Origin of the sequence: Enorma burkinafasonensis (assembly GCF_902150035.1) — a bacterium.
Lineage (GTDB): Bacteria > Actinomycetota > Coriobacteriia > Coriobacteriales > Coriobacteriaceae > Enorma > Enorma burkinafasonensis.
The window spans coordinates 170,782-228,452 of sequence record NZ_LR597501.1; the positions used below are offsets into that span (position 1 = coordinate 170,782).

Sequence of the window (57,671 nt, forward strand, 5' to 3'; positions counted from 1 at the left end):
CGCCGTCTCGGGAAGCTCGACGGAGATGCGGTCGCCCGCGGCGACGGCGTACTTCTTGGAGAGGCAGGTCTCGCCGTTCACCGCGACCGCGCCCCGGTCGATGAGGTGCGCGCAGGCCGAGCGCGACGGACAGGTGTCCTGCGCCCCGAGGTAGGCGTCGAGGCGCGCGCCCGCCTGGGAGGCGTCGACGAGGAGATGGATGTCACCGGCCACAGGCGTCACCGCCCGCACCCGAGCGCGCCGCGGCGTTCGCCGGCGAGAGCACGGCGAAGCCGATAAGCGCGATGACGACGCCCACGGTGATGCCGATGTCGGCGATGTTGAAGCTCGGGAAGTCGAAGAACCTGAAGGTGATGAAGTCGGTCACGAAGCCCTGGGCGACGCGGTCGATGGCGTTGCCCACGGCACCGCCCGCGATCATGGCGAGGCCCACGACCTCGAGGCGCGACACGAGCGGTGCGCGGGCCAGGTAGACCGCCGAGCCCACGACCATCACGACCGCGAGCGCGACGAACACCCAGCCGAACCCGTCGCCGAGCCCGAAGGCGGCGCCGCGGTTCTCGACGTACGTGAGGCCGATGACGCCCCGGATGAGCTCCACGGGGAAGGCGCCCGCCGCCTCGGCGGCACGGACCTCGACCTTGACCAGTTGGTCCGCCGCGACGAACGCGACGGCAATCGGCAAGAGCACCGCGAACCGCCAAGCGATGCTCGGCTGCGGCGCCTTCGTAGGCTCTGTTCCGGGCACGCGCCCTCCCTTCGGTACCTTGAGTCAAAGACGGGCGCGCACCGCGACGCGGCGGCACGCGCCCTGGGGATCCGTCTTTTACGCCTCGAGCGCCTCGGCGCAGCGGTCGCACAGGTGCTCGTGCGCGCCGTGGGCACCGGTGCTCTCGCGGTAGTTCCAGCAGCGGTCGCAGCGCTCGCCGCGAGCCGCCTCGACGGTGGCGGTGAACTCGGCGCCCTCCGCGAGCTCGACCTCGGAGACGATGAAGAACTCGGCGAGGTCGCAGGCGGCATCGCCCGTGAGCAGGGCATAGGCCTCCGCCGGCGCGGTCGCCGTCACGCGGACCTCCTGGCTCTTGGTGAAGGCGCCCGCGCCTCGGGCCTCCTCGATGGCCTTCGTCACCACGCCGCGCAGCTCGAGCGCGGCCTCGAGGACGGGCGCGTAGGCGCTGGCCTCCTCGACGGTGATGGGCGCGCGGTACCAGTCGAGCAGCGCCGCGAAGCGCTGGCCGTCGCGCACGCCCTCGGGCGCGAACGCCATGACCTCGTCGGTGGTGTAGGAAAGGATCGGCTGCAGGTCGCGCAGGAGCATCGAGAGCAGCTCGGCGAGGACCGTCTGGGCGCTGCGGCGCGCGAGCGAGCCCACCTTCTCGCAGTAGAGGCGGTCCTTCAGCGCGTCGAGGTAGACGTTGGAGAGCTCGGTCACCACGAAGTCGTAGAGCGCGCGGTAGGCGCGGTTGAACTCGTAGCCGGCATAGGCCTCATCGACCTCGGCCTGCACCTGCGTGAGGCGCGCCACCATGAGCTTGTCGAGCGGCAGCAGGTCGGCGAACGCCACGTGGTCGCGCTCGGCGTCGTACTGGCCCTCGAGCTCGCCCAGAAGGAAGCGGAAAGTGTTGCGGAAGCGGCGGTACGCGTCCGAGGTGCGCGCGAGGATCTCGTGGTCGATCGCGACGTCCGAGGAGGTGTCGACGGAGGCCACCCACAGGCGAATGATGTCGGCGCCCATCTCGTCGCAGACCTTGTTGGGGTCGATCACGTTGCCGAGCGACTTGGACATCTTGCGGCCCTGGCCGTCGAGCGTGAAGCCCTGGCTGACGACCGCCTTGTAGGGCGCGATGCCGTTGGCGCCCACGCTCGTGAGCAGCGAGCTCTGGAACCAGCCGCGGTGCTGGTCGGAGCCCTCGAGGTAGACGTCGGCCGGGTAGTGCAACTCGGGGCGCTTCTCGCAGACGGCCTTCCAGGAGACGCCGGAGTCCCACCACACGTCGAGGATGTCGCGGTCGGCCTTGAGGTGGTGCCCGCCGCACGCAGGGCACACGCAGGCGTCGCCGAGGTAGTCCTCGGGCGCGTCGGTGAACCAGGCGTCGGAGCCCTTCTCCTTGAAGAGCGCGATGACCGCGTCGAGCGTGGCGTCGTTCATGACCTTCTCGCCGCAGTCGGCGCAGGTGTAGCTCGGGATCGGCACGCCCCAGTTGCGCTGGCGCGAGATGCACCAGTCGGGACGGCCCTCGACCATGGCGCCGATGCGGTTGGCGGCGTGCTCGGGGTACCAGGTGACGTGGTTGCGCACCTGGTCGAGCGCCTGCTCGCGCAGGCCGGTCTCGTCCATCGACACGAACCACTGGTCGGTGGCGCGGAAGATGGTCGGACGCTTGCAGCGCCAGCAGTGCGGGTAGCTGTGGGTGATCTTCTTCTCGGCGAGCAGCGTCCCGCGCTCATCGAGCCAGGCGATGATCTTCGGGTTCGCCTCGTCGGTGTCCAGACCAGAGAACGGGCCGCCGGTGCCCAGGCCCTCGCCCACGTAGAAGCGGCCGTCGTCGTCGACGGGCATGACGATGGGCAGGTCGCAGCGCATGCCGGTGTAGTAGTCGTCGACGCCGTGGCCAGGGGCGGTGTGGACGCAGCCCGTACCGTCCTCGAGCGTGACGTAGTCGGCGGTCACGACCTTGCCGACGACATCGGCGAAGATCGGCTGGCGGTACGTGAGGCCCACGAGCTCGGCGCCCGTCGCCTCCCAGGGCTCGGCATTCCCGGCCGGGACGTGCAGGCGCGCGTCCTCGATGCCAGCGACCTCGTGGAAGACCTTCTCCCAGAGCGCCTTGGCCATGATGCCCAGACGTCCACCGGCCTCGACGGCGACATAGGCCGCCTCGGGGCTCAGCGCGACGCCGCTGTTGGCGGGCAGGGTCCAGGGCGTGGTGGTCCAGATCACGACGTCGACCGGCATGCCGGAGGCGGTGAGCGCCGCCGGCGCGTCGATGAGCTCGAAGCGGACGTAGACCGAGGGGCTCGTCTCGTCGGCGTACTCGATCTCGGCCTCGGCGAGGGCGGTGTGGCAGTGCTTGCACCAGTGGACCGGCTTGCGGCCGCGGTAGATCATGCCCTTGTCGAACATCGCCTTGAAGACCTCGATGTCGGCGGCGTCATGCTCGTGGTAGAGCGTGAGGTAGGGGTTGTCCCAGTCGCCAAGGACGCCCAGGCGGCGGAAGCCGGCCTTCTGGAGCTCGATGTTCTCGACGGCGAAGCGGTTGCAGAGCTCGCGGATCTTGTCGGTCGGCGTGGCGTTGAACTTCGCGGTGCCGAGCGCCTCCTCGACCTTGTGCTCGATGGGCTGGCCGTGGCAGTCCCAGCCGGGGACGTAGACGACCTCCTTGCCCTGCAAGGTCTGGTAGCGGTTGATCATGTCCTTCGCGATCTTGTTCATCGCGTGGCCGATGTGGATGGGGCCGTTCGCGTACGGGGGGCCGTCGTGGAGCACGAACTTCTCGTGTCCCTCGTTCTTCTTCAGGGTCTGCTCGTAGACGCGGTTCTCGTTCCACATCTCCAGGCGCTTGGGCTCGGATTTCGAGAGCCCGGCGCGCATGGGGAACCCGGTCTTGGGCAGATTCATGGTCTCCTGGTACTTGCTCTTCTCCTTCGCCACGGGATGCCCTCCCCTTTCCTCGTGCGCGGGGATGGGGCGCATCCCCGCGGTCTGTGGGCGCATGAAAAAAGCGCCCGTCCCTCAAGCTGGGACGAAGCGCTCCTGAAGCCGCGGGCGCAAGCCGTGCCCGGCCCGCCCGCGGAAAGCTCTCCGCTTGAAACCACCCAGCTTAGGCACCTGCGTGCCCGTACTCGGCCGACCACATGACGGCGGTCGTCCCGGCGACGTCTACTGGGGCGGCTCGGCTAAGGAGGGCACGTGCACCTCCCCGCAGGGCGCCCGTTCGGGCCGCGGCTCCGGGGTGATATTCGGTCGCTCGCGCCCGCGGACCTCGCAGCGCAGGCGGCACCAGCCGCCGTGCGGTCCGCTCTCTCGGGAGCGTGGTGGACGCCTACTCGTCCCCTTCACAGCCATTGCGCCGTATTGTAGCACGCCGGGAGCCCATCGAGACCGAGCATGCAAAGTCCACGAACCGCTGCGGCCCTGCCTACTCCCTGCAGAGATGGATGGCGAAGCCGGCGACCTGCTCGTTGAAGTAGACGAGTTTGGTCGACCCGTCCGGATAGAGCGCGCGGGAGTCCTCGTTCAAGGTGAGCCCGCGCCCGGTGAAGTAGGCCTCCGCGGCGGGGAGGTCGCTCACCGCGAGCCCGATATGGCCCTTCTCACCGCGGCCGCAGCCCTTCATGACCTCGATCAGGGTGTCGTTGAAGATGGATATGGGCGTGTCGTTGCACGGCAGGCCGAACAGCGCCTCGAAAAGGCCGGCGATGCGCTCGGCGTCCCCTTCGTCCGCCGCGTTGATGCCGATATGCGCGATATGCATGTCGAAAAGCTCGACCGGGTTGTCGTTTGCCTCCATCGGGGCTCCCTTCCTGTACGGGTCTTCCGGCGCCCCGCTTGAGGCGCCCGCACCTTCAGTATACGCGGCGACCCCGTGCGCGAGCGCCCGGTCGAGGTCACCTGGTACGCAGACCGGGATTCCCTGTTCTGCGAGAAAGGCGGCGAACACCCCGTCGCCCGCGACCAGGCGCCCCGAGAACGTGCCGTCATAGATCGAGCCTATGCCGCACGAGGGGCTCCGCGGCTGCAGGACCGCGAGGTCGCACGGCCCGTCCTCGAGCACGCGCGCGAGCTCGGCGCGGGCGCCCGCGCGAAACGCCGCGTCCACGCTCGCCCCGAACTCGTCCACGACCACACCGTCGCGGATCTCGGAGCGCGGCCGCGGGACCGGCAGCCCGCCCGCGACCTCGGGGCAGACGGGCACCACCTCGTGGCCCGCGAGCGCCTCGACGAGGCGCTCGTCGAGGTTGCTCCCGCCGTTGTACTTGCACATCCTGCCCAGAAGGCAGGCACTCACCGCGATGCGCATGCGCACCCCCTTAACAATCGGTTTCCCACCATGGTACGGCACGGCGCGGGGACTACAATGGTTCGGGATGCAACCTTCAACGAAAGCGAGGCCACATGCGCACCATCCAGATGAGCGACTACACCGTGGGCGAGGACGCCTTCGACGCCATCCCCGAGACGCTCGAGAGCTACGGCGCGACCAAGGTCGTGCTCGTGGGCGGCGAGCGCGCGCTCGCGGCTGCCGCCCCCGGCATCGAGCGGGCGCTCGAGGGCACCGGCGTCACGGTCACCGGCACGATCGTCTACGGCAAGGACGCCACGCGCACCAACGTGAACCGCCTGCTCGAGACCCCGGCGTTCCGCGAGGCGGACGTCGCCTTCGGCATCGGCGGCGGCAAGGCGATCGACACCGTGAAGACCGCCGCGGCCGAGCTCAAGAAGACGGTGTTCTCGGTCCCCACGATCTGCTCCAACTGCTCCGCGGCGACCGCCATCGCCGTCATCTACCACGACGACGGCTCGCTCGAGGGCTACGCCTACCCGCCCTGCCCCGCGCACATCTTCATCGACCCCAAGATCATCGCCGAGGCGCCGGCCGAGTATTTCTGGGCGGGCATCGGCGACGGCCTCTCCAAGCAGCCCGAAGTCGAGTACGCGACCTCAAAAGACGAGCTCGGCCACACCGCGGAGCTCGGCCTCGCGCTGGCGCACACCTGCACCGAACCCCTCATGACCTGGGGCGAGCAAGGTCTCGCCGACGTGCGCGCGAACCGCGCGAGCGAGGCGGTGCGCCGAATCGCGCTCGACATCGTGGTGAACACCGGCTACGTGTCGAACCTCACGAACCAGCCCGACTTCTACTACAACTCCACGCTCGCCCACGCGTTCTACAACGGCACGACCTCCGTGCAGCGCGAGGGGACCTACCTGCACGGCCAGGTGGTGTCGTTCGGCGTGCTCGTGATGTTCGCCTACCGCCACGACGACGCTGAGCTCGCGCGCTACGCGGCGTTCAACAAGCGCCTCGGCCTGCCGGTGACGCTCGCCGAGATCGGCCTCTCGGAGGACGACATCGCCCAGATCGAGCAGGCGGCCGAGCTGACCAACGAGTGGAAGCAGGGCAAACCCGAGCCGGTCGACCCGGAGCGCTTCATGCAGGCGATCCGCGACGCCGACGCGTACGGCCGCGCGCTGTAGCGGGTAACCGCCCGAACGAGGAAGCGCTCGTCCCGGAGGTGCCGGGGCGAGCGCTTTTTCGATACGTGGGAACGGGATGCCTCTTGCTGGGGCTGCTGCCTCTTGCTGGGGCTACTCGGCGATCTTCTGGCCGCAGGACATGCAGAAGACGTCGCCGGCGTTGACCGGGGCGCCGCAGTGCGGGCATACAGGCCCCTCGGCGGGAGCGGGGGCGGGGGCGGCAGGCTGGGCGACCGGGGCAGCCGCCGCCATAGCGGCCTGGATCTCTGCCATGGACTTGCCGCAGCCGGCGCAGAACATGTCCGTCGCGCTGATGCGGGTGTGGCAGAACGGGCACTGGATGAACGTGGCGGCCTGCGTCGCGGCCGTCGCCTGGCGGTCGATCTCGTCGAGCTGGTACTGGATGCTCGCGCGCTCCTGGTCGATCTGCGCGATGCCGTCGTAGAGCGACTCGCGGCCGGCACGGAAGGCGGGGTCGTCCTTCGTGGCCTCGTAGAGGCTCGCGCCGAGCTGCGCGGCGAGCTGCTGGCGGCGCTTCATGGCGTCATTCAGCTGGTTCTTGAGCTGGAACGAGCCGGCCGCGCGGTTCGCGCTGGCGACACCGCGGTTGAGCGAGGCTTGCATATCGTCGAGAAAGCTCATGGTTCCACCTTCTAGGTCGTATGGCAGAGGTCCGGGGCGAGCCGGTCATACCGCAAGTGTACCACCGGCATCATGCGGAGCAAACGGCACCGGTCCCGGGCGCGCGGGGCACGCGGGCGGTTCGAGACGGGCAGGTGCCGCCTACTGCTCCTTGATGCGCAGGTACACCGCGCGCGAGCCGGACGCGATGGCCCGCTCGTCGAACTCGTAGACGCCCATCGACTTCAAGAACGGGCTCAGCTTCTTGTAGCCGTAGTTGCGCACGTCGAAGTCGGAGAGGCGCTTGGGCAGCTCGCTTCCCACCGTGCCGAGGAAGACCCAGCCCTCCTCGTCGGAGAACTGGTCGACGATGGCGTCCACGGCAGAGCGGATGCGCTTCATGTGGCGCCGCCGCGCTGCGCGCGAGAGCTCGCTGAAGTCGGTCGGCTCCTGGGAGTCGCCCTGGGAGGGAGCCGCCTCTCCGCCGAGGTCGCCCGGCGAGCGCTTCGATCGCGCCGCGCCCTTGGCGTGCTGGGGTGCAGCCGCCTCCTGCTCGCCCGCCGCGGGAGCTGCCTTGGCCTTGCCGGCCGAGCCGCCTGCGCCTGCGGCCTTGCTCGCGCGCTTGGAGCCGCGCGGGGCCTTCTTGCCGCGCTTGTCCTCGACAGCATCCTCGGCATCGTCCGCGTCGTCCTCGCCGCTCTCCTCGACGCGGCGGGCGGCGTAGAGCAGATCGAGGTACTTGAACTGGTTGCACGCCGAGATGAACGGCTCGGGCGTCTTCTGCTCGCCCATTCCGATGACCTGCATGCCGCTCTCGCGCAGGCGGGCGGCGAGGCGCGTGAAGTCCGAATCGGAGCTCACGATGGCGAAGCCGTCGACGTTGCCCGAGTAGAGGATGTCCATCGCGTCGATGATCATGGCCGAGTCGGTCGAGCTCTTGCCGTAGGTGTAGCTGTACTGCTGGATGGGGATGATCGAGTTCTCGAGCAGGCACCCCTTCCAGGATGCCAGCCGCTGACTCGTCCAGTCGCCGTAGATGCGCTTGTAGGTGGCGACACCCGAGTTCGAGACCTCGTCGAGGATGATCTTGATGTACTTGTCCGATACGTTGTCCGCGTCGATCAGGATCGCGAACCTCAGCTCATGTGTAGCGTCGAGTGACATAGCCGCCTCTCTGTCGTGGGTACAGAGCCATGATATACCAAGAGCGAGGCGCCGCAGGAAGCCTGCACGCCTCGCTCAGATGTCCATGCCCGAAAAGGCCGATGCGGGGGCAGCCGCCCATCACGGAGGGGACGGGCGGCGGCTCGAAGGCCGCTACTCCCCCGCCCGACGGCGGCGCCTGCGCCCAAGGACGACGAGCGCGCCGCCCAGGACAAGAAGTGCCGCGGCCGCCGCCAGGGGCGCGGGGTCGCCCGTGGACGCGAGCGTCCCGTCCGGCCCGCGCGGCACGTCGTCCGCGGGCGGGACCTCGTCGGGCGCGAGCTCGTTGGTGAGCGCGAAGCCCGTCGCGGTCCGCTCGGGCTCGCCCGCGAGTCGGTAGCCCGCGGGGAGCTCCTCCTCCACCGTGTAGATGACCTCGTGGTCGTCCTCGACGAGCGGGATCCCCGCGACCACAGCCATCCAGTCGTCGGCGGTGCCGCTCACGCCGTCCGGCCCCTCGGCGCGGATCTCGACGCGGCAGACGACCCTGCCCCCATCGGCCACAAGGCGCACCGTCACCGAGTGGGGGCGAATCCCGCGGGCGTCGCCGTCGTCGTCCCAGCGCTTCTCGAACGTGAGGTCGAAGGGCTCGAAATCACGGGAGTTGGTGATGACGGCCGTGCCGCCCTCCCAGGTGTAGGCGGCCGTGTAGCCCTCCGCCACGTCGAGCTCGCGTACGCTGTAGGCCACGCGCGCGCCGTCGCGCATGACGGGCAGGCCGTCGAAGGAGCCGCGCCAGTCGTCAGGAGTGCCCGCAGCTCCGTCGGGGCCGGCGGCGTCCAGCTCGAGCACGGCGCCGTCCACCGGCTCGCCGTCGGCCACGAGCTGCACGCGCACGCTCGCGGGGCGCGCCCCGTCGCGGTCGGAGGCGTCGCGCCAGCGCTTCTCGACCGCAAGCGACGTGGTCGCGGAGAGGTCGGTCATGGTGACGGCCTCGACGGAGCGCCCGTCCTGAAGGACGCTGCGCGCGCGGTCTCCCGCCACGGTGAAGGCGACGTCCTCGGCGCGGTCGTAGCCCTCGGGCGCGCTGACCTCGTGCAGCCGGTACTCCCCCGGCGCGAGCACGAATTCCTGGCGCCCGCTGGCGCTCGACGTGAACTCGACCGGGCTCCCCGCCGCGTCGCGGGCGACCGCGCCCGTCGCTTCGAGCACCTCGAGGCGCGCGCCGGAAAGACGCATGCCCGCATCGTCCACCTTCTCGAAGGCGACGGTGGTGTAGGGCTCGTTGTACGCGGTGATCACGGAGCCCGAGGGCCCCTCGAACACGTCGTCGGCCGCGAGCCCCGCGGGCAGCGCCGGCGCGACGGTGCCCTCGCCGTACAGCACGAAGTAGCGCGGCGCGGCATCGAGCACGTACCCCTCAGGGGCGGCGGTCTCGACCAGGCGGTAGAGCCTTCCGAGCTCGAGCGACTCGACCTTCACGCCCTTGGCGGTGCCGCCCTTGGTCTGGATGCCGTCGCGGACCGCGCTCCAGCCGCGCGCGGCGTCGAAGACGCTGAGCTCATAGGTCGCCCCGGCCAGGGGCTCGGCGCTCTCGTCGCGCTTCGAGAGCCAGACCATGGGCTCGCTCACGGCCTGCCCGGTCGCCTTGAGGACGCGGACCGTCTCTGAGATGCTGCTCTCGCTCACGGGCCCGGGCCGGTGCCCCTCGAAGTAGGCCGTGTTACCCACGGTGACCATCCGGCCCGTCACGCCGAGCACCTGGGCGTTGTAGACGATCTTCACGTACATCTCGTCGGGCACCTTTATGGTCACGCGGTTCTCCGCCATGCCGGACGCGTCGATCTCGAAGTGCACGGGGTCGCCCGTGGTGGCGTTGACCACGCTGATGGACGTCGGGTCGAGCGCGAGCGAATCTGAGCTCTCGTCGACGATCGCCACCATGTCGCCGTCGGGGTTGAGGTCGACCTTCTCCTGGTTGACCTCGACCGCGAACTGCGCGTAGGGCGCCGTGGACTCGTTGTAGGTCATCGTCTTCTTGATGGCGCTGTGGTGGATCGTCGCGGTGGAGCTGGCCTCCTTCGCGTGGCCGTAGCGGTCGTTCAGGCTCACGTGGTTGGTGAAGGAGAAGTCGCGCGACTCCGAGCCGTAGAGGTAGTCCTCGTCGGTGATGCGCGCCTTCACGATGAAGTGGAACTCGATGTTGGAGTTGCCGTCATAGGTGTTGGACTTGCTCACCTCGTAATGGGCGAGGCCCGAGAGCCTGATGGTGACCGTCGTGGTCCCGTCCGGGTTGCGCACGGCGCCGGTCACCTGGAGCGATCCCGACCCCTGCACGCGCCATGCGCTCACGAACTCGGTGCCGGCTGGCAGGGTGTCCGTCACGATGCACGTCCCGTCCGGCTGGCCGGTGTAGCCGTAGTAGTTCGCGCGCACCCGCCAGGAGATATACCCCTTCGAGCTGCTCTCGACCTGCTTCACGACCTCGGTCGTGTTGTTGCGCCGGCAGAAGTCGTAGTCGGTCTCCTCGGTGTCGCCCACGGTGAGGCGGGCGTCGTTGTAGTAGTCGCGCGAGCCGGTCTTGAACGCCGGGTCGACCATCTTGGCGAAGTACGAGACCTCGAGCGGGGTCCTCGAGCTCGGCGTCACGGTGGCGCCGCCCACCGTCACGGCGACCCTGCCCGTGAACGTGACGGTGAACGACGGGTACCTCCCGTCCTGCGCGTCGCCCGCCGGCTCGATCCGGTAGAGCGCGGGGTCGACGGCGACCCCGCCGATGGTGAGCTGGACGGCGGCGAGCTCAGCCGGGGTGAAGTACATGTACGTCACGCCGTTGCGGACGGTATCGGTCAGCACGTCGCCCGCGTCGAGCTCGTTGTAGATCGAAACCTTCCACTGCGACCAATCCTCCGCCTGCCTCACGAACCGCTTGGAGAGGCGCGGGACCCGCGGGCGCTCCGACGTCGAGCTGCCCGTGGAGATGCCCCAGGGGCCGCTCACCCGGTTGCTGTAGCTCTTCGCCGGACCGACATAGGTCTCCCAATCGGTCACGCGCGAGCGGTACGTGATGGTGAAGCCGCACGTACCGAAGGCCTCGGGGATGGTGTAGCTGAAGCTCGTCGAGCCCTCGGTGAGGGCGACGGTATCCGTGCCGGCGCGGCTCCCGTCCTGATTGTAGAAGGTGACCGTGGCCGTCCCCGCCGGGAAGACCTGGTCGGGCCCGAGCGTGTCGGTGACCGTCGTGCCGGCGATGTTCTCCGGGGTGGCGCTCTTGCCCTGCTCGTTGCCCGTGATCGTCCACGTGATGAAGCCGTCGGAGGTGATCGAGGGCGAGTTCTTGGTAAGGTAGCGCTTCGTCAGGCCGAAGCGGGAGTAGTCGTTGCGGGCCGAGAGGTCGTTCGCGTAGAAGTCACCCGCGCGCACGCCCGAGCCGATGTAGGCGTAGTTCCAGATGTCGCTGTCGCCCACCGTGCCGGAACCGGTCTGCGACCAGTAGGAGTCGGCGACCTGGGTGTAGGCGTCGATGGTGAACACGTCGCCCGGCTCGACCGTCGGCAGGCAGGCCCGCCATTCACGGGAGGACGGGTAGGATATAGCGCCGAGCGGCACCTCCATGGTGGTGCCGTCGACCCGCTTCACGGTGACCGACGAGACGCCCGACTTCTCGAACACGCTCGCCGCGGGCGCCGAGGACAGCGTGTCGTAGATGGGCATGAAGTATTCCGTGTAGGTGTTCAGCCGCGAGGCCGTGACGGTGATCGTGAAGTGCTGCGTCTGGTGCGCGGCGTCGTAGCGGCCGTTCGACTTGGAGATGTAGACGTCGTTGCGCACGGGCATCGAGAAGTCGTCGGTCACCGCGGGCACGCCCTCCGCCGAGGCGCTCGCCGTGTTGCGGATGGTCCGCGCCTCGATGGCGTCCGTCGAGGGGGTCTGCTGCTTGGCCGCGTCGACGGCGCGCGTCATGCCCTCCCGATCGACCTTGATGGTGTAGACGATCCGCGCCACCTGCCCGGCAGGCAGGTTGCCGATGTTCCAGCCATCGAGCCTCCCCTCGTCGTCGGTGAGCGGGACGAGCCGGGATGCGATGTCCTCGCCATCGACCGTGGCGCTCACGAGCTGCATCGTCGAGAGGTCGACCTTGGTCTCGCTGTCATCGGTGAACACGTCCGTCACGTGCACGTTCTTGAGCGTATGGGTGTTGTCCTGGCCAGCCCTGACCTCCAGGGTGTAGGTGATGCGCCCGTCGGAGTTCACGTACGCGAAGCCGCTCGAGGTCGTGCCGGTCTTCTCGATGGAGAGGTTGCGCACGATCTCGAGGCGCGAGAAGCGGGCGCCGATGGTGACGTTGCCGAAGACCAGGTCGTAGTCGAACTGCTGGTCCGTCTGGTTCGACGTGTCGAACCCGCCCGAGAACTTGATGGACGACTCGATGATCTTGCCGCTCTTCTCCTGGAGGTACCCGTCGTCATAGGAGATGGTCAGCTTGCCGTCGGCGATCCGGTAGTCGCCCACGCCGCCGTGTTCGCCGTCCCAGTCGGAGGACGCGTCGCGCAGGCGCCCCGTGAGCGTCCCGTTGGGGCGCAGAATCGACGGGAAGGTGCAGGTGATCGTGTCGCCGGGGACGAGCGGGTACGCGCCGCGCGCCGCGGCCATGGAGCGCACGTCGATGGTCATGTCGCCCGCGTAGGTCGCGCTGCGCGCCAGGCCGTCCGGGAAGTCGGCCGTCGTGTCGACATCCTGCCCGCTCGCGAGGTCGTACTGGTGCGAGACGCCGCCGCTCTCGAGGGTGAAGCGGAAGGCCTTGATGAAGGCATCGGCATCGAAGGCGATGCCCGCGCGCACGGGGTCGGGCTCCTCGCCCTCTCCCGCCGGAGGCTCCTCGCCCTCGGCGGCAGGCGCCTCCCCGTCCGAGGCGGGCCCGGCAGGCTCGCCCTCGGGTGCGGGCGCGCCCTCGGTTACGGTTCCCTCCGGCAGGCCCGCGGTACCCTCCTCCTCGGTCGGTACCGCGGTATTGGCCGTGGTGGCGTCATCGCCGCCGTGCGGCTCCTCCGCCGCCGGATCCGCCGCGGGCTCCTCGACCGCGGCGACCGGCGCCCCCTCTCCCGCCGCATCGCCTTCCGCATAGAGCGGGCGCGCGGGAAGGGTGGATATCACCAGCACCGCCGCCAGCACGTAGACGAGCACCTTCTGCAACCATCGCATCTGGCTCATCGCTCAAGCTCCTTACCGTTATCGTGTCGCGCCGACGCGCGATGTCTCCGTGTCGTCCGATGGTAGCCGGCCACGTGTTCCCCATCCGTTCCCTGCACCGTCCCGTAACCGGCGCCGAACTGTGGTGTTGTTTTGCTATCTGCTCGGTGTCATTTTAAGGCGCCGCCTCAAGGCGGGTATACGGGAGGCAGCCCCGTGCGCGACGGCGGCAGGTGGCGCATCCGAAACCCGCCCGCGCCGTGCCCGCAGGTCCCAGCCGGCACGGAATGGGAACGCTCTCCGCACGGCGGGAAGCTAGGCTGAAACGACGAACACCCGATGACCGGGCGCGGCGGTGGCGCTTACCGCCGGGCCTCGATAGGCAGGTTGCCATGAACGACCAGATCAAGGATCCGCGCGCGCCCGAGGCGGGCTCTCCCTTCGGCGTCGTGCGCTTCCGCAAGGGGGACATGAAGGTGCTCTGGGCGAGCGAGCGCGCCTGGGAGATCATGGGGCTGGACCCCGACCGACGCGCGCTTAGGGAGCATGTCGCCGAGAACCTCGAGCGCATCGTCCCCGTCTCGCAGCACGCCGCCTTCTCCTTGCTGCTCGCCGCCGCCGAACGCGACGGGAGCATCGAGTTCGACACGGAGCTTGAGCGCACGGACGGCGAGACGGTGGAGATCGCCTGCTGGCTCGCCGCGGAGGAGGGGCCGCTCGCCGCGCCGGTGTACCGGCTGACGATCGCCGACGTGACGCGGAAGCGGCGCCTCGCCCGCGAGCGGCGCCGCACGGACCGCGTGGGCTACCTCTCGTCCCAGTACGATGTCGTATTCCTCGTCGAGGCGACGGGGCACCGCGCGCGCTGCCTGCACTTCGAGGGAGACGAGCTTTTCGAGCGCCTGCGGGGCCTGCGCATGGAGCTCGCCGACGTCGCGGCCTACCTGGCCGACCGGCTCGCCGCTAAGGAGGACCGCGAGGCCCTCAGGGCCTTCTTGGCCACGGCAGCCGAACCGATCTCCGAGGCGGAGCAGGGGCACCGGCGGCTCGTCTTCTCCTCCCACGGGGACGACGGCTGCCGGCGCGAGGCCCTCGTCGTGGCCGCGGAATCCGGCGAGGCCTTCCTCTGCTCGCGCCCCATCGGGGAGGCGGCGGCGCCCACCGCCGCCGAGACCCTTGACTGGGAGGCCATCGTGGTCACCGAGTCGCTGCCGCACGGGGGCGAGCGCATCGTCTACCTCAACGACGCGGCGCGCTCGCTCTTCGGGGCGGGCGTCCGGGACCTCGCCGACGCGTCCCCGGAGCGCCTGCTCGCCGCGGCGTCGTTCGACCCTCAGGTGGCCGCGGAGCTCGTGCGCCAGGGCACGGCGGATGCGGTCCGCGCGAACGGGGACGTCGCCTACCGGCTCCTGCTCGACACCACGCCCGCGACCCCCGCCGTGCGCGTCCTGCGCGCGCTCCCCCGCGCCCGCGAGGCGACGGGGCAGGCCCCGCGCGTCAGCATCAGGACCTTCGGCTACTTCGAGGTCTTCGTCGACGGGGAACCCATACCGTTCGGTAGCGGGAAGGCCAAGGAGCTCCTCGCCCTGCTCGTCGACCGACGCGGGGGCTTCGTGACCTCAGACGACGCCATCGCCGCGCTCTGGGAGCACGAGCCCGTAAGCGAGCGCAGCCGCACGCGCTACCGCAAGGCCGCCCTCCACCTCAAGAACACGCTCGCCGCCTACGGCGCCGAGGGCATCATCGAGTCGGTCCGCGGCAAGCGGCGCATCGTGCCCGAGCGGGTCCGGTGCGACCTGTTCTCCTACCTCGACCGCGAGCCGGGGTCGGAGGGGCTCTTCCGCGGCTCCTACCTCTCGAACTACAGCTGGGCGGAGGTCACGCTCTCCGAGCTCAGCTACCGCTGAGGCGCCGGCGCGGCTCGCCCGCCCTGGGCGCCAGCCGCCCCGCACGAAAGCGCTCCCGCACCCCGGAGCCGGGATGCGGGAGCGACAGGGGCACGCTGGAGGGGCCTTCGCGCGGGCTTACGCCTGCGGTTTGGGCGGCATGAGCGGGTTCTCGCGCTTCAAGAGCGTCATGAACTCGTCGCCCGTGATGGTCTCCTTCTTGTAGAGGTAGCGGGCGAGCTCGTGCAGCTTGAACTTGTTCTCCTTCAGGATCTGCAGGGCGCGGGCGTGCGCGGCCTCGATATAGGTCTTCACGACCTCGTCCACGCGCTCGGCCGTGCCCGGTGCGCAGGTGAGCGAGGACTCCTGGCTGAGATAGGGGTTCTGCACCGTGCCGAGCGCCATCATGCCGAACTCCTCGGACATGCCGAAGCGCGTGATCATGTTGCGCGCGAGCTTGGTAGCCTGCTCGATGTCGTTGGCGGCGCCGGTGGTCATCTCGCCGAAGATGAGCTCCTCGGCGGCGCGGCCGCCGCAGTACACCGCGAGCTTGTCGAGCACCTCCTGCTTGGTGGTGAGGAACTTCTCGTCCTCCTCGACCTGCATGGTGTAGCCGAGGGCGCCCGAGGTGCGCGGCACGATCGTGATCTTGGTGACGGGCGCGCCCTCCTTCATGTTCGCCGCGACGATGGCATGGCCGATCTCGTGGTAGGAGACGACCTGCTTCTCGTGGTCGGAGAGCACGGTGGACTTGCGCTGCTGGCCGGCGATGACGACCTCGACCGATTCCTCGAAGTCCTCCTGCGTGGCGCGGCTGCGGCCCTGGCGCACGGCGCGCAGCGCGCCCTCGTTGATGATGTTCGAGAGGTCCGCGCCCGAGGCGCCGGGCGTGGCGCGCGCGATGGCGGAGAGGTCGATCGGCGGCTGGGTCTTCACGTCCTTGGCATGCAGCTCGAGGATGGCCTTGCGGCCCGCGAGGTCAGGCAGCTCGACGGGGATGCGCCGGTCGAAGCGGCCGGGGCGCAGGAGCGCCGGGTCGAGCGAGTCGGGGCGGTTCGTGGCGGCGAGCACCACGATGCCCTTGTGGTTGTCGAAGCCGTCCATCTCGGTGAGGAGCTGGTTCAAGGTCTGCTCGCGCTCGTCGTTGGTGGAGAGGCCCGCGTCGCGGCGCTTGCCCACGGCGTCGATCTCGTCGATGAAGACGATGCAGGGGGCCTTCTCGTTCGCCTGCTTGAACAGGTCGCGCACCTTGGCGGCGCCGCGGCCGACGAACATCTCGACGAACTCGGAGCCCGAGATGGAGAAGAACGGCACGCCCGCCTCGCCGGCGACGGCCTTGGCGAGCAGGGTCTTACCGGTGCCCGGAGGGCCCACGAGCAGGGCGCCGCGCGGCAGGCGCGCGCCGATGGCCTCGTAGCGCTTGGGGTTCTCGAGGAAGTCGACGACCTCCTTGAGCGACTCCTTGGCCTCCTCCTGGCCGGCGACGTCCTTGAAGGTGACGCCCACGTCCTTCGACGCGACGATGCGGGCGCCGCTCTTGCCGAGGCCGCCCCCGCCCATGCCGCCGAACCCGCTGCCGAAGTTCATCGACGGGCCGTCGTCGCCCGAGGCCTTCTTCATGCGGCGGTTGATCCACCAGCCGATGAGGAAGAAGATCGCGAACGGCAGCACGAGCGTGATGAGGTAGTAGGTCCACAGGCTCGAGTCGTTGTTGGGGATCACGACGTCGATATCGGCCCCGGACTCCCTGATGAGCTGGATCAAGGTGTCCTCGGAGCCGGGCATGACGGTCGTGCGGTAGGCGACGTTGTCGGGGTCGCCCTCGCGCGTGTAGACGGCATCGTACTCGCCGGTGGTGTAGTCGATCTTGTCGACATCGCCCTTCTCGAGGTCATCGAGGAGCGTGGTGTAGCTCACCTCGGTGATCTGCGCCTGCTGGCCCATGTTGGGGAAGAGCACGGTGTTCAGCACCAGGTACACCATGAAGGCGATGATGATGTAGAGGATCATGTTCCGTCTACGTTTATGGTCATCCATCTCCATCGGGAACAACTCCATTCCGTACGTTCATAATGGTTAGAGGATACCCAGCGCACAAGGGGCTAATCAGACATCTTCGAGCACAGGGGAAGGAGCTCGCATGGCGTTTGGAAGGCGCTCCGCCCGGCATGCGGGGGCGGCATCGCTCGACGTGACCCACGGCGTGATCTGGCGGCAGCTCCTGCTGCTGTGCGTGCCCATCTTCTTCAGCTCGTTCTTCCAGCAGGCCCACGCGCTCATCAACACCTTCATCCTGGGGCAGTTCGGCGGCAAGCTCGCGCTCGGCGGCGTGCAGGCGACCGCATCGCTCTTCGAGCTCGCCGTGGGCTTCTCGGTGGGGCTCGGCGCGGGCTGCGCCGTCATATCGGGCCAGTTCTTCGGCAGCCACGACGACGAGCGGCTCGCGCGCTCCATACACACCGCCATGACGCTCGCGCTGGCGCTCGGCGCGGCCGTCTCCGTCGCGGGCGCGCTCTTCATCCCGCAGGTGCTTGCCCTCATGGGGACCCCTGCCGACCTCATGCCCGAGGCGGTCCCCTACGCGCGCTGCTACGCCGTCGGCATGGTGTTCTCGCTCACGCTCAACATGGGCTCGGCGCTCCTGCGCTCCGTGGGCGACACGCGCACCCCCGCCCTCATCATCGCGAGCGGCTGCGTGATCAACGCCGCGCTCGACGTCGTCTTCGTCGCCGTGCTGCACCTCGAGGCCATGGGCTGCGGCATCGCCACCGCGACGACCCTCTTCGTGAACGCCGCCCTCATCGTGCGCCGGCTCACGCGCGCCGAGGGCGCGTGGCGGCTCGACCTCAGGCGCCTGGGCTTCGACACCAGGATCTTGAGGAGCATGGTCGCCACGGGGCTTCCCCTCGCCATCCAGTCCTCGGTCTACTCCATCTCGAACATCATCCTGCAGTCGACGGTCAACACCTTCGGCTCGGACGCCGTGACGGGCTGGGGCCTCTCGGGGCGCCTCGACGCCATGATCTGGATGGTCACCGAGGCGCTCGGGGTGTCCGTCACCACGTTCGCCGCGCAGAACTTCGGGGCGCGCGACTACGACCGCATGCGCCGGGGCTACCACACCTCGCTCTTCATCACGGTCGTGCTCGTGGGCAGCATCTCGGCGTTCCTCGTCGCGTTCGTGGAGCCGCTCGCTCGCCTGTTCATCGACGACGCGGCGGTGACCGGCTACACCACGACGATGATCCACTTCATCGCGCCGTTCTACGTGTTCTACTCCATCGTCGACAACACCTCGGGCGCGATCCGCGGGTCGGGCGAGAGCCTGCGGCCGATGCTGCTCACCATCCTGGGCACCGTCGTCTTCCGCATCATCTGGCTGCTCTCCGTGGTGCCGCTGCACCACACGATCGAGACCATGCTCATGGTCTACCCGGTCACCTGGATTCTCTCGGCCTGCCTGTTCGTGGGCTACCACCACTGGGGCCACTGGCTGCGCCACGCCGAGCGCAGGGCGGCGCGCCTCGAGGCCGCGACGCACGCGCGCGAGGGGCACCAGGAGGTCGAGCTCTAGCGCGGGGCGCCGGGGCCGGGGCCGGGGCCGCCGCCGGTCGCGCGGCCGAGCGCGGAAAGCCGGCGCGAACCGCGCGCGGCGGAGCCGTTCCCGCTGGGCGTGCGAACCCTTTTTATGCGTAGCGCCCCGGACGGTAATGGTAGGCGTTCGAGGCATGGGGGCAGAGCTGCCAGAAGGCCACGGCCGAGGCGGCGGCGACGTTCAGCGAGTCGACGCCGTTCGCCATGGGGATCCTCACCGCGATGTCGGCGCCGGCTATCGTGCGCGGGGTAAGCCCCGCACCCTCGGTCCCCATGAAGAGGGCGAGGCGCTCGTGCGCCACGAGCTCAGGGTCGTCGAGCGACACCGAGTCGTCGGTGAGCGCGAGGGCGGCGCAGGTGAACCCCGCGTCATGGAGGGTCTCGAGCCCGTCTTGGGGCCAGCGGCGCGCCTCGCTGCCGATGCGCGTCCAGGGCACCTGGAAGACCGTGCCCATCGAGACGCGCACGGCGCGGCGGTAGAGCGGGTCGCAGCAGGTGGGGCTCACGAGCACGCCGTCGACGTTCAGGGCCGCCGCGGACCTGAAGATCGCCCCGACGTTCGTGTGGTCGACGATGCCCTCGAGCACGCAGACGCGCACCGGGCGCCCGTCTTCGCGCGCCACGAGCCCCTCGAGGAACGACCCCGCGTCCGGCAGCCGCGGCCGGCGGCAGGCGGCGAGCGCCCCGCGCGTGACCGTAAAGCCGGTCAGCCGCTCCATGAGCTCCATCGGCGCCACGAACACCGGGACCGGCTCCGGCACGTCCAGGGTCTCGAGCAGGGGCGTGAGCGGCTCGAGCCACCGCTCGCCCAGAAGGAAGCTCACCGGCTCCATGCCGGCGTCCGCCGCCCGCTCGATGACCTTCAGGCTCTCGGCGATGAAGATCCCCTTCTCCGGCTCGAGGACGCTCCTGAGCTCGCGCTCGGTGAGCCGCGTGTACGCGTCCAGGCGCTCGTCGCCCAGGCTGTCGATGCGGATGACCTCGTACATGCTAGGACACCGCATCCGAAACGACGCCCGCGGCCCCCGAGATGGGGTCGGCCGCCGCATCGAGCGGGACGCTCGCGTCGCCGCGGCGCGCATCGCCCGTGCGCTCGTAGGTCACGAACTCGTACGCCACGCCCGCATCGCCCTCGCCCTCGGCGACCACGTGGCCGCCGTCGCGCGCGGCGATATGCCAGGCAGGGTCGTCGTCGAGGTTCGGGAAGAAGGTGTCCGCGGGGCGCTCGCAGCGGTTTCTCGTCACGACGGCTTCCGAGCAGAAGGGCAGCAGCTGCCGGTAGACCTCCGCGCCGCCGATGACCCAGGCCTCGTCCTCCCCCGCGACGGCGGCGAGCGCCTCGTCCACGGAGCGGACGGCCTCGACGCCGGCGCGCGCGAACGACGCGTCGCGCGTGAGCACGACGTTGCGGCGGTCCTTGAGCGGGCGGCCGCCGGGAAAGCTCTCGAGGGTCTTGCGGCCCATGATGACCGCATGGCCCTTGGTGCACGCCACGAAATGGCGCATGTCGGCGCGGTTCTCGACGACCATGCCGCCGTCGAGACCGATCCCCCAGTCGTCGCATACCGCGACGATGGCCTTGAGGTCCATCGATACCCCTCTCACTCCTGCTTGCGCGCGCTCGTTGCGGTATTCGGTGCGAACGTTCGCGCGCATCTACGATAGCGCATTGCCGCGCGTTTGCGACCTGCGGTTTTACTCGAGCGGGAACCGGGTCTTTCAGCTGACGCCGAAATCTCGCACCGAATTCCGCAACGAACGTCGCGCTCGCCCGGGAACCCCGCGAACCAGGCCCCCGCCAGCGACCCCGCCCGCGGCCTACACGGCGATCGGGATCCCCTTCACCTGGGGCCCGTGCTGGTAGTCCTCGACGATGAGGTCGTCGGTCGTGAAGTCGTAGAAGTCCGTGACCGCGGGGTTGAGCGAGACCTTGGGTGCCGGGAACTGCGGGCGGGCGATGAGCTCGCGCACGATGTCCACATGCCGGTCGTAGATGTGCGCGTCCACGATCACGTGCAGAAGCTCGCCGGCGACCATCCCCGTGCTCTGGGCGACCATCATGAGCAGGATCGCGTACTGGCACACGTTCCAGTTGTTCGCCGCGAGGATGTCCTGGCTGCGCTGCATGAGCACCATGTTGAGGGTGGGCCGCTCGTCGCCCTCCGCGTGCGTGACGTTGTAGGTCACGCTGTAGGCGCACGGATAGAGGTGCATCTCGTGGAGGTCGGCGAAGGTGTACATGTTCGTCATGATGCGGCGCGAGTACGGCGTATGCGTGAGGTCAAAGAGCACGCGGTCCATCTGGTCGAAGTCGCCCTCCGGGTAGTGCGACTTCTGCGCGATCTGGTAGCCGTAGGCCTTACCGATAGAACCGGTCTCGTCGGCCCACTCGTCCCAGATGTGGCTGTTGAGGTCGTGGATGTTGTTCGACTTCCGCTGGTATATCCACAGGATCTCGTCCATCGCGCTCTTGAGCGCCGTGCGGCGCAGCGTGAGCGCGGGGAACTCCTCGCGCAGGTCGTAGCGGGCGGTCACGCCGAAGTTCTTGATGGTGTAGGCGGGCGTGCCGTCCTCCCAGCGCGGCCGCACCTTCTCGCCCTCGGTCGTGGTGCCGTGGTCGAGGATGTCCGTGCACATCTTCACGAAGAGCTGGTCTGCCTTGCTCATGCGCGCTCCCGTCTCGCAGTCCGAATCGAACGCATCCATTGTAGGCGAGCGGGCGCCGGCGCGCCCCGCGGCGCCGGCACGGCCATAGAGAACACGAAACGGCGGCAGAGCGGGCACCTAGGCGCGGGCGAGCTCCTCCTCGTCGTCCGGCACCGCGTCAGAGCCCTTGCCGAGGCCGACCACGAAATCGATGAGCGGCGACGAGATGAACACCGTCACGAGCGAGAACGCGATCTTGGTGATGGGGATGTAGGAGAGCGAGAGCACAAGCACGGTGAGGTCCGTGAACAGGTAGCAGCGCGCGAGCTTGAGCCCGGTGAGCTTGTTGATCGAGAGGGCGAGCGCGTCGTCGCCGCCCGCCGACGCGTTGCAGCGCACCACGAGGCCCGCGCCCACGCCGACGAACATGCCGCCCAGGATGGCCGCGACGAGCGGATGGGCCGAGAGGTCGGGCAGCAGGTGCGGCAGGCTCTCCCAGAGGGCGTAGAACAGCGCGAGGAGCACGCTCGAGACGGCGGACCAGCCGAGGAAGCCGGCGCCGAGCACGAAGAGCCCCACGAGGTAGCAGACGGCGTCGAGCACGGGCGAGGCGATAGAGGCGTCAATGCCGAACCAGTGGTTGAGCAGCAGGATGCCGCCGAGGACGCCGCCCTCGGTGATGCCCACGACCTGGTGGATGTTGTGCATGCCGAACGTGAGGATCGCGCAGCCGAGCGCGATGGTCAAAGAGCGCCTCGCGAGCGCGCGCGGCGACGCCTGCTCGAGGGTGTCCTTGGCCTTCCGTTGCATCTTCATCGCTAGCTCGGCGAGCATCGTTCCCACTCCATCTTGCGCCGTATCGTTTCCATTCGCTTCCCTAGGGTAAACTCTGGTACGGTACCAGGGTCAAGCGACGGGCATGGAGAAAGCATGGAGCGCACGCGCATCAAGGACAGCTACACCATCAGCGAGGTCTCGCGGCTTTTCGGGATCGGCATCGACTCGCTGCGCTACTACGAGCGGCTCGGCATCATCGCGCCGGCGCGGGCCGCCAACGGCTACCGGATCTACAGCCTCTCCGACATGTACAAGCTCGCGAGCATCAAGGAGCTCAGGAGCCTGGGGCTCGGCATGGAGGCCATCGGCTACTACCTCGACCACCAGGAACTCGCGAGCACGGAGCAACTCCTCGCCGACGAGATCGACCTCATCGAGAAGCAGATATCGAGCCTCCGCGAGCGGGCGGCGGCGCTCACCGAGCGGCGCGCCCGGCTCGATGCCGCCCAGGCCGCTGCGACCGGCGAGGTCATCGCGTGCGAGCTGCCCGCACGGCGGTGCGTGCGGCTCTCGGGAAGGCTCGAGCGCGACGAGGAGATGGACCTCTTCATATCGCGCCTGCACCGCCGCTACGACACGCAGCTGCCGCTTCTGGGCACGATGACCGTCGGCGCGTTCTTCGACCGCGAGGCGCTCGCCGCCGGCCGCGCCGACGTCTTCGAGTCGGTGTTCTTCGTCGTGGACGATGAAAGCGTGCCCTGCGATTTCGAGCTACCGGCGGGCGGGTACCTCACCTACCGCTACCGCGGCCCCTACAGCCAGGACGCCAGCGCCCTCTCCGCGCTCGCGCGGGCACGGGGACGCGAGGGCCTCTGCGAGGACGCGGCCCCCTTCGAGATCTACGAGATCGACAACCGCGACACCGCGCGCGAGGAGGAGTTCGTCACGCGCGTCGAGGTGCCCCTGGCATAGGCGCCGGACATGGCGTGAGCCTAGAGGGTGAGCAGGAGCGCGAGCAGCGGAAACGTAGCGAACGAGCAGACGGTCGTGACCACGATGCCGCGCGCGGGAAGGTTCGCGTCGATTCCGTACGCCGAGGCGACCGCCGGCGCGATCGAGCCGACGGGCATCGCGAGCAGCACGGTGAGCACGCCGGTGAGCACGCCGTCCACGCCCGCGAGGCGCAGCAGCGCGAAGAGCGCGAGGGGCAGGAAGATGAAGCGCAGGGCCTCGAAGAGGTAGAGCCGGCGCTCGTGCAGCACGTCGCCGAGATCCGACTCGGCGATGGCCACGCCCACGAGCATCATACCCAACGGCGACGTGGCGCTGCCGGCGAGCCCGCAGGCCTCGGCAGCGAACGCGGGCAGGTGGACATCGAGCAGGAAGAGCGCCATGGCGACCGCGCTCGCCGCGAGGGGCGCGCTCAGGATGCGGCTGTAATCGACGGCGCCGCCCTCGGCGCCCGCGGTGACGAGCATGACGCCCAGGCTGTAGAAGAGCAGGTTGAACACCGCGAAGACGATGCTCCCCAGAAAGACGGCGTCGCTGCCGTAGAGTGCCTCGATGACCGGAAAGCCCGCGAAGACGATGTTGGTGAAGGTCCCCATGAACAGGTAGAGCGGGCGTTCCCGTGCAGGCAGGCGCATCACCTGGATGATGAGCCAGCTCGCGGCGAGCATGATGAAGAAGAACGCGAGCCCCAGGACAAGGCCTCTCGCCACCTGCGCCCCGCCGAGCGAGCGGTCGGCCTGCGCGGCGGCGTCGAGGATGGTGCAGGGCAGGGTGATGTTGAAGACGAGGCCCGAGACGCCGTCGCGCACGGGCCCGGACAGGTAGCCCAGGCGAGCCGCCACGTAGCCGAGCAGCGACACGATGACGAGCGCGACCATGCTGTCGAGCGCGCCTGCGATCCCCAACATGTCTCCCCCCGAACGGAGCGCCTACTTGCGCTTCATCTGCTGCTCCATGGCGCGGAGCATGTCCATCTCGGAGCCTGCGCCCATGCCGCCGAAGGGGTTGCCGCCGCCCATACCGGGCATCCCGGGCATTCCGGGCATGCCAGGCATGCCGGGCATGCGCATCCGCTTGCCCTTCTTGCCCTTCTTCCCCTTCTTGCCGCCCTGCTGCTGGGTCATGGAGCGCATCTTGCCCATCATCTTGTTCATCTCGCCCCACTGCTTCATGAGGTTGTTGACGTCGGTGGGCGTGGTGCCGGAACCGCGGGCGATGCGCGCGCGCCGCTGCCCGTTGATCATCGAGGGCTTCAGGCGCTCCTTGGCGGTCATTGACTGGATCATGGCCTCGATCTTGTCGAGCATGGACTCGTCGAAGTTGCCGCCCATCTGGTTGAGCATGCGCTGGCCGCCGGGAAGCATCCCGATGAGCGACTTCATGCCGCCCATCTTCCTGAGCATGCGCATCTGCTCCAAGAGGTCGTTCATGGTCAGGCCGTCACGGAGCATGCGCTCGGCAGCCTCGAGCTGCTCGGCGTTGGCGGCCTCCTGGGCCTTCTCGATGATGCCCACCACGTCGCCCATGCCGAGGATGCGCTTGGCCATGCGGTCGGGGCTGAAGACCTCGAGCGAGTCGGGCTTCTCGCCCATCGACACGAACTTGATGGGCTTGCCGGTCACGGCGCGGACGGAGAGCGCGCCGCCGCCGCGGGCGTCGCCGTCGAGCTTGGAGATGATGACGCCGTCGAAGTCCGTGCGCTCGGCGAAGGTCGAGACCACGTTGACGATGTCCTGGCCGGTCATGGCGTCGACGACCATGAGCACCTGGTCGGGCTTGACCGCGCGCTTGATGTCGACGGCCTCCTGCATCATCTGCTCGTCGATCTGCAGGCGCCCCGCGGTGTCAACGATGACCACGTCGCGCATCTTGTCGACGGCCTCGCGCACGGCGCCCTGGGCGATCTCGATGGGATGCGCGCCGTCGCCGCGGAAGACCGGCACGCCGATCTCGCCGCCGAGGGTGGCGAGCTGGTCGGCGGCGGCGGGACGGTAGACGTCGCAGGCCGCGAGCAGCGGCGACTTGCCCTGCTTCTTCAGGAGGTAGGCGAGCTTGGCGGCCGCGGTGGTCTTACCGGAGCCCTGCAGGCCCACCAGCATGATGACGTTGGGGATGCGGTTCGAGAGCACGAGCTTGCTCTCGGTGGAGCCGAGGAGCTCGACGAGCTCGTCGAGGACGATCTTCACGACGTTCTGCGCGGGCGTGAGCGACTCCATGACCTCGGCCGTGAGGCAGCGCTCGCGCGTCTTGGCGACGAAATCCTTCACGACCTTGTAGTTGACGTCCGCCTCGAGCAGCGCCATGCGGATGTCGCGCATCGCGGTCGTGATGTCGGCCTCGGTGAGCTTGCCCTTGCCGCGCAGGCGGTCGAAGGTGTCGTTCAGACGGTCGGAGAGGTTGTTGAACATGGGGGCTCCTATCGGGTTACCGCACAAGATGGGCTGGCTGCCCGCGCAGTCCCCTGCTCAGACAGTCCTCGCCGCTGCGCGGCCGCGGAACTCACGATGGACTGCGCGGGCAGCCAGCCCAAAGCGGGAATCCGTACTCGCGGCTGATACTCAGATGGGTTGATTGTACCGCAGGGAGCGGGGTCGTTGAGGGGTTTCGGCCATCGTACCCGAAGGCGACATGAACCGTCTGCGGACGCACGGGGGCCGCCCACCGGAGCCCTTCCGCTCCCGGCGACGCGCGGGCGACGCAGCACTACCATCCGAAGGGAACCCCGGGAGCGCCCGCACCCTGCGCTCGCGGAGACTCAAGGAGGCAAACATGGCAGCGCATGTCGTCAACGCGACCCAGACCATCGTCGTCGAGGGCTTCGACTGGGGGCCGGCCGTCACCGCGACCGTCATCGACTTCGGTGCCGCGGTCGCGGCCCGCACGCTCGACGCGCGCGCGTTTCGCGTGCGTGACCGCCGCCAGGATTACGTCGACGACGCTGCCGACGCGGACGGCATCGGCATCGTCGAGCACGAGCGCACCGTCGTTGACGCCTACCCGAGCGACGCGCAGGGCAGGCGCCTCGCCGGCGATTCGCGCTACGTCACGCTAGCAATGGCCGTCGGCGTGGACGACGGCGGCTGCAAGGTCTGGCGCGACTCGCTGAGCATGAACTTCTGGAGCGATCCGTACGAGCTCATAGTCGAGCTCGCGGGCGCGGCGCGGCTCGCCTTCGCGGACGGCGCGCCCATCGACGCGCTCGAGGTCGCGACCGACGACCTCATCGCCAACCGGTACGCCCCCGTCATGGACGCCTTCGCGACCGGGACGTTCACGGCATCGGATGGCCGCGCGCTCGCTTTCGCCGCCCACTCCCCCGCCGCCGACGGCGAACGCCACCCGCTCGTCGTCTGGCTCCATGGGGCGGGCGGCGGCGGGACCGACGTGTCCATGGCCGTCTTCGACACGAGGTGCACCGCGCTTGTCGAGAAGCCCTTCCAGACGGCGCTCGGCGGCACCCACGTGCTCATCCCCCAGTGCGACGGCTTCTGGCTCGAATACGAGGGCATGGGCGCGGACGGCCCGCTCGGCAACCCCGGCCTGCCCTCCGTCTGGAAGCGCGCGGTGCTCGAGCTCATCGACGCCCATATCGCCGCGCATGCTGACATCGACCCGGACCGCGTCCTCGTGGGCGGCTGCTCGAACGGCGGCTTCCTCACCTTGGACCTCGCGTTCGAGCGGCCCGGCTTCTTCGCCGCAGCCTTCCCCATCTGCGAGGCGTACCGGGACGCCGGCATCACGGACGCGATGCTCGCCTCGATACGCGAGCTGCCGCTTTGGTTCGTCTACACGCGCGCGGACGTCGTGGTCGATCCGCGCCTGAACGAGGACCCGACGCTTTGCCGCCTCGAGAAGGCGGGGGCGACGGACCTCCACGCCTCGATCTTCGACGACGCGCGGATCCTCCACGGGCCCTCGGCCGGCCACGTGTTCCCCGACGGCCACGAGGCATGGGTCTACTTCTTCAACGACCAGTGCGCCGACGCGCACGGCACCAGGATGTGGGACTGGCTCGCCCGGGCGCGGCGCCGCTAGCTACGCGGCGCCCACGAGCGCGCGGCAGAAGTCGTGCGCGTCGAACTCCTGCAAATCCTCAATGCGCTCGCCCACGCCGATGCGCAGGATGGGGAGCTTGAGCTTGGCCGCCACCGCGAGCGCGATGCCGCCCTTGGCGGTGCCGTCGAGTTTGGTCATGATGATGCCGTCGAGCCCCAGCGCCTCGTTGAACTCGAGCGCCTGCGAGAGCCCGTTCTGGCCGGTGCCGGCGTCGATCACGAGGACGACGCGCACGGGCATGGGGCCGGAGGCGCACCTCTCGGCGCGCTTGCGGGTCACGTTGACCACCTTGGCGAGCTCGCGCATGAGCTCGGCCGAGGTGTGGAGGCGCCCCGCCGTGTCGATGAGCACGAGGTCGGCACCCTGCGCGTCGGCCTGGTCGAGGACGTCGTAGCACACGCTCGCGGGGTCCGAGCCGCGGTCGCGCTTGACCACGGGCACGCCGGCGCGCTCGCCCCAGACGTCGAGCTGCTCGATGGCCGCGGCGCGGAACGTGTCGGCGGACCCGATGACGACGCGCTTGCCCGCCTCGTGCGCGGCGCTCGCGATCTTGCCCACCGTGGTGGTCTTGCCCGCGCCGTTGATGCCCACGAAGAGCACGCAGGAGGGCGTGTCGAGGAAGAAGTCGCTCGCGGGCTCGGTGAAGTACTCCTCGAGCCGGTCGGCGAGCGCGCGGCGCAGTTGGTCGGCGGTGGTGAGGTTCTTGCGCGCGGCGAGGTCGCGCAGGTCGTCGGTGACCTGCATCGAGATCTCGGCGCCCATGTCGCCCATGACGAGCGTGTCCTCGAGCTCCTCCCAGAAGCTCTCGTCCACCTCGCCGCCGAAGTAGAAGATCTCGTTCAGGGCCTCGCGGCTCCGCTCGAGCCCGCGGGAGAGTGCGTCGAAGAGTCCCATTTACGCGTTCACGACCTTTCCGGTTGCACGATCGAGTCTCTGGCTGACCACGCGGCTCACGCCGTCGGCCTGCATGGATACGCCGTAGAGGACGTCGGCGTCCTCCATGGTGCGGCGCTGGTGCGACACCACGAGCAGCTGCGTGCGGTGGCGCAGCACGTCGATGGCGTCGAGGAGCTTCGAGAGGTTGGAGTCGTCGAGCGCGGCCTCGACCTCGTCGAGCACGTAGAAGGGCACCGTGCGGGTGCGGTAGACGGCGAAGAGCAGCGCGAGCGCGGTGAGGCTCTTCTCGCCGCCGCTCATGAGCATCATCTTGGTGATGCGCTTGCCGCGCGGCTGCGCCACGACCTCGATGCCGGTCTCGGCGGGATGCTCGGGGTCGGTCATCTCGAGATGGGCCTGGCCGCCCGGGAACAGCATGCCGAAGATCTCGCGGAAGTTCGCGTCGACCTTCTCGAACGTCGTGAGGAAGGCCGTGCGCATCTTGCGGTCGATGGCGGCGATGATCTTGGTGAGCGCCTTGCGGGCGCGCTCGAGGTCGGCGAGCTGCTCCTCGATGTAGTCGGCGCGCTCGCGCAGGCGGTCGTACTCCCCCATGGCCACCTGGTTCACGGGGCCGAGGTTGTTGATCTGGCGCACGAGGTCGGCGAGCTCGCGCTCGGCCGCCTCACGGTCCTCGGGCGCGGGCAGGGTGAGCGCCTCCTCGAGCACCGTGGTGCCGTCGGCGGTGATGGCGGACACCGCGCTCTCGACCTGGACCTCGAGCTTGCCACGGGCGACCTTGAGCTCGCTTTGCGCGGCGACCGCGAGGTCGACCTCCTCCTTGGCGCGCGCGACCTGCGCCTTGGCGTCCTCGATGGTCTTCTTGAGCGATGCCGAGTCGGCCTCCTCGATGGACGCCTGGTCGCGCAGGCGGGCGGCCCACGCGGCGGCGCATTCGGAGAGCGCGGCGTAGCGGTCGTGCAGCGGGTCGACGCGCAGTCTCAGGACCTCGAGCGAACGCGATGCCTGCGTCGTCGCGCGGATGCGGCGGTCGATCCCCTCGAGCCTGCGCTCGAGCTCGGGCACGCGCGCCTGGAGCGACTTCAAGCGCTCCGCGGCCTGGGCGCGGCGCACGCGGGCGTCGCCGAGCTCGGAGGCCGCCTCGGCGTCCTCGCGGCGGAGCCGGTCGAGCTCGTCGGTCGCGTCGGCGATCTCCTGGGCGCGCTCGCCCGCCGCGGCACGGGCCTCGTCGCGGGTGCGCTCGAGCTCCTCGGCGCGCGGGGCGGCGGCGCGGGCGTTCTCGGCTGCCATCTCGCGGCGCTTGGCGATGCGCGCCCGCTCGGCGGTAGACGTCGCGATGGACTGCTCCAGGCGGCCGATCTCCTCGCGAACGGAGGTGCGCTCGCCCTCGAGGCGCGCGAGGTCGCCGGCGATGTCGCGCTCACCCGCGCGCGCGGCCTCCACGGCCTCCTGGGCCTCGGCGACCTGGGCGACCAGGCGGTCGAAGAGCGTCGAGAGGTCGGGCTCCATGCCCTCGAGCTCGCGGATGCGGCGCTTGCGCTCGAGTGAGCCGGCCTGCTCGTCCTGGGCGCGGCCGAGCCGCACCACGCCGCCGTCGCGGACGCGGGCGCCGTCGCGCGTGACGTAGACCACGCCGGGCACCGCCGGGGAGGCGAGCGCCTCCTCGAGCGAGTCGACGAGGTGGATGTGGCCGAGCATGCTCGCGACCGCGTCGGCGTACCCATCGCGGACCTGCAGCAGCTCCACGAGGCGCGTCCCCGCGGCGTCGGCGGCCTTGGGCGCGCGGACGTCGCGCGAGACGAGCGTGGCCTCGCCCGAGACGTCCTCGGCGGAAAGCGCCTGGGAGCCAGCCTCGAGCGTGGAGGCCCGGGAGCCCATCACGAGCGCGTCGATGTCGCCGCCGAGCAGCTGCTCAACCAGGCCCTCGAGCTCGGTCGGCGCCTCGATGACGTCGCCGAGCCGCGCGTCGACGGCGGAGGCGTTGTCCTCGGCGATGCGCGCCGCCAAGGGCGACGCGTCGGCGAGGCGCGCGTCGAGCTTGCGGAGGCTCCCGAGCTCGGAGCGGACCTCGCCCAGGCGCTCGCGTGCCTCGGCTTCCCGCCCGCGCAGCCCGTCCAGGGCGCGCGTCGCGGTATCGATGGCCTCGCTCGCCTCGGCGCGCTCGGATGTCGCCTGCTCGATGCGGGCGTCGATCTCCTCGGCATGCAGGCGGCGCTGCTCGAGGGAGGCCTCGACGTTCTCGAGCGCGTCGTCGATCTGCTCCAGGCGCGAGGCGTACATGGAGTCCTCGACCTCGGCGTTCGCGAGGGACTCGCGCACGCGGGCGAGCTCGAGGGTCGCGTCGTCGGCGCGGCGCTGGGCCTCGCGCTGGTCGCGCGTGAGCCGGCCGATGGCCTCGTCGAGCTCGACACGGCGGGCGTGCAGCTCGTCGGCGGCGGGCTCCAGGCGCGCCACGTCGGCGTCGGCGACGTCGAGCGCGGCTCTGACCTCGTCGAGCTGCCGGCGGGCGTCCTCGAGCTCCTCGGCGACGCGCCGGCGCTGGTGCTCGGACGACGAGAGGGTGCCGCGCATCTCGGAGAGGCGGGTCACCATGTTGTGGCCCTTCTCCTCGAGCAGGCGCATGTCCGAGCCGAGGCGGCCCATGATATCCTGCATGCGGCGGCGCTGCTCGCCGAGGTCACCCACGAACAGACCCTTCTCCTCGAGCATGACCTGCAGCTTCTCGAGCTCGCGCTCCTTCTCGCCCAGGCGGTAGCGCGAGAGCTCGAGCGCGGCGTCGCGCTCCTTGGCCTCGTGCTCGAGCGCCGCCCACTCCTTCTGGAGGCGCCTCAGCTCGTCGACGGCGAGGATGCGCGTGAGCTCGCCTGCGCGCTCGGTGAGGTCGCGGTGCTTGCGGGCGCGGTTCACCTGGCGCTCGAGCGGGCGGAGCTGGCGCGTGATCTCGCGGCTGATGTCGCGGGCGCGCGTGAGGTGCTCGTCCATGGAGCGGATCTTGCGCACCGCGCGCTCCTTGCGGCGCTTGTGCTTGGAGATGCCGGCGGCCTCCTCGATGAGGACGCGGCGCTCCTCGGGGCGGCTCTGCAGGATGGAGTCGAGCTTGCCCTGGCTGATGATCGAGTGGGTGTCCTTGCCGAGACCCGAGTCGTGCAGGATGTCCTGGATGTCCATGAGGCGGCAGGGGCTGGAGTTGATAAGGTACTCGCTCTCGCCGGAGCGATACATGCGCCGCGTGATGGCCACCTCGTCGAAGTCGACGGGCAGCACGTGGTCGGCGTTGTCGAGCACGAGCGTGACCTCGGCGACACCTACCGGCTGGCGCGCAGAGGAGCCCGAGAAGATGACGTCCTCCATGGCCTGGCCGCGCAGCTGCTTGGCGCTCTGCTCGCCGAGTACCCAGAGAATCGCGTCGGAGATGTTCGACTTGCCCGAGCCGTTGGGGCCGACGATGACCGTGAGGCCGGGCTCGAAGGTCATGTGGGCGCGATCGGCGAACGACTTGAAGCCCTTGAGCGTGAGTGACTTGAGGTACATGCCCCCTACCCGTGCCTTCCTTGGGAGTCCGTGTCGATGTAGCCCAGGCGCGCGAGCGCATCCTGGGCGGCCGCCGCCTCGGCCTCCTTCTTCGAGGGACCGCTGCCCCTGCCCTGGCGCACGCCGTCGACCATCACGACTGCCGTGAAGGTGGGCGCATGCGCGGGACCGCTCGTGTCGACCAGCTTGTAGACCGGCGGCTCCATGCGGTCCCCCTGGACGCATTCCTGGAGGTACGACTTGGGGTTCGAGGGCCGCTCGGCGCGCTCGGTGGCCAGATGCGGCTTGAGCGTGTCCATGATGAAGCGCTCGGCGACCTCGCGCCCGCCGTCCAAAAAGAGCGCCCCCACGAGCGACTCGTAGACGTTCTCGAGCGCGGAGTGCAGCCCGCGCGCGCCGGTGCCGGTCTCTGAGGCGCCGAAGATGATGCACTCGTCGATACCGAGCTCGTGGGCGACCTCCGAGAGCGTGGAGCCCGCCACGAGCGAGACCTTGAGGCGCGTGAGCTTACCCTCGTCGAGGTCGGGGTAGCTGCGGAAGAGCGCGAGGGCCACGATCGAGCCCAGGATCGAGTCCCCCAAAAACTCGAGGCGCTCGTAGGACGAGCCCACCGGCTCGCCCTCCACCGCCGAAGGGTGCGTGAGCGCCGTGCGCAGCAGCTTCTTGTCGTTGAACTCGTGCCCGCAGATCTTCTCGGCGCGGGCGAGCCGCTCTGATGTCGGCACGCTGGCTATGCCTCCTGCGTGGCCTCGATGGCGTCGATCGCGTCGGCCACGGAGTTGATGGCGAGCAGGCGCTCCTCGTCCATCTCGATATCGAACTCGTCCTCGAAGGCGGTGACGAGCTGCAGGCGATCGAGCGAATCGGCGTCGAGGTCGTCGAAGGTGGTCTTTTCGGTGATCTCGTCCGCGTTGATGCCGAGCACGTCGCTCGCGATGTCGGCGACCTTCTCGAAGATCTCGCTACGGTCCATGGTTGCTCCTTCCGGTGCTTGCTATGCCACCCCTCGATTCTACCCGTAAACGCCGCAGCCCATGAAGCGGGAGCGGCGAATGCCGGGGGCGAGGCGCAGGCGGTCCCTATTTCACGACGATGGAGTCGACGGCCGCCGTCACGCCCTCGATGAGCCCGGCGCGCACGGCCTCGGCCGTGGCGAGCGTGCCGTTCTTCACGGCCTCGACGGAGGTCGCGCCGTGCCCGATGAGCACGACGCCCTTGAGGCCCAGAAGGATCGCGCCGCCCTTGGCGTCGCCCGAGAGCTTGGCCTTGAGCGCGGAAAGCTCGTCCTTGAGCAGAAGCGCTGCGAGCTTGCCCTTGAGCGAGCCCAGAAGGGCGCCCTTGAGCTCGGAGAAGAGGAACTTCGCGCAGCCCTCGGTGGCCTTCAGGGCGACGTTTCCGGAAAACCCGTCGGCGACCACGACGTCATAGTCGCCCGAGACGAGGTCGCTCCCCTCGCAGTTGCCCGCGAAGCCCTCGAGGCGCCCCTTCATGAGCTTGAAGCACTCCTTGGTGAAGTGCGAGCCCTTGGAGTCCTCGGTGCCGTTGGAGAGCAGGCCGATGCGTGGGGCGGCGATGCCGCAGACCACGCGCGCGTAGGCAGCGCCCATCTGGGCGAACCGCAGCATGTCGCCCGGCTCCACATCGGGGTTCGCGCCCATGTCGCAGAAGACCGTGAGCGCGCCCTTGCGGTTGGGGACCGCCGTGGTGATGCAGGGGCGGATGGGGTGCTGCTCGCCGTCCTCCTCGTACTTGAACGGCGTGACGTAGGCCGTGGCGGCCGCGGTGACGGCACCGGTGGCGCCGGCGGAGAAGAAGCCCTGGGCGGAGCCCTTCTTGATGGCGCGGCAGGCGACGACGATCGACGACTTGCGCTTGGACATCACGGCCTTGATGGGGTCGTCGCCCATCTCGATGACGTCGGGTGCCGCGAGCGGCTCGACGCGGTCGTGCGCCTCCGCGAAGGGGACGACCAGCTCCTCGGGGCCGACGGCGAGCACCGTCAGCTCGGGGTCGGCGGCGACCGCCGCCAGGATGCCGTCGAGGACGACCTGGGGCTCCTCGTCCCCGCCCATCACGTCGACGGCAACACGGACCTCACTCATCGCGAAACTCCTTGAGATAGTGAAAAGGCCGACTCGCGAGCCGGCCTCATCGATCCTTGAAACGGCCCAGCCGCTTCCCATCGCCTGCGGTGCTACCCGAGGCGTCACCGTGCGCCGCGGCGCTACTCGGTGACGATGACCTCACGGTCCTTGTAGTAGCCGCAGTTGGGGCACACGTGATGCGGGAGCTTCACGGCACCGCAGCGCGGGCAGGTGGAGCGGGAGGGGGCGTCGATCTTCATGTTGGCCGAGCGACGGTTATGCGTGCGGATGCGGCCCTGCTTTTGCTTGGGTACTGGCATGATGACCTTCCTTATATCTACGTACAGCGTGAATACGCGCAAGCAGTGATATTAGCATACCACCTGCAAGGATGTACAGAAGTTATTTCCTGCGATGGGCTCGACCATAGAACATGCAGGATTTCCGCACATGGCGGGGTGCAGGCGCGCCCTAATCGTCGAACTTGAGGCCCTTCAGCGCCGCGAAGGGGTTGTCGTCGGCCTGGGCGCGCTCCTCGCGGGCGCGCTCGGCGCAATCGCACTGCTCGCGGTTGAGGTTGCAGCCGCACGTGGGGCACAGCCCCGCGCAGTCGGGCTTGCACAGCACCACGAACGGCGTGTCGAGCACCACGGCGTCCGAGATCGCCTCGGCGAGGTCGAGCGTGCGCTCGGGGCCGATGACGTCGAAGCCGTCCTCGAACGCCTCGGGGTCGTCGGGCTCGTCGAAGAGGTAGTACTCCTCGATCTCGCTCGCGATGTCGAGGTGCGCCGGGTCGAGGCACAGATCGCACTGGCCGACGGCCTCCGCGCGGACGATACCCGTCACGAGCACGCCGTCGCCGGTGTGCGTGAGCACGACGTCGTAGGAGACGCCGTGGGGCAGCGCGAACTCCTTGTCGCCCACCCGGTAGGAGACGGCGTCGATGGTGCCCGCGAGCGGGTAGCTGTCACCGGGGTTCTCGAGGTGGTCGGCGAGCGGGATGCGCACCGCTTCGAAGAGCGCCATGTTACCAGGCACCGTTCTGGGCGTTGTTGGCGCCCTCGTTGAGCTGCTGGCGGCAGCGGGCGACGGTGTTGGTGAGGCTCTTCAGGTTCTCCTCGAGATGCGTGAAGACCTGCTCGGCGTAGTCCTCGGCGGCGTATCGGGTCTCGCGCTCGTACTGCTGGGCGCGGTCGCGGATGTCGTCTGCCTGCTGCTGGGCGAGGCGGACGATCTCCTGCTCGCCGGCGATGGTCAGGGCCTGCTGCTGGGCGTCGGCGATGATGGAGTCCGCCTGGGCGGTCGCCGAGGCGAGCAGCTCGTCGCGTTCCTTCAGGATGCGGCGGGACTTCTGCCACTCGTCGGGGTAGCTCATGCGGATCTCGTCGAGGATGTTGTAGAAGACGTCGGCCTCGATGACCTTGAACTGCGCGTTCTTGCCGAACGGCGGCTTGGCCTCCTCGATGAGGGCTTCGAGCTCCTCGACCAGGCTCACGATTCTGTCGCCCGGAAAGTTCTCGCCCGGCATCGGATCTCCTCTCGTAGGGTACGTGTCAATCTGTCATGGTACCACATGGTACCCCGGCTACGAGGCGAAGCGGCGCTTGAGCGCGCGGACCACGTTCTCGGGGACGAATTCCGACACATCTCCACCAAACGACGCGATCTGGCGCACCACCGAGGACGAGAGGTAGCCGTACTGCGGGGAGCTCATGACGAAGATCGACTCGAGCTCGGCATCCAACCGATAGTTCAGGTCAGCCTGCTGGAGCTCGTACTCGAAGTCGGTCATCGCGCGCAGGCCCTTGACGACCGCGCCGGCGCCCACCTCGCGGGCGAAGTCCACAAGCAGCCCCGTGAACGGCCGGACCTCGACTTTGGACAGGTCATCGTAGGCGGAAAGCGCCTCGCGGGCGAGCTCCACGCGCTCGTCGAGCGTGAAGGTGGTGCCCACGCCGTTCTTGCCGAGCGACGCGGCGACGGCGACGGTCACGCGCGGGCAGATGCGGCTCGCCCGGCGCACGACGTCGACGTGGCCGAAGGTGATGGGGTCGAAGGTGCCCGGCACGAGCACGTGCTCTATCCTGTCTGCCATGGCCATCACGAAGATCCTTCCTGGTCCGGTTGCATGGTGGGGCGGAGCACGTCGATCGAGGTGCCCCCGTAGCGCTTGGACTTCACGCACGCGAAGCCGCGGGGCACCGCGCCCGCGCGCTCGCTCGCGCGCTCGCTCAGCACGACGGCGCCCGGTGCGATGAGCCCGCGGTCCGCGAGCGCCTCGAGCAGCTGCTCGGCCGGTGCGGGCCCGAGCGCGTAGGGCGGGTCGATGAGTACGACATCGAAGGGGCCGCCCGGCACCCGGCCGCGCGCGACCGCGGCGAGCACGTCGGCCGTGACCACGGTCCAGCTCCCCCGCTCGGCACCGAGCGTCTCGAGGTTGCGCCTGATGAGGGCTGCCGCACGCCGGTCGCTATCGAAGAACGTGGCGTGCGCCGCCCCGCGCGAGAGCAGCTCGATGCCGAGCGCGCCCGAGCCCCCGAAGGCGTCGAGCACGCGCGCGCCCTCGATGCCCTCGTCGAGCGCCGAGATCGCGATCGACGCGCACGCCTCGCGCACGCGGTCGGTCGTGGGCCGCGTGACCGCGCGCCCTGTGGGCTCGGCGAGCTTCCTGCCGCGCCAGATGCCTCCGACGATCCTCATCCCCCACTCACCTCTCTGAACACGTCGCCGTAGCGCCTGATGACCTCGTGGCGGAGCGGGAGCGTGGGCCGGGCGGCAAGCGTCGGCGCGTAGCGCAGGAGCTCGACCGCGTCGTCGTGGGCGGCCTCGATGAGCTCGCCGTCGGCATCGAGATCGACGAAGCGCAAGGTGACGCCGCCGTGCTGCCTCAGGCCCAAGATCTCGCCCTCGTGCCTGAGGCGCAGGTCCAGCTCGGCGAGCTCGAAGCCGTCCGCGGTGCGCTCGAGCGCCTCCAGGCGCTCCTGGGCCGTCGAGCGCGCGCCGCTCCCCTTCGCATGCGTCATGATATAGCACTCCCCCGCCCAGCGCCCGCGGCCCACGCGGCCGCGGAGCTGATGGAGGGTCGCGAGACCGAAGCGCTCCCCGTCCTCGATGACCATGACCGTGGCCTCCGGCACGTCGACGCCCACCTCGACGACGGTGGTCGAGACCAGGATCTCAACCTCGCCGGTCCTGAAGGCGTCGATCACGCGGTCCTTCTCGGCGTTGGCGAGCCTGCCGTGGAGCGCCGCCACCTTCGCCTCGGGAAAGGCCCGCTCGAGCCGCTCGAGCTCCGTGGTCACGCTGTGCAGGCGCGCCTTGGGCTGCTCGGCGCCGTTCTCCGCGACGGCGAGGCCGGGCACGTCCTCGAGCTCGCCGGCGTCGTCACCGTCCTCCACGAGCGGGCAGATCACGTAGGCGCGCCGCCCCGCGCCGAGCGCCTCGCGGATCGCCCCGTAGGCGATGTCGCGGTTGCGCTCGGTGAGCACCCGCGTGGTGACGCCCGCGCCGGCGTTCGGCCGCGTGCGGATGACGCTCGTGTCGAGGTCGCCGTAGACGGACAGGGCGAGCGTGCGCGGGATGGGCGTGGCGGTCATGACGAGCAGGTCGGCGCCGGGGCCCTTGGAGCGCAGGGCGTTGCGCTGCCCCACGCCGAAGCGGTGCTGCTCGTCGATCACGACGAGCGAGAGCCGCGCGAAGGTGACGTCCTCGGAGAGGACGGCATGCGTGCCGAAGAGCACCGTGAGGGTGCCCGCCGCGGCCTCGGCGGTGATGTGGGCGCGCTCGCGGGCGGGCGTGGCCCCGGTGAGGAGCGCCCACCGTATGCCCGCCGCATCGAGCAGGGGCCCGCACTTCACGGCGTACTGCCCGGCGAGCACGCCCGTCGGCGCCATGACGCACGCCTGCGTCCCGGTATCGGCGACCGCGGCCAGCGCGACGCAGGCGACCGCGGTCTTGCCGGTGCCCACGTCACCCAGAAGCAGCCGGTTCATGATGCGCTCACCCGAGGACATGTCGGTGAGGATATCGCGGGCGGCCGCCTCCTGCTCCTCGGTGAGCGTGAAGGGCAGCGCGGCGCGCAGGGCCTCGACGTGGCTTCCCGGCGTGTGGGCGACGCCGGCGATGCCGAGCAGGTTGCAGTCGTTGCGCAGGCGCAGCGCCAACTGGAGGTAGAGCAGCTCGTCGTAGGCGAGCCGCTCGCGGGCGCGGTCGCGCTCGACGAAATCGACGGGGAAATGGATGGCCCTGAGCGCGGCGGAGGCGCTCATGAGGCCGCGGCGGGCACGCAGCCGTGCGGGCAGCGCGTCGATAAGGCCCGCCACCCCGGCGAGCGCGCCGGAGACGATCCGGCGCATCCAGGCGACCGATATGCCCTCGCCAACCGGGTGCACGGGCATGATCGTGCCCGACTGCGCGCGCTCGTCGAGCTTCTCGAAGTGCGGCGAGGACATCTGCTTGAACCCGTAGGCGAACTCGACCTTGCCCATCACGGCGAGCCGGTCGCCCTGGGAGAGGTCGCGGGCGATCCAGGGCTGCTTGAAGAAGGCTACCTGCAGGACGCCCGTCCCGTCGACGAGGGACACCTCCACCACGGAGAGCCGCGGCCGGGGGCGCTTCTCGCGCACCCGGTCGACCGTCGCGACGACGGTCGCGACCTGCCCGAGCGGCGCCTCCTCGATGGTGTAGGCGTGGCTGAAGTCGAGATAGCGGCGGGGAACTCGCATGAGCAGGTCGCCCACCGTGTCCACGCCGAGCCTGCGCAGGGCCTCCTCGCGCGCGCCCGAGACGTACTTCAGGCGCGCGACGTCCTCGTCGAGCATGGAGGCGCGCAAAAGACGGCCCGCGACGCGGGGCACCGCGTAGCGGGCGGTCTCGTGTTCCATGGACCCCGTGCCTACTCGATCGAGAAGATGACGGGGTACAGCGGCTGCTCGCCGCGGTGCGAATCGATCTCGAGGTCGGGCTGGGCCTCCTCGATGGCGGCGATCAGGTCCTCGAAGTCCTCGTCGGACATGTCGGCGCCGGCGAGGATGGTGAGGGAGTCGCCCTCCTCGTCCTCCTGCATGCGGTTGATGCACTCGAGGGTGACCTGCTTGACGTCGGAGCCGACCACCTCGATGGAGCCGGAGACGATGCCCATGACGTCACCCGCGTGGATCGGTGAGCCGTCGGCGGCGGACGAGTCGCGGACGGCGGTGGTGACCTCCCCGTCGCGGACCTCGCCGATGGCCTCGGTCATCGCGGCGACCGCGTCCTCGAGCGAGGAGTCGGGAAGCACCGCGAACAGCGCGCTGAAGGCCTGCGGCACGGTCTTGGTGGGCACCACCGCGACCCGCTTGTCCTCGCAGGCGCTCGCGGCGGCCTCGGCGGCCATGCGGATGTTGCCGTTGTCGGGCAGGATGATGACCGCCTCGGCGTTGACGCGCATCACCGCGTCGAGCAGGTCGGCGGTGGAGGGGTTCATGGTCTGGCCGCCCGAGACGACCACGTCGACGCCGAGCGACTCCAGGATCTCGGCCTCGCCCGAGCCGGCGGCGACGGCGACGAAGCCGAGCGGCTTGGCCGGCGCGGCGGGGGCGCCGTCCTGGTCCTCATGGATCTTGGCGGTGCGCTCGGCGCTCTCCATGTCCATGTTGTGGATGAACACCTCGTAGATCTGGCCGAGCTGGAGCATGTGCTCGAGCACGAGGTTGGGCGTGTTGCTGTGCACGTGGATCTTGTAGTCGGGGTACGACCCCACGAGGAGCTCGCAGTCGCCCATGGAGGCGAGGAACGCCAGGCACTCGTCCTCGTCGAAGGGGGCGTCGGCCTTGAAGAGGAACTCGTTGCAGTAGCGGTACTCCGAGCCCTCCCAGTCGTCGTTCGCCTCGATCTTCACCTGGGCGAGCGCGCCCTCGCGCGCCGAGTCCGCATCGAAGGTGGCCGAGAACTCCTCGACCTTGACCGTGGAGCGGCCGAGCGCCGCGGCGACGAAGTTCTCGAGGAAGATCGCGAAGCCGAACGCGCCGGAGTCCACGACGCCGTTCTCCTTGAGCACGGGGAGCAGGTCGGGCGTGCGGGCGACCGACTCGTACGCCTCGACGACGATGGCGTCGAGCGTCTCCTCCACCGAGTCGCGCGCCTTCTCGCAGGCGTCGGCGCGGGAGGAGATGTCGCGCAGCACGGTGAGAATCGTGCCCTCGACCGGCTTGCGGACGGCCTTGAAGGCGACCTTCACCGAGCGGCGGAGCGCCTGGGCGATGTCGGCGGACGAGACGGGGTCGGTCGCGCCGATGAGACCCTCGGCCACGCCGCGCAGGATCTGGGAGGTGATGACGCCCGAGTTGCCGCGCGCGCCCATGAGCGACCCGTGGGTGATGGCGCCCGCGATGGCCTCCATGTCGGCGTCGGCGGGCAGCGCCGCGAGCTCCTTCACGACCGAGGCGAGCGTGAGCGACATGTTGGTGCCGGTGTCGCCGTCGGGCACCGGGAAGACGTTCAGCTTGTTGATGTCCTCGGACTTATCGGATACCGCGGCGGCGGCGATGGGAAAGCAGGTTCGGATGGTCTTCGCAATCATCAGCGTGTATCTCCGTCTATCGTTCGTGGTGAGGCTGCCGCGCGGGCACTAGGCGCGGTTCTTGAGGGCATCGACGTGGATGATGACCTTCAGGTGGGCAGGGTCGATCTGCGCGATCTCCTGGAGGGTGAACGCCACGGCGCTCGAGAGGTTCTCGCAGACGGACTTCATGTTGACGCCGCTCTCCAGCACCACGTGGAGGTCGACGAGCAGCCCCTCGTCGGTGGTCGAGACGAGCACGCCCTTGCGCAGGCGCTGGCCCGCGAGCAGGCGCACGCTCTCCGCGCCCTGCAGCTGCTCGGCCATGCCCACCACGCCGTAGCAGGACATGGCGGCGTAACCGGCGATATCGGCGATGACGTCGTTGGAGACGCTGAGGCTTCCGCAAATGATCTCTGGCACTGGTAGCTCCTTATCTGATGCGCACGCATCGACACGGGGAATCGACCGTTAATCCTAAGTATCTTACTACGACGCCCGGCGCGGTGCAGCTCAAATCGGCGGGTCGGCCGCCCGCTCAGGTTTTCTTCAAGCACTCCTTCCGCCGGCGGCCGGGCGCCCCCGGAGATGCACTCGGGATGTGGGGGCGCAGGCGCGCGGGTACCGCGGCGCTTCCCATTAGGTATCCTTACGAACCGTTAAGTATATGTTCAGCATTTCTAAAGCAATGCGCGGCATCCAGCCGCTCGACCGTTAGGAGCCCCATGCCCTTCCCCCGCCTCGCCTGCTTCACCGCCCGCCGCGTCCGCGACCTCGAGCACGCACTCGGCATGAACGCGGGCAACTTCCCCGGCGAGGTCGCCATGCGCCTCGATCGCGACGTCCTCTCGTTCGAGGCGGGCAAGATCACCGAGGCGGCCGTCGTCACGACGGGCACCAACGGCAAGACCACGACGAACAACCTCATGGCGAGCTGCCTGGCCGAGGCGGGCGCGGAGGTGTTCTGCAACCGCGCGGGCTCGAACCTCGAGGCCGGCATCGTCACCGCCCTCATCGACCCCCGGCGCGCGGCTTTCGCCTTCCTCGAGTGCGACGAGATGTACACGCGCTTCGTCACGCCCAAGCTCGACCCGCGCATCTTCTGCCTCATCAACCTCTTCGAGGGCGACCAGATCTACCGCTTCGGCAGCATGGACCGCATCTACGACGCCATCGCCCAGGCGCTCGACGGCGCTCCCGGGATGACGCTCGTGCTGAACGGCGACGACCCCAACTGCCAGGCCGTCGTCGAGCGCGCCGGCTCCGCGCACGACACGGTCGCCTTCGGTATCGAGGGCGCGCTCGCCGACGACGGCGCCGACGCGTTCGAGGGGGCGCGCTGCCCCGTGTGCGGCGGGCCGCTCTCGTACGCCCTGCGCCGCTACACCCAGCTCGGCCGCTGGAGCTGCCCTGCCTGCGGCGCCGCGGCGCCAAAGCTCGACGTCGTCGCACGCAACATCCGCGAGACCGAAGCCGGCTACCTCATCGACATCGCCGGCGCGACCGCCCTCGCCGGCGGCCGCGACTTCTCGCTCGTCGACGTCGAGGTGCCCTGCACCGGACTCTATATGGTGTACAACGTGCTCGCCGTGCGCATCGCGACGGCGCTGCTCGGCTGCCCCGACGAGGCCTTCAGGCGCGCGGTCTCGACCTTCGACCCCAGAAACGGGCGCCTGCAGGAGTACCGCGTCCGCGGCCGCGCGATCATGACGAACATGGCCAAGAACCCCGTCGGCTTCAACCAGAACATCCGCATGGCGCTCAAGTACCCCGAGCCCTACGCGGTCGCCTTCCTCATGGACGACATGGTGGAGTGCAACGGCGACTACAGCTGGGTCGACGGCATCGAGTTCAGCGCGCTCGCGGGCGCGGCGGGCTCGGGCGTGCCGGTGTTCTTCGGCGGCGAGATCGCCGAGCCCCTCGAGCGCGCGCTCGAGGCGGCGGGCATCGCCGCCACGCGCGCCGACACCGTCGCCTCCGTCCTCGACGGGCTCGACGCGCACGACGGCCGCAAGCTCTTCGTCATCGCCAACTACCATGCGCTCGAGCGCGTCTGCAAGGAGCTCGACGGCCTGTCATAGAGCGGCCGCCGCGCCGTGCGGCTCCGCGCGCCCGCCGGTACTGGCGGTCCGCCGGCGCGCCCTCAGGGCTCGCGGACGTCCTCGAACTGGGCGTTATAGAGCTTCGCGTAGAAGCCGCCCCGGGCGAGCAGCTCCTCGTGCGTGCCCTTCTCGACGATATCGCCGTCGTCGAGCACCAAGATGAGGTCGGCGCCCCGGATGGTCGAGAGCCGGTGCGCGATCACGAAGCTCGTCCTCCCCTGCATGAGGGCATCCATGGCGCGCTGGATGCGCTCCTCGGTACGCGTGTCCACGTTCGAGGTCGCCTCGTCCAGGATGAGGATCGGGCGGTCGGCGATGAAGGCGCGCGCGATGGTGAGGAGCTGCCGCTGGCCCTGGCTCACGTTCGACGCGTCCTCGTTGAGCTCGAAGTCGTACCCGCCCGGGAGCGTGCGGATGAAGTGGTCCGCGAGCGCGGCGCGGGCGGCGGCACGCACCTCGTCGTCGGTGGCATCGGCGCGCCCGTAGCGGATGTTCTCCAGGATCGAGCCCTTGAAGAGCCAAGTGTCCTGGAGCACCATGGCGAAGTTCGCCCGCAGCTCGTCGCGCGGCATGGCGCGCAGGTCCACGCCGTCGATGGAAATCGAGCCGTCATCCACGTCGTAGAAGCGCATGAGGAGCTTCATGAGGGTCGTCTTGCCGGCGCCCGTGGGACCCACGATGGCGACGGTCTGCCCGGGCTCCACCCTGCAGCTGAAGTCGTGGATGATCGTCTTTTCGGGCACGTACCCGAAGCGCACGTGGTCGAAGGCGACCGCGCCGCGGCACGCGGGCAGCTCGGCTGCCTTCGCATCCGGGCTCTCCTCGGGCTCCGCGAGGAACTCGAAGACGCGCTCCGCTGCCGCCGAGAGCATCTGCAGCATGTTGGAGACCTGCGTGAGCTGCGTGATGGGCTGCGTGAAGTTGCGCACGTACTGCATGAACGCCTGGATGTCGCCGACCGTGATGGCGCCCGACACGGCAAGGAAGGCGCCGATCGACACGACCGCCACGTAGGCGAGGTTCGCGACGAAGTTCATGATGGGCTGCATGAGACCGGAGAGGAACTGCGAGCGCCAGCCGGACTCGAAGAGCCCCCTGTTCTCGACATCGAACTCATCGAGCGCCCGCGTCTCGCGGTTGAAGACCTTGATGACGTTCTGCCCGGAGAAGCTCTCCTCGATGATGCCGTCGACGCGGCCGAGGAGCACCTGCTGCCGACGGAAGTAGCGCTGCGACATGCGCACCACGAGCACCACGAGCGCGAGCGACACGGGGATCGTGAGGAACGTGACGCCCGCGAGCGTGATCGAGACCGTGAGCATCATGACCGTCACGCCGATGAGCTGCGTCACGGATGTCACGAGCTGCGTCACGCTCTGGTTGAGCGACTGGCCGAGCGTGTCGACATCGTTCGTCACGCGCGAGAGCACGTCGCCCACGGAGTTCGTCTCGAAGTAGCCGAGCGGCATGCGGTCGACCTTCTGGATGATCTCGCGGCGCAGGCGGTAGCACACGCGCTGCGTGATGCCCGTCATGAGCCAGCCCTGCAGGAAGTTGAGGAAGGCGGACGTGGCGTAGAGGCACATGAGCGTCGCGAGGATGTACCCGATTCCCGCGAAGTCGACCGTACCCGTGCCGGCGACCTTCTGCGCGATACCCTCGAAGAGCTTCGTCGTCGCCTGGCCGAGGATGCGCGGCCCGATGACGTTGAAGACCACCGATCCGATCGCGCACGCGATGGCGACGATGAGCGCCGCGCGCTCCCGGGCGATGTAGGACACGAGCTTCACGATGGTGCCCTTGAAATCCTTGGCGCGCTCGGCGGCAGGCCCGCGCCCTCCCATGGGTCCCGGCATCAGCGCCCACCCCCTTCCAGGGCCACCGCATCCGCGGCGGCGGGCTCCTTATCGAGGCCGAGTTCCTCGGCCGAGAGCTGGCTCTTCGCAATCTCGAGGTACTCCGGGCAGGTGCACAGGAGCTCCTCGTGCGTGCCCTTGCCCACCACGCGGCCGTCATCGAGCACGATGATCTCCTCCGCGTGCATGATGGTCGCGATGCGCTGCGCGACGATAATCACCGCGGCATCGCCCGCGCAGCGCGCGAGCTCGGCGCGGAGCGTCGCGTCGGTCTTGTAGTCGAGCGCGCTGAACGAATCGTCGAAGACGAGAACGCGAGGCTTGATCGCCAGGGCGCGCGCGATGGACAGGCGCTGGTTCTGGCCGCCCGAGACGTTCGACCCGCCCTGCGCGATGGGGCTTTCGTAGCCGTCGGGCTTGGCCTCGATGAACTCCGTCGCCTGCGCGATCTGGGCCGCCTCGACCATGTCGGCGTCGGACATGGCCGGGTCGCCGTACTTGATGTTGCTCTCGATCGTGCCGCTGAAGAGCATGCGCTTCTGCGGCACGTAGCCGATCTGCCGGCGCAGCTCCGCGAGGCCGATATCGCGGATATCGACGCCGTCGAGCGTGATGGAGCCCTCCGTGACGTCGTAGAGGCGCGGCAGCAGTTGCACGAGCGACGACTTGCCGCAGCCCGTGGAGCCGATGATCGCGCAGGTCTTGCCCGGCTCGACCGTGAAGCTCACGTGCTCGAGCGTGGGGACGTCCGCGTCCGGATAGGTGAACGTGACGTCGTTGTAGGACACGACGCCACGCCAGCCCTCCCCGTCCTCGCGCGAGACGCGGGCCTCGGGCGCCGGGTCCACGATGCTCGAATGGGTGGCGAGCACCTCCTGCACGCGCTCGGCGGCCACGTCGGCGCGGGGCAGCATGACCGAGACCATGGTGATGATCATGAAGCTCATGATGACCTGCATCACATAGTTGATGTAGGCCATGAGGTCGCCCACCATGATGGTCCCGGCGTCGACGCCCTGGCCGCCGAACCACACGATGGCAACGGTCGAGGCGTTCATGACGAGGAGCATGACGGGCATGAGGACGGACATGCAGCGGTTCGTGAAGATATAGGCGCGCGTGAGCTCGCGGTTCGCCTCGTCGTAGCGCTCCTGCTCGTACTCCTGGCGGCCGAAGGCGCGGATGGGCATGATGCCCGTGATGACCTCGCGGGCGATGAGGTTGTTGCGGTCCACGAGCTTCTGCATGATGCGGAACTTCGGCATGGTCACGCCCATGAGCACGGCGATAGCGATGGCGATGGCCGCGACCGCCACGACGAGGATGGGCTCGAGGCCCACGGGGTTCGAGAGCACGCGCACGAGCGACCCGATGCCCATGCACGGCGCGAAGAGCACGATGCGCATGCACATGACGAGCACCATCTGGATCTGCTGGATATCGTTCGTGGCGCGCGTGATGAGCGAGGCGGCGGAGAACGTGTTCATCTCGGCCGGCGAGAAGTCGAGCACGCGGCCGTAGAGCTCGTGGCGCAGGTCGCGCGCGATGGCGGCCGAGGTCTTCGACGCGTTGAAGGCGGCGGCGATGGCGCACGTCGCCGAGAGCAGCGCGAAGCCGAGCATGGTCGCGCCCTGGCGGAAGAGGTAATCGCTCTGCACCTCGTTGAGGTCGACGCCGGCGCGCTCGTAGGCGCCGCTCACGTAGGCGATGGCGCGCGAGGAGACGATGCTGTCGCCCGTGTCGCCGAGCGCGTCGACGATGGCGGCGCGCGACGCGGCGAGGTCGCCAGCCGAGAGCAGGCCCGCGTCCACGAGCTTTGAGATGTCGTCCATATCGATGGTATCGCCGAAGACGGCCTCCATCTGCTGGAGAGCGGCGACCTGCGCCTCCGGCGAGGTGCCGGTCGAGAACACCTGCCCGACGCTTTGGGCGAACGTTTCGGTCGGGATGCCCTGTGCCATCTGGTAGACGAGCATCTCCGCTTCGGCGAGGGGTCGCTCGAGCGCGGCGCGGTCGTCGGCGGTGCCCGTGAAGGAGCGGACGGCGTCGCCCGTCCCCGCGCTGTAGGCAGCCTCGACCTGCGCGACCTCGTCCTCCGTGAGGAAGAGCTCGACCTGGGCGAGGTCGTCGGCGCGAATCTTGTCCGGCACGGGGCTCTCGATACCGCCCTGGCTGATGCCCACATCGACGATGTCGCTCATGAGCCCGGGCAGCGTGAGCTCGCAGTTCGCCTGGATGCAGAGCAGGGCGAGGGCAATCACCAGGTTCAGAAGGTGGCCCTTGAGAAATCCGAATGTCTTCACGTGACGGTCCCTCCATGCCGGCAGCGGGGAACCCATGCCCCGGTGCGCAAATGCATCTGTTCTACCCGCCCCCCGCCGTCCCAGAGGCGGCATCGGGAGGAAGGAATCTCCGCCACAGCATCTCCATTGCTTCGGTACCGAAGCATCTTGCTGCGGGGCTCCCGGCGGCCGTCGCGGACCCCATACCGCCGGCGCGCCGGGGGCACCAACGGCCATTCCTCCCAATAATCATGAAAATTGCACGCAGGAACGACGTTCTGTGCTATAGTTCCTATCTGTTTGTTCAGCCGGATGATTCCAGACCACCCAAGGAGGGTTTGAATATGTCCAAAGTTTGCGAAGTCTGCGGTAAGCACCCCGTTGCTGGTCGCTCCATCAGCCACTCCCACCGTGTGACCAACCGTAAGTTCCGTCCCAACATCCAGCGCGTCTACTGCGTCGTCGACGGTCAGCGCAAGAAGATGAACGTGTGCACCAACTGCCTCAAGTCCGGCAAGGTCGCCCGCTCGTAGCGCTCCCTCTCCTTGGGAACATCGTTGTGCCTTGGGCGCATCCCTTCGGGTGCGCCTTTTTTCATTCCGGTCGTTCCCGGCACGAAAACCAAAGCGCGCCGTTCACGCGAGACCCCATGCCCTCCCCGATGCAAGCCCTTCCGCAGCGCCGCCCGACCCCCTATCGTTACGGAAACCATGCAGGGGCTCTAACTGTGCCTTTACAATTGAAGCGCTTAAAAAGATTGAAGCGCTTTAATTTACCGTTTGCCGGAAATCTGCCGTTCGCCGAGAAATATCTTGCTAAACTTTAAGCCGTAGGGTAAGTCACCAGTCGCAAGGAGAGACACATGGTGAAAAAGCCAACGGTACCGGCAGCCCCTGAGGTCGTGGACTCCGTCGACGCCCTCGAGGCCAAGCTCGCGCACATGCGCGAGGCCCAGAAGGTCTTCGCCACCTACACCCAGGAGCAGGTCGACGAGATCTTCTACCAGGCGGCCATGGCCGCCAACAAGGCGCGCATCCCGCTCGCCAAGCTCGCGGTCGAGGAGACCGGCCGCGGCGTGCTCGAGGACAAGGTCATCAAGAACCACTACGCCGCCGAGTACATCTATAACGCCTACAAGAACACCAAGACCTGCGGCGTCATCGAGCACGATGAGGCCTACGGCATCACCAAGGTGGCCGAGCCCATCGGCATCGTCGGCGCGGTGATCCCCACCACCAACCCGACCTCCACCGCGATCTTCAAGTGCCTCATCTGCCTGAAGACCCGCAACGCCATCATCATCTCCCCGCACCCGGCTGCCGCCAAGTGCACCATCGCCGCCGCGAAGCTCGTGCTCGAGGCCGCTGTCAAGGCCGGTGCCCCCGAGGGCATCATCGGCTGGATCGACCAGCCCACCCTCGAGCTCACCAACAAGCTCATGAGCGACGTCGACATCATCCTCGCCACCGGCGGCCCCGGCATGGTGAAGAGCGCCTACTCCTCGGGCAAGCCCGCCCTCGGCGTCGGCGCCGGCAACACCCCCGTCGTGATCGACGAGACCGCCGACATCCTGAACGCGGTGAACTCCATCATCCACTCCAAGACGTTCGACAACGGCATGATCTGCGCCTCCGAGCAGTCCGTGACCGCGCTCGACTCCGTCTACGACCAGGTGAAGGCCGAGTTCCAGCGCCGCGGCTGCTACTTCGTCAAGAAGGGCAAGGAGCTCGAGGCCCTGCGCGAGGCCATGTTCAAGAACGGCGCCCTCGACCACCGCATCCCCGGCATGCCCGCCGCCAAGATCGCCGAGCTCGCCGGCATCGAGGTCCCGGCCAAGACCAAGATCCTCATCGCCGAGGTCACCTCGACCGACCCGACGAAGGAGGAGTTCAGCCACGAGAAGCTCTCCCCCGTGCTCGCCATGTACCACGCGAAGGACTTCCAGGAGGCCGTCGACAAGGCCGAGCACCTCGTGCTCGCCGGCGGCCCGGGCCACACCGCCTCGCTCTACGTCCACCCCGCCGAGAAGGACAAGATCGCGCTGTTCCAGGAGACCATGAAGGCCTGCCGCATCGTGATCAACACGCCTTCCAGCCAGGGCGGCATCGGTGACCTGTACAACTTCGCCATGAAGCCGTCCCTCACGCTGGGCTGCGGCTCCTGGGGCGGCAACTCCGTTTCCGAGAACGTTGGGGTGAAGCACTTGCTGAACATCAAGTCCGTGGCGGAGCGCCGCGAGAACATGCTGTGGTTCCGCGCTCCGGAGAAGGTCTACTTCAAGAAGGGCTCCACGCCCGTCGCGCTCGACGAGATCGGCCGCGTCATGGGCAAGAAGCGCGCCTTCATCGTCACCGACCAGTTCCTCTACAAGAACGGCAACTGCAAGGCCATCGAGGCCAAGCTCGACGAGATGGGCGTCGCGCACGATGCCTTCTACGACATCCAGCCCGACCCGCGCCTGCAGGACGCCGAGCGCGGCGTCGAGCGCATGCGCCTGTTCGAGCCCGACGTGATCATCGCCGTGGGCGGCGGCTCCGCGATGGACGCCGGCAAGATCATGTGGCTCATGTACGAGCACCCCGAGGCGAACTTCGAGGACATGGCCATGGACTTCATGGACATCCGCAAGCGCGTCTACACCTTCCCCGAGATGGGCAAGAAGGCCTACTTCGTCGCCGTCCCGACCTCCTCGGGCACCGGCTCCGAGGTGACTCCGTTCGCCATCATCACCGACGCCGAGACCGGCATCAAGTGGCCCATCGCCGACTACGCGCTGCTGCCCAACATGGCCATCGTCGACGTCGACAACGCGATGACCGCGCCCAAGGGCCTCACTTGCGCCTCCGGTATCGACGTCATGACGCACGCCATCGAGTCCTTCGTCTCGATCATGAGCTCCGACTACACCAAGGGCCTCTCCATGCGCGCCGCCAAGCTCGTCTTCGAGAACCTGCCCGCGGCCTACGAGAAGGGCGCCGCCGACCCGCACGCCCGCGAGGAGATGCACAACGCCTCCTGCCTCGCCGGCATGGCCTTCGCCAACGCCTTCCTCGGCGTGAACCACTCCATGGCCCACAAGCTCGGCGCCTTCCACCACCTGCCCCACGGTCTTGCCAACGCCGTGATCCTCACCCGCGTGATGCGCTACAACGCCGCCGAGAAGCCCGTCAAGATGGGCACCTTCTCGCAGTACCAGTACCCGCACGCGCTCAAGGACTACGCCGACCTCGGCCGTTACTGCGGCTGCACCGGCAAGGACGACCGCGAGGTGTTCGAGAACTTCATCGCCAAGCTCGAGGAGCTCATGGACACCATCGGCATCAAGAAGACCATCGCCGAGTACGGCGTGGACGAGCAGTACTTCCTCGACACCCTCGACGAGATGAGCGAGCAGGCCTTCAACGACCAGTGCACCGGCGCCAACCCGCGCTACCCGCTCATCAGCGAGATCAAGGAGCTCTACCTCGACGCGTACTACGGCCGCGAGCCCCAGTCCTACGAGGTCTAAGGTTTCCCATCGCGCCGGGATGCGTGGCATCCCGGCGCCCCCGGAACCCAAGCCTCTCAACCCTTGAGAGAAAGGACGTTGAACGATGATTCTTCCCGATTCCAAGACCGAGCTCGCCCGCCGCGGCAACAAGGTCGTCTACGACCTGGGCGATAAGATCGCGAAGGTGTTCAACGAGACCAAGCCCGTTTCCGACGTCTTCAACGAGGCGCTGAACCTCGCCCGCATCAACGAGTGCGGCATCCCGAGCCCCAAGGCGCTCGAGGTCACCGAGGTCGAGGGCGCCGAGTCCGGCTGGGCCCTCATCACGAGCAAGGTCCCCGGCGTCACCCTCGCCGAGAAGATCGACGCCGAGCCCCAGCGCTTCGGTGAGTACCTCGAGCAGTTCGTCGACCTCCAGATCGAGATCCACGGCTACAGCTCGCCGCTGCTCAACCGCCAGGACGCCAAGTACGCCCGCATGATCAACTCGCTCGAGCAGATCAACGCGACCACCCGCTACAACCTCCTCGAGCGCCTCGACGGCCTCAAGAAGGGCCAGAGCGTGTGCCACGGCGACTTCAACCCGTCGAACGTCATCGTCGGCGAGGACGGCAAGCTCGCCGTCTGCGACTGGGCGCACGCCACCCAGGGCGCTCCGGCCGCCGACGTCGCGATGACCTACCTGCTTTTCGCCCTGAAGAGCAAGGAGCAGGCCGAGGCCTACCTCGAGACCTATTGCGAGCGCGCCGACATGCCGATGCAGATCGTCCACCAGTGGATGCCCGTCATCGCCGCTTCCGAGCTCGCGCGCAAGCGCAAGGTCGACGAGGAGTTCCTCCTCAGCTGGATCGACGTGTTCGATTACCAGTAAGCGGCCGGCGCTCGACGGCGCTCCGGATATCCGGCGGATGCCGCCATCACCGCGCGACGCGTCTGCGCATGAGGCATATGACCTCGCAACAGGGCCCCGACATTCGTCGGGGCCCCTTTTTCACCCTATCCGATCGTCATCTAGACAGTTTTTTCGATTTTGCGCGATTGGGGCTCCTGCAAGGCCGATCGACGCCCTTGCCAACTGGGAAAATGTCATGAGATATCCGCCGGGTGGAGAATCCACACCGGTAAATGCCGAGATACAGCCGTGCAAAATCGAAAAATGTGTCTATGTCAGCCGTCAGCCGAGCCGTCGAGGCAGGTGAATTCTCCCTCGTGACCGGGGAAGGGCCGGACAAGGACGACGAGCACGCGCTCACGAGAAGAGCCAGCAGGCGATGCGCCCCTCATGGCAGGTAATGGACGCCTGGTCGCGCTCGATCACGTTCGAGATGCCGAGGTCCGACAGGAGCGGCACCTCGGCCCTATCGAGCTCCCAGCGCATACCCGCCTCCGAGACCGTCGCGACAGGCGACAGCGGCACGAACGAGAAGCGGCACCCGTGCGCCCCCTCGATCGAGTAGCTCATGCCGTCCTTGAGGATGCAGCCGGAAAAGCCGTCCTCTACGAAACACACCTTCCCGTCCCAGGTCGTCAGGCGCCCCATCACCGCGAGGGCATGGTCGGGACTGCCGCCGGCGAGGCAGGTCGCGCGCAGCGCGGAGCCCGGCCACCGGCGGGCGACCTCGGTGAGCGCGAGCCCGAGGTCGGTGTCGTCCTTGTGGGGGTTGTAGCGGACGACCTCGAACGGCGCCGCGGCGCCGCGGCGCGACGCATCCTCCGCCGAGCGCACGCGCGCCGCTGCGGCCTCGCTCGCGGAATCGACGTCGCCGCAGAACAGGTCGCATCCCAAGCCCGCATGCGCGAGGGCGTCGAGCCCCCGGTCGATCGCCACGACGGCGACGCAGCCCTCGGCCGCCCGCTCGATCGTGCCGGCGGACGAGGGGGCCGGAGACCCGCCCACGAGCAGCACGCAAGGCTCCGCTCCCGTAGAGGGGCTCGCTGCGAACATGGCCGCACCCCCCTAGTACGCCGCGAGGCGCTCAACGGTGAGCTCGGGGTAGCCGTCCACGAACACGTCGGAGAGGCTGCGGACCTCGTCGCGGGAGGCGCGGCCGTGGGGGTCGAAGATCCCGAGCGTGCGCATGCCGGCGTCGCGCGCGCTCCTGAGCCCGAACGGGGCGTCCTCGAACACCCAGACGTCGCCGTAGTCGACCGGCCCCAAGCCCGCCGCGGGGCTCACGCGCTCGAGCGCGAGCTCGTAGACATCGGGGAACTGCTTCGAGCGGCCCGACTCGCCCGTCGTCGTGATCGTGAGGAAGTAGCGGTCGAGCCCCTGCGCGGCGAGGCCGGCGGCAACGAGGTCGGCCTGCGTGGAGGTCGCGATGCCCATGGGGATGCCCGCGCGATGCGCCTCCTCCAGAAACGCCTGGACGCCGTCGCGGGCCTCGACATGGTTGGTGTACTGCTCGCGGAGGACCTCGGTGAAGACCGCGCGCACCGCCTCACCGGATTCCTCGATGCCCCAGGTCTCGTGGTAGGCGACGCACTCCTCCTCCATCGAGAGGTGCTCGAAGCGCGCGAAGTCCCTATCGGTCGCCTCGATGCCGTAGCGCGCGAGGAACCGCGGCTGGACGGTGATCCACATGCCCATCGAGTCGAGTATGGTCCCATCGCAATCGAAGATGAACGCAGCAGGCCGTGCCATGGTATCGCCCTCCCGGAGCGCGTCGCGCGCGAGTCGTCGGTGTACGTGGGCATGGTAGCAGACGGGAGCCTCTACAGCCGGCGCGCATCGGCAACTCCACGGACCGCTCGCTACCGTCCCCCGCCTTGCAGGGTGCCGCCGAGGGCGCGCATGGTATCCTATTCACGTCTAGGTTCCATCGGCGTGCACGCTTGTGGAACGCGGCCGAACGTTCAGACCGATGCGCAGTCAGGATCCCGGACAGCCTTATCGGATGGCGGCATGCCAGCCGCCCGAACGATTGGAAGCGCCCATGAGCACCCGCAAAGCCACGACCGCCAACGCCGCGCCGGCGGAGGGGACGCCCGCCGCTCAGGAACCCTGCCTCATCATCACGCAGGACGATATCAACCTGTTCGCCGCCGGCATCTGGCAACGCAGCTGGGAGAAGATGGGCGCGCACCCCGATGTCCAGGACGGCGTCTCCGGCTGGCACTTCGGCGTCTGGGCACCCGACGTCAAGAGCGTCCACGTGGTGGGCGACTTCAACGGCTGGGACTCGTGGGCGAACCCGCTCGAGCATATCGGCGGCGGCATCTGGCAGGGCTTCGTCGGCGGGCTCTCAGAGGGCGACCTCTATAAGTACGTCATCGAGTGCGAGGACGGGCGGCTCCTCTACAAGGCCGACCCCTACGGCTTCTACGCCGAGCAGGCGCCCGGCACCGCCTCGCGCCTCATGGACCTCGCCGGCTACACCTGGGGCGACGAGGCGTTCATCGAGGAGCGCCGCTCACACGACCACATGGAGCGCCCGCTCGACATCTACGAGGTCCATCTGGGCAGCTGGAAGCGTCACGGCGACGAGCCGCAGGGCGAGCCGCGCGAGGACGGAACCTATCCCGGGCCCGGCGACCCCTTCCCCGCACAGCGCGGCACCTTCTACACCTATGACGACCTCTCGGTCGAGCTCGTGGACTACGTGCGCGAGATGGGCTACACCCATATCGAGGTCATGCCCGTGATGGAGCACCCCTTCGACGGCTCGTGGGGCTACCAGGGCACCGGCTACTTCGCGGCGACCGCGCGCTTCGGCGAGCCCAAGCGCTTCATGCACTTCATCGACGCCTGCCACCAGGCGGGCATCGGCGTCATCCTCGACTGGGTCCCCGGCGGCTTCTGCGCCAACGACGAGGGCCTCGCGACCTTCAACGGGCAGATGCTCTACGAGCGCGAGATCCATCCCAACTGGGGCACGCACAAGTTCGACTTCGGCCGCGGCGAGGTGCGCAGCTTCCTGGTCTCCAACGCGCTCTTCTGGATCGAGCTCTTCCATGCCGACGGCCTGCGCATGGACGGCGTCTCGAGCATGCTCTACCTGAACTTCGGCGTGGACGACCCCGGCCAGAAGAAGTTCAACAAGTACGGCACCGAGGAGGACCTCGACGCCTCCGCGTTCATCCGCCAGGTCAACGCCGCGGTGGGCCGCCAGTTCCCCGACGTCATGATGATCGCCGAGGAGTCGACCGCCTGGCCGCTCGTGACCTACCCGCCCGAGGAGGGCGGCCTGGGCTTCCACTACAAGTGGGACATGGGCTGGATGAACGACACCCTGCACTACATGCAGACCGACTTCCCCTGGCGCCCGGGTAACCACCGCCTGCTCACCTTCTCGATGATGTACGCCTTCAACGAGAACTTCGTCCTGCCACTCTCGCACGACGAGGTCGTGAACGGCAAGTGCTCGCTCATCGGGCGCATGCCCGGTGACTGGTGGCGCCAGTTCGCCGGCCTCCGCACGCTCGCGTTCTACCAGATGGCGCACCCCGGCGCGCAGCTCACGTTCATGGGCGACGAGATCGCCCAGTTCATCGAGTGGCGCTACTACGAGTCGATCCAGTGGTTCTTGACCGAGCAGTTCGAGACCCATGCGCGCCACCAGGCGTTCATCAAGGCGCTCAACCACCTCTACGCCTCCGAGCCCGCCTTCTGGGAGCGCTCCTACACCGAGGACGGCTTCACCTGGATCGACGCGGACAACGCCAAGCAGTCCATCATCTCCTTCGTCCGGCACGGCAACGACCCCGCCGACGACCTCGTCGTCATCATCAACTTCGACCCCGCCTCCTATACGGACTTCCACCTCGGCGTCCCGCGCGAGGGCGACTGGGAGGTCGTGTTCAACTCCGACGAGCCGGAGTACGGCGGCAGCGGCTACACCGACAACGCCGTGTACATGAGCGTCCCCTACCCGTGGAACGGTTGCGAGAACTCGCTCACCATCGCGCTGCCGGGGCTGGCCGGCATCGTGCTCAAGCGCCAGGGGCCGAGCTCCTACGTCCCGCCCAAGCCCAAGCGCCGCACCGGCGCGCGCAAGACCGCCCCGATCACCGACCCGGGCGCCGCTCCGGTGAAGAAGCCCGCGACGAAGCGCACCGCCACCAAGAAGGGCACGGGCGCGACCAAGACAACGGCCAAGACCGCCGCGAAGGCGAAGGCCGCTTCGAAGCCCGCCGCCAAGAAGGCGGCAGGCACCCGCACCGCGGCCAAGAAGGCCGCATCCAAGACTACGCCGAAGGGCGACGCGTAACGGCGACGCTCCCTCGAGTAGATAGACCCTGTACCCGAACTGAAAGGCACCAATGAATAGGATCTTCGACAACAAGGACGAGTTCATCGAGCTGTACCGGTCGTCGGTCACCTCCATCTCGGGCAAGCCGTTCGAGATGACGAGTGACCTCGACCGCTTCCAGGCGCTCGCCAAGCTCATCGCGAGCAAGTCGCGCGCCATCCAGACCGAGACCGAGGAGCGCGTGACCGAGCGCGGGCAGAAGCGCGTCTACTACTTCTCCATCGAGTTCCTGATCGGCCGCCTGCTCGACAACTACCTACTCAACCTGGGCGTCCGCGACATCGTGAAGGACGGTCTCGCCGAGATGGGCGCGGACCTCGACGCCCTGTGCGAGCTCGAGCCCGACCCCGCGCTCGGCAACGGCGGCCTGGGCCGCCTCGCCGCGTGCTTCCTCGACTCCATGGCGCATGAGGGCATCGCCGGCTACGGCAACGGCATGCGCTACCGCTACGGCCTCTTCAAGCAGGAGATCGTCGACGGCGCCCAGCACGAAACCACCGACGAGTGGCTCTCCCACGGCTACCCCTGGGAGGTCCGCCGCCCCGACAAGGCCGTGCGCATCGGCTTCGGCGGCCGCGTCGAGGGCTACGAGCAGGACGGCCGCACGTTCTACCGCACGGTCGACACGCAGGACGTCCTCGCGGTCCCCTACGACATCCCCATCGTGGGCTACGGCGGCGAGACCGTCAACAAGCTCCGCGTCTGGAGCGCCGAGCCCGTCGAGGAGCAGTTCGACCTCGAGGCCTTCAACCGCGGCGACTACGCGCTCGCCGACGCGCACCGCGCCGAGGCCGAGGCCATCAGCGCCATCCTCTACCCCAACGACGCGGGCGAGCACGGCAGGCTCCTGCGCCTCAAGCAGGAGTACCTCTTCGTCTCGGCCGGCCTCTCCAGCGTGCTCGACACCTTCCGCGCCGAGCACGGCAACGACTGGAAGCGCCTGCCGGACTACGTCGCGATCCACACCAACGACACCCACCCGGCCATGTGCGGCCCCGAGCTCATGCGCGTCCTCATCGACGAGGAGAGGCTCGAGTGGGACGAGGCGTGGGACATCGTGACCCGCACCATCTCCTACACCAACCACACGATCCTGCCCGAGGCGCTCGAGAAGTGGCCCATCTCGACCTTCTCCAAGCTGCTGCCGCGCCTCTACCAGATCATCGACGAGATCAGCCGCCGCTACAACAGCGCGTTCGACCGCGGCTCCGAGGGCTGGCAGGAGCGCCTGCGCCAGACGGCCATCCTCTGGGACGGCGAGGTGCGCATGGCAAACCTCTCCGTGATCTGCAGCCATTCCGTGAACGGCGTCGCCAAGCTCCACACCGAGATCCTGAAAGAGCAGACGCTCAAGGACTTCTACGCGCTCACGCCCGAGAAGTTCAACAACAAGACGAACGGCATCTCGCACCGCCGCTTCCTCGCCGAGGCGAACCCCAGCTACGCCAGGCTCATCACCGAGGCCATCGGCGAGGGCTGGCTCGATGATGCCGACGAGCTCGCCAAGCTCGAGCGCTTAGAGGGCGACCCCGCCTTCCTCGAGCGCGTGGGCGAGGCCAAGCGCGACAACAAGCTGCGGCTCGCCCGCTACGTCAAGCGCGAGTGCGGACTTGTCATCGACCCCGACACGATCTTCGACGTCCAGGTCAAGCGCTTCCACGCCTACAAGCGCCAACTCCTGAACATCTTCAAGGTGATGGACATCTACAACCGCCGCCTCGCGGACCCCAACTTCCGCGTCGCGCCCACGACGTTCATCTTCTCCGGCAAGGCCGCCTCGAGCTACACCTTCGCCAAGGAGACCATCCGCCTCATCAACTCGGTCGCCGACGTCGTGAACAACGACCCGCGCGTCAACGAGGTCATGAAGGTCTGCTTCATCCCCAACTTCCGCGTCTCGAACGCCCAGCTCATCTACCCCGCCGCCGAGATCTCCGAGCAGATCTCCACGGCCGGCATGGAGGCCTCGGGCACCTCGAACATGAAGCTCATGATGAACGGCGCGCTCACGCTCGGCACCATGGACGGTGCCAACATCGAGATCGTGAAGCTCGCCGGCGAGGAGAACGAGAAGATCTTCGGCCTCACCGCACCCGAGGTCGACGAGCTCCGCGCGAGCGGTATGCACTTCGCGTGGGACATGTACAACGCCGACCGCGACCGTTTAGGCCGCGTTATCGACGAACTCACCGATAATACGTTCGCCCGCCTCTCCGGCGACTTCGGCAGCATCCATAATGAGCTTATGAGCAGTAACGACCATGACTTCGTCATGAAGGACTTCATGTCCTACGTCACTGCCTGGGAGGAGCTCACCGCGAGCTACTCCGACCGCACGGACTGGAACCGTCGCGCGCTGCACAACACGGCGAGTTCGGGCTGGTTCTCCAGCGACCGCACCATCCGCGAGTACCGCGACGACATCTGGGGAGCGTGATGCCGCACTAGGGGGACGTGACAAGGTGAATCTCGGGCCCGGCGCGGGCCATGCGCCGGGCACCGCTAGGAAGGATATTGGC

At 68.6% G+C, this 57,671-nt stretch carries 41 protein-coding genes and 1 pseudogene (1 of these 42 running past the window's edge); 11 read left to right on the forward strand and 31 right to left on the reverse strand.

Annotated elements, in window-relative coordinates:
• From FS885_RS00835 to FS885_RS10145, 4 genes are all read right to left on the reverse strand, one after another.
• Window positions 1-213, reverse strand: partial view of an RluA family pseudouridine synthase gene (locus FS885_RS00835; protein WP_144743056.1) — the 5' portion only. The gene continues 798 nt to the left of window position 1, outside the view; only the first 213 of its 1,011 coding nucleotides appear in the window; its start codon is at window positions 211-213; its stop codon lies off the left edge, out of view.
• On the reverse strand, window positions 203-748 hold the full coding sequence (gene lspA / locus FS885_RS00840) for a signal peptidase II (RefSeq protein WP_246060680.1): 546 nt from the start codon (window positions 746-748) through the stop codon (window positions 203-205). Before lspA ends, FS885_RS00835 begins: the two co-directional genes overlap by 11 nt.
• A gap of 78 nt (window positions 749-826) precedes the next feature.
• Entirely contained in the window at window positions 827-3,619 is a 2,793-nt protein-coding gene (gene ileS, locus FS885_RS00845) for an isoleucine--tRNA ligase (protein ID WP_425458919.1), read from the reverse strand.
• 520 nt (window positions 3,620-4,139) lie between these two features.
• Complete coding sequence (locus FS885_RS10145) at window positions 4,140-5,021, reverse strand: 2-thiouracil desulfurase family protein (protein ID WP_342777720.1); 882 nt, start codon at window positions 5,019-5,021, stop codon at window positions 4,140-4,142.
• Between the two features lie 95 nt (window positions 5,022-5,116).
• Between FS885_RS10145 and FS885_RS00860 the strand changes: the two genes are divergently transcribed.
• Window positions 5,117-6,199 (forward strand): iron-containing alcohol dehydrogenase family protein, encoded by a 1,083-nt coding sequence (locus FS885_RS00860; protein WP_144743058.1) that lies wholly within the window; start codon window positions 5,117-5,119, stop codon window positions 6,197-6,199.
• A 111-nt stretch (window positions 6,200-6,310) separates the two neighbouring features.
• On the opposite strand, the gene FS885_RS00865 is transcribed toward FS885_RS00860, so the two are convergent.
• From FS885_RS00865 to FS885_RS00875, 3 genes are all read right to left on the reverse strand, one after another.
• Complete coding sequence (locus tag FS885_RS00865; RefSeq protein ID WP_144743060.1) at window positions 6,311-6,841, reverse strand: zinc ribbon domain-containing protein; 531 nt, start codon at window positions 6,839-6,841, stop codon at window positions 6,311-6,313.
• A gap of 141 nt (window positions 6,842-6,982) precedes the next feature.
• Window positions 6,983-7,984 (reverse strand): NYN domain-containing protein, encoded by a 1,002-nt coding sequence (locus tag FS885_RS00870; RefSeq protein WP_144743062.1) that lies wholly within the window; start codon window positions 7,982-7,984, stop codon window positions 6,983-6,985.
• 153 nt (window positions 7,985-8,137) lie between these two features.
• Entirely contained in the window at window positions 8,138-13,174 is a 5,037-nt protein-coding gene (locus FS885_RS00875) for a Cna B-type domain-containing protein (RefSeq protein ID WP_144743064.1), read from the reverse strand.
• Window positions 13,175-13,545: 371 nt separating this feature from the next.
• On the opposite strand from FS885_RS00875, the gene FS885_RS09860 reads away from it, so the two are divergent.
• A complete protein-coding gene (locus tag FS885_RS09860) occupies window positions 13,546-15,060 on the forward strand; it encodes an AfsR/SARP family transcriptional regulator (RefSeq protein WP_186365712.1) in 1,515 nt (504 codons plus the stop codon).
• Window positions 15,061-15,177: 117 nt separating this feature from the next.
• Here FS885_RS09860 and ftsH read toward each other — a convergent pair whose 3' ends face one another.
• On the reverse strand, window positions 15,178-17,082 hold the full coding sequence (gene ftsH, locus FS885_RS00885) for an ATP-dependent zinc metalloprotease FtsH (RefSeq protein WP_186365713.1): 1,905 nt from the start codon (window positions 17,080-17,082) through the stop codon (window positions 15,178-15,180).
• A 97-nt stretch (window positions 17,083-17,179) separates the two neighbouring features.
• Between ftsH and FS885_RS00890 the strand changes: the two genes are divergently transcribed.
• Window positions 17,180-18,613 (forward strand): MATE family efflux transporter, encoded by a 1,434-nt coding sequence (locus FS885_RS00890; RefSeq protein WP_144743066.1) that lies wholly within the window; start codon window positions 17,180-17,182, stop codon window positions 18,611-18,613.
• Window positions 18,614-18,725: 112 nt separating this feature from the next.
• Here the strand turns inward: FS885_RS00890 and FS885_RS00895 are convergent, their stop codons facing one another.
• The 4 genes and pseudogenes from FS885_RS00895 to FS885_RS00910 form a co-directional block, all read right to left on the reverse strand.
• Window positions 18,726-19,622: a TrmH family RNA methyltransferase gene (locus FS885_RS00895; RefSeq protein ID WP_144743068.1), complete on the reverse strand. Its 897-nt coding sequence runs from the start codon at window positions 19,620-19,622 to the stop codon at window positions 18,726-18,728.
• Between the two features lie 100 nt (window positions 19,623-19,722).
• A pseudogene (locus tag FS885_RS00900) lies at window positions 19,723-20,223 on the reverse strand (dihydrofolate reductase); the annotation flags it as partial.
• A 228-nt stretch (window positions 20,224-20,451) separates the two neighbouring features.
• A complete protein-coding gene (thyA, locus tag FS885_RS00905) occupies window positions 20,452-21,300 on the reverse strand; it encodes a thymidylate synthase (protein WP_144743072.1) in 849 nt (282 codons plus the stop codon).
• 117 nt (window positions 21,301-21,417) lie between these two features.
• On the reverse strand, window positions 21,418-22,113 hold the full coding sequence (locus tag FS885_RS00910) for a YitT family protein (protein WP_246060681.1): 696 nt from the start codon (window positions 22,111-22,113) through the stop codon (window positions 21,418-21,420).
• A 96-nt stretch (window positions 22,114-22,209) separates the two neighbouring features.
• Here FS885_RS00910 and FS885_RS00915 point away from each other — a divergent pair, with 96 nt between their 5' ends.
• Complete coding sequence (locus FS885_RS00915) at window positions 22,210-23,028, forward strand: MerR family transcriptional regulator (protein ID WP_144743074.1); 819 nt, start codon at window positions 22,210-22,212, stop codon at window positions 23,026-23,028.
• Between the two features lie 20 nt (window positions 23,029-23,048).
• Here the strand turns inward: FS885_RS00915 and FS885_RS00920 are convergent, their stop codons facing one another.
• Window positions 23,049-23,975, reverse strand: a complete 927-nt coding sequence (locus FS885_RS00920; protein ID WP_144743076.1) for an AEC family transporter — start codon at window positions 23,973-23,975, stop codon at window positions 23,049-23,051.
• A gap of 21 nt (window positions 23,976-23,996) precedes the next feature.
• Window positions 23,997-25,475: a signal recognition particle protein gene (gene ffh, locus FS885_RS00925; RefSeq protein ID WP_144743078.1), complete on the reverse strand. Its 1,479-nt coding sequence runs from the start codon at window positions 25,473-25,475 to the stop codon at window positions 23,997-23,999.
• Window positions 25,476-25,836: 361 nt separating this feature from the next.
• Here ffh and FS885_RS00930 point away from each other — a divergent pair, with 361 nt between their 5' ends.
• The gene (locus FS885_RS00930; protein ID WP_186365715.1) at window positions 25,837-27,102 is read left to right on the forward strand and encodes a hypothetical protein; all 1,266 of its coding nucleotides are present in this window, start codon (window positions 25,837-25,839) and stop codon (window positions 27,100-27,102) included.
• On the opposite strand, the gene ftsY is transcribed toward FS885_RS00930, so the two are convergent.
• The 13 genes from ftsY to FS885_RS00995 form a co-directional block, all read right to left on the reverse strand.
• The gene (gene ftsY / locus FS885_RS00935) at window positions 27,103-28,017 is read right to left on the reverse strand and encodes a signal recognition particle-docking protein FtsY (RefSeq protein ID WP_144743080.1); all 915 of its coding nucleotides are present in this window, start codon (window positions 28,015-28,017) and stop codon (window positions 27,103-27,105) included.
• Window positions 28,018-31,551, reverse strand: coding sequence for a chromosome segregation protein SMC (gene smc / locus FS885_RS00940; protein WP_144743082.1), 3,534 nt, complete (start codon window positions 31,549-31,551; stop codon window positions 28,018-28,020). It abuts the gene before it with no gap.
• Window positions 31,552-31,556: 5 nt separating this feature from the next.
• Window positions 31,557-32,276, reverse strand: coding sequence for a ribonuclease III (rnc, locus tag FS885_RS00945; RefSeq protein WP_144743084.1), 720 nt, complete (start codon window positions 32,274-32,276; stop codon window positions 31,557-31,559).
• Between the two features lie 5 nt (window positions 32,277-32,281).
• Window positions 32,282-32,524: an acyl carrier protein gene (locus FS885_RS00950; protein WP_144743086.1), complete on the reverse strand. Its 243-nt coding sequence runs from the start codon at window positions 32,522-32,524 to the stop codon at window positions 32,282-32,284.
• Between the two features lie 106 nt (window positions 32,525-32,630).
• Window positions 32,631-33,653 (reverse strand): phosphate acyltransferase PlsX, encoded by a 1,023-nt coding sequence (gene plsX / locus FS885_RS00955; RefSeq protein ID WP_144743087.1) that lies wholly within the window; start codon window positions 33,651-33,653, stop codon window positions 32,631-32,633.
• 122 nt (window positions 33,654-33,775) lie between these two features.
• Window positions 33,776-33,955, reverse strand: a complete 180-nt coding sequence (gene rpmF, locus FS885_RS00960) for a 50S ribosomal protein L32 (protein WP_019128440.1) — start codon at window positions 33,953-33,955, stop codon at window positions 33,776-33,778.
• A 151-nt stretch (window positions 33,956-34,106) separates the two neighbouring features.
• Entirely contained in the window at window positions 34,107-34,661 is a 555-nt protein-coding gene (locus tag FS885_RS00965; RefSeq protein WP_144743089.1) for a YceD family protein, read from the reverse strand.
• A gap of 1 nt (window position 34,662) precedes the next feature.
• A complete protein-coding gene (locus FS885_RS00970; RefSeq protein ID WP_144743091.1) occupies window positions 34,663-35,163 on the reverse strand; it encodes an ATP synthase subunit B family protein in 501 nt (166 codons plus the stop codon).
• Between the two features lie 57 nt (window positions 35,164-35,220).
• Window positions 35,221-35,730, reverse strand: a complete 510-nt coding sequence (gene coaD, locus FS885_RS00975) for a pantetheine-phosphate adenylyltransferase (RefSeq protein ID WP_144743093.1) — start codon at window positions 35,728-35,730, stop codon at window positions 35,221-35,223.
• Window positions 35,731-35,735: 5 nt separating this feature from the next.
• Complete coding sequence (rsmD, locus tag FS885_RS00980; protein ID WP_144743094.1) at window positions 35,736-36,335, reverse strand: 16S rRNA (guanine(966)-N(2))-methyltransferase RsmD; 600 nt, start codon at window positions 36,333-36,335, stop codon at window positions 35,736-35,738.
• Window positions 36,332-38,518, reverse strand: coding sequence for an ATP-dependent DNA helicase RecG (gene recG, locus FS885_RS00985; RefSeq protein WP_144743096.1), 2,187 nt, complete (start codon window positions 38,516-38,518; stop codon window positions 36,332-36,334). Before recG ends, rsmD begins: the two co-directional genes overlap by 4 nt.
• Before the next feature lie 11 nt (window positions 38,519-38,529).
• Window positions 38,530-40,194 (reverse strand): DAK2 domain-containing protein, encoded by a 1,665-nt coding sequence (locus FS885_RS00990; RefSeq protein WP_144743098.1) that lies wholly within the window; start codon window positions 40,192-40,194, stop codon window positions 38,530-38,532.
• A 48-nt stretch (window positions 40,195-40,242) separates the two neighbouring features.
• Entirely contained in the window at window positions 40,243-40,596 is a 354-nt protein-coding gene (locus tag FS885_RS00995; RefSeq protein ID WP_144743100.1) for an Asp23/Gls24 family envelope stress response protein, read from the reverse strand.
• Window positions 40,597-40,898: 302 nt separating this feature from the next.
• On the opposite strand from FS885_RS00995, the gene FS885_RS01000 reads away from it, so the two are divergent.
• Window positions 40,899-42,254, forward strand: coding sequence for a MurT ligase domain-containing protein (locus FS885_RS01000; protein WP_186365716.1), 1,356 nt, complete (start codon window positions 40,899-40,901; stop codon window positions 42,252-42,254).
• 62 nt (window positions 42,255-42,316) lie between these two features.
• Here the strand turns inward: FS885_RS01000 and FS885_RS01005 are convergent, their stop codons facing one another.
• Together FS885_RS01005 and FS885_RS01010 are read right to left on the reverse strand one after the other, a co-directional pair.
• Complete coding sequence (locus FS885_RS01005) at window positions 42,317-44,131, reverse strand: ABC transporter ATP-binding protein (RefSeq protein ID WP_144743104.1); 1,815 nt, start codon at window positions 44,129-44,131, stop codon at window positions 42,317-42,319.
• A complete protein-coding gene (locus FS885_RS01010) occupies window positions 44,131-46,434 on the reverse strand; it encodes an ABC transporter ATP-binding protein (protein WP_144743106.1) in 2,304 nt (767 codons plus the stop codon). Before FS885_RS01010 ends, FS885_RS01005 begins: the two co-directional genes overlap by 1 nt.
• Window positions 46,435-46,757: 323 nt before the next feature.
• On the opposite strand from FS885_RS01010, the gene rpmB reads away from it, so the two are divergent.
• The 3 genes from rpmB to FS885_RS01025 all read left to right on the forward strand — a co-directional run bounded on the left by rpmB (window position 46,758) and on the right by FS885_RS01025 (window position 50,774).
• Entirely contained in the window at window positions 46,758-46,946 is a 189-nt protein-coding gene (rpmB, locus tag FS885_RS01015) for a 50S ribosomal protein L28 (protein ID WP_019128451.1), read from the forward strand.
• A 329-nt stretch (window positions 46,947-47,275) separates the two neighbouring features.
• Window positions 47,276-49,921 carry a bifunctional acetaldehyde-CoA/alcohol dehydrogenase gene (gene adhE / locus FS885_RS01020; RefSeq protein ID WP_144743108.1) on the forward strand — a complete coding sequence of 882 codons (2,646 nt, stop codon included), beginning with the start codon at window positions 47,276-47,278 and terminating at the stop codon, window positions 49,919-49,921.
• Window positions 49,922-50,006: 85 nt separating this feature from the next.
• Window positions 50,007-50,774, forward strand: coding sequence for a phosphotransferase family protein (locus tag FS885_RS01025; protein ID WP_144743110.1), 768 nt, complete (start codon window positions 50,007-50,009; stop codon window positions 50,772-50,774).
• A gap of 378 nt (window positions 50,775-51,152) precedes the next feature.
• Here FS885_RS01025 and FS885_RS01030 read toward each other — a convergent pair whose 3' ends face one another.
• Together FS885_RS01030 and FS885_RS01035 are read right to left on the reverse strand one after the other, a co-directional pair.
• The gene (locus FS885_RS01030; protein WP_144743112.1) at window positions 51,153-51,848 is read right to left on the reverse strand and encodes a thiamine diphosphokinase; all 696 of its coding nucleotides are present in this window, start codon (window positions 51,846-51,848) and stop codon (window positions 51,153-51,155) included.
• Between the two features lie 12 nt (window positions 51,849-51,860).
• Window positions 51,861-52,544, reverse strand: a complete 684-nt coding sequence (locus FS885_RS01035) for an HAD family hydrolase (RefSeq protein ID WP_144743115.1) — start codon at window positions 52,542-52,544, stop codon at window positions 51,861-51,863.
• Window positions 52,545-52,836: 292 nt separating this feature from the next.
• Between FS885_RS01035 and glgB the strand changes: the two genes are divergently transcribed.
• Window positions 52,837-55,110, forward strand: a complete 2,274-nt coding sequence (gene glgB, locus FS885_RS01040) for a 1,4-alpha-glucan branching protein GlgB (protein WP_144743117.1) — start codon at window positions 52,837-52,839, stop codon at window positions 55,108-55,110.
• Window positions 55,111-55,162: 52 nt separating this feature from the next.
• Window positions 55,163-57,589, forward strand: coding sequence for a glycogen/starch/alpha-glucan phosphorylase (locus tag FS885_RS01045; protein ID WP_144743119.1), 2,427 nt, complete (start codon window positions 55,163-55,165; stop codon window positions 57,587-57,589).
• Window positions 57,590-57,671 lie beyond the last annotated feature (82 nt).

Excerpts from the sequence above, each read along its gene's own strand:
- FS885_RS01000 (WP_186365716.1), top strand. The coding sequence starts at position 40,899 with ATGCCCTTCCCCCGCCTCGCCTGCTTCACCGCCCGCCGCGTCCGCGAC.
- FS885_RS01005 (WP_144743104.1), bottom strand. The coding sequence starts at position 44,131 with ATGCCGGGACCCATGGGAGGGCGCGGGCCTGCCGCCGAGCGCGCCAAG.
- rsmD (WP_144743094.1), bottom strand. The coding sequence starts at position 36,335 with ATGAGGATCGTCGGAGGCATCTGGCGCGGCAGGAAGCTCGCCGAGCCC.
- FS885_RS10145 (WP_342777720.1), bottom strand. The coding sequence starts at position 5,021 with ATGCGCATCGCGGTGAGTGCCTGCCTTCTGGGCAGGATGTGCAAGTAC.
- recG (WP_144743096.1), bottom strand. The coding sequence starts at position 38,518 with ATGGAACACGAGACCGCCCGCTACGCGGTGCCCCGCGTCGCGGGCCGT.
- FS885_RS00990 (WP_144743098.1), bottom strand. The coding sequence starts at position 40,194 with ATGATTGCGAAGACCATCCGAACCTGCTTTCCCATCGCCGCCGCCGCG.
- rpmF (WP_019128440.1), bottom strand. The coding sequence starts at position 33,955 with ATGCCAGTACCCAAGCAAAAGCAGGGCCGCATCCGCACGCATAACCGT.
- ftsY (WP_144743080.1), bottom strand. The coding sequence starts at position 28,017 with ATGGGACTCTTCGACGCACTCTCCCGCGGGCTCGAGCGGAGCCGCGAG.
- FS885_RS00965 (WP_144743089.1), bottom strand. The coding sequence starts at position 34,661 with ATGGCGCTCTTCGAAGCGGTGCGCATCCCGCTCGCCGACCACCTCGAG.
- glgB (WP_144743117.1), top strand. The coding sequence starts at position 52,837 with ATGAGCACCCGCAAAGCCACGACCGCCAACGCCGCGCCGGCGGAGGGG.
- FS885_RS00915 (WP_144743074.1), top strand. The coding sequence starts at position 22,210 with ATGGAGCGCACGCGCATCAAGGACAGCTACACCATCAGCGAGGTCTCG.
- FS885_RS00930 (WP_186365715.1), top strand. The coding sequence starts at position 25,837 with ATGGCAGCGCATGTCGTCAACGCGACCCAGACCATCGTCGTCGAGGGC.
- FS885_RS01030 (WP_144743112.1), bottom strand. The coding sequence starts at position 51,848 with ATGTTCGCAGCGAGCCCCTCTACGGGAGCGGAGCCTTGCGTGCTGCTC.
- FS885_RS00865 (WP_144743060.1), bottom strand. The coding sequence starts at position 6,841 with ATGAGCTTTCTCGACGATATGCAAGCCTCGCTCAACCGCGGTGTCGCC.
- smc (WP_144743082.1), bottom strand. The coding sequence starts at position 31,551 with ATGTACCTCAAGTCACTCACGCTCAAGGGCTTCAAGTCGTTCGCCGAT.
- FS885_RS00910 (WP_246060681.1), bottom strand. The coding sequence starts at position 22,113 with ATGCTCGCCGAGCTAGCGATGAAGATGCAACGGAAGGCCAAGGACACC.
- FS885_RS00875 (WP_144743064.1), bottom strand. The coding sequence starts at position 13,174 with ATGAGCCAGATGCGATGGTTGCAGAAGGTGCTCGTCTACGTGCTGGCG.
- FS885_RS00970 (WP_144743091.1), bottom strand. The coding sequence starts at position 35,163 with ATGCCGGGCGAGAACTTTCCGGGCGACAGAATCGTGAGCCTGGTCGAG.
- FS885_RS01045 (WP_144743119.1), top strand. The coding sequence starts at position 55,163 with ATGAATAGGATCTTCGACAACAAGGACGAGTTCATCGAGCTGTACCGG.
- FS885_RS00890 (WP_144743066.1), top strand. The coding sequence starts at position 17,180 with ATGGCGTTTGGAAGGCGCTCCGCCCGGCATGCGGGGGCGGCATCGCTC.
- coaD (WP_144743093.1), bottom strand. The coding sequence starts at position 35,730 with ATGGCAGACAGGATAGAGCACGTGCTCGTGCCGGGCACCTTCGACCCC.
- FS885_RS00870 (WP_144743062.1), bottom strand. The coding sequence starts at position 7,984 with ATGTCACTCGACGCTACACATGAGCTGAGGTTCGCGATCCTGATCGAC.
- ileS (WP_425458919.1), bottom strand. The coding sequence starts at position 3,619 with ATGAATCTGCCCAAGACCGGGTTCCCCATGCGCGCCGGGCTCTCGAAA.
- plsX (WP_144743087.1), bottom strand. The coding sequence starts at position 33,653 with ATGAGTGAGGTCCGTGTTGCCGTCGACGTGATGGGCGGGGACGAGGAG.
- FS885_RS01025 (WP_144743110.1), top strand. The coding sequence starts at position 50,007 with ATGATTCTTCCCGATTCCAAGACCGAGCTCGCCCGCCGCGGCAACAAG.
- adhE (WP_144743108.1), top strand. The coding sequence starts at position 47,276 with ATGGTGAAAAAGCCAACGGTACCGGCAGCCCCTGAGGTCGTGGACTCC.
- FS885_RS00920 (WP_144743076.1), bottom strand. The coding sequence starts at position 23,975 with ATGTTGGGGATCGCAGGCGCGCTCGACAGCATGGTCGCGCTCGTCATC.
- FS885_RS09860 (WP_186365712.1), top strand. The coding sequence starts at position 13,546 with ATGAACGACCAGATCAAGGATCCGCGCGCGCCCGAGGCGGGCTCTCCC.
- rpmB (WP_019128451.1), top strand. The coding sequence starts at position 46,758 with ATGTCCAAAGTTTGCGAAGTCTGCGGTAAGCACCCCGTTGCTGGTCGC.
- ftsH (WP_186365713.1), bottom strand. The coding sequence starts at position 17,082 with ATGGAGATGGATGACCATAAACGTAGACGGAACATGATCCTCTACATC.
- ffh (WP_144743078.1), bottom strand. The coding sequence starts at position 25,475 with ATGTTCAACAACCTCTCCGACCGTCTGAACGACACCTTCGACCGCCTG.
- FS885_RS01035 (WP_144743115.1), bottom strand. The coding sequence starts at position 52,544 with ATGGCACGGCCTGCTGCGTTCATCTTCGATTGCGATGGGACCATACTC.
- thyA (WP_144743072.1), bottom strand. The coding sequence starts at position 21,300 with ATGAGCAAGGCAGACCAGCTCTTCGTGAAGATGTGCACGGACATCCTC.
- FS885_RS00895 (WP_144743068.1), bottom strand. The coding sequence starts at position 19,622 with ATGTACGAGGTCATCCGCATCGACAGCCTGGGCGACGAGCGCCTGGAC.
- FS885_RS00860 (WP_144743058.1), top strand. The coding sequence starts at position 5,117 with ATGCGCACCATCCAGATGAGCGACTACACCGTGGGCGAGGACGCCTTC.
- FS885_RS00950 (WP_144743086.1), bottom strand. The coding sequence starts at position 32,524 with ATGGACCGTAGCGAGATCTTCGAGAAGGTCGCCGACATCGCGAGCGAC.